Source organism: uncultured Ellagibacter sp. (genome assembly GCF_934636505.1).
Classification (GTDB): Bacteria; Actinomycetota; Coriobacteriia; order Coriobacteriales; family Eggerthellaceae; genus Ellagibacter.
Window position 1 is genome coordinate 1 of the sequence record NZ_CAKUAL010000009.1, and the last position, 48,253, is coordinate 48,253.

Here is a 48,253-nt window from a genome sequence, read left to right on the forward strand (position 1 = left end):
CTTGATGAGACGATCGAGGAGTTCCCCGTCGCTCTCCAGGCCTCTGTCGAAGCCATTTGCGACCAGGGATTTGAACTTGCTGAGGAAATGGGCGACCGCATCAAAAAGGATTTCCTGAAACGCAGGGAGCTGATGGCTTAACGTCGGGCACTCTCTTCGCTGTCAGGGACCCTGTTCGGTCGTGCGTCTCGCTCAATCGGTCGACTGCTCGCAAGATGCAGGAACCTCCCCAGCGATTTCCCTGCCAGGGTCTTCCCATAGCACCTAGTAAAACCTACCAATTCGTATTGGGGCGGTGTACCATTTGCCGTATACGCCACGGGCGATGGGCCCACGGCTGGAAATCCAAGAAGGGGGATTCAACATGTCCAAATACGCTGGAACCCAAACTGAGAAAAACCTGCAGGCTGCGTTCGCCGGCGAGTCGCAGGCGACCAATAAATACACGTACTTCGCGTCGGTCGCGAAGAAGGAAGGTTACGAGCAGATCGCCGAAATCTTCCGCAAGACTTCGGCGAACGAGCAATATCACGCCAAGATGTGGTTCCGCGAGCTTGAAGGCATTGGCAACACGGCGGAAAACCTTGCCGCTGCGGCCGACGGCGAGAACTACGAGTGGACCGACATGTACGACGAGTTCGCCAAGACGGCTGAAGAAGAGGGCTTCCCCGAGCTCGCCGAAAAGTTCCGTCAGGTTGGTGCCATCGAGAAGCACCACGAAGAGCGTTACCGCGCACTGCTGCACAACGTTGAAACCGCTGCTGTGTTCGAGAAGAGCGAGGTCAAGGTGTGGGAATGCCGTAATTGCGGCCACATCGTCGTAGGCACGAAGGCTCCAGATGTGTGCCCCGTCTGCAACCATCCGCAGGCATACTTCGAAATTTCGGCTGAAAACTTCTAAGCCGAAATCGATCTCGAAAGCCAATATCAAGCATCGTAAGAAAGCCGCCCTCGGGCGGCTTTCTTGATGGGATTTCCAGCCACTTGGAACCTATTCGCATAGCTGGAAATGATAGACCTCACTACCGTTCTATTTGAGGAATAGTTCGCTGAATATTTACGAGGTCCCTGCTGTTTTTGAAAACTATCGTCAATCTTTTGCAGGCAGCAGTAAAGGGGGCAAGGACTGGGTGATTGGTCTCACTCCCGAGCGGGACAGGGGGTCGGGTGCTTGCCTCGCTCCCAGCAAGCCCATGCAACACACGTCGCTAATCAGTCGGGAGCGGCGTCGTCGTCGAGCGCTTCCCGAGGCGAACCTGCGCGATGCAAACTCCGGCGAGGATGATCGCCACGCCAAGCCATTCAACAGCGGAAATCGACTCCCCGAGCAAAAGCATGGCAAGAAGAAGCCCCGCTGGCAGCTCGGCCGACGTCATGATGGTCGACATGCCGGGCGTCAGGTGCGGCGTCCCCAAGCCGAAAAGCAGAACCGGCAGCGTCATGCCGAACAGCCCGCACACGAACGCATACGGGGCGAAGCCGTCGAGCAGCGCGCCGGAGATGATGAAGTCGGGGCACACCACATGCGACGCGATGACCACGCCCGCGCACACGATCATCCCGCGCTGCTCGTTTGAGCAGGGGGCCTGCACTCTTCCGGAAAACGTCACGAAGCACGCGCAGCTAATGGCCGCGCAGAAGCCGCACACAAGCCCCAGCGGATCGTAGCCCGCGATTCCCGTTTTATAGACACCGCTCGCGAACACGGTCCCGACAACGACGACCGCAGCCGCGATGACCTGGGAGAGCGCAGGCGGCTTGCGCGTCAAGATGATCTGGAGCACCGTGCCGATCCAGGTGAACTGGAACAAAAGCGTGAGCGCCACCGAAACAGGCAGAACGCTCATCGCATAGCAATAGAGTATCGAGGTGCAGCAGGTGATGGATCCCAGCCCCATGAGCGAAAGTGCCGAGCGGGTACCGACGCGCTGCCAGCGTTTTCCGCGCGCCATCGACACCGCGAAGGCTATTGCAAATAGGATGAGGCCGAACCATCCTTGACCTGCAACGACTTGGTTTGAAGTGAAACCCGCAGCGTAAGAAAGCTTGTAGGAAGTCGCCATGAAGCCATAACTCGCGCCGCCGAGAAACACCTCGAGCGTCGCGATCGCGCGCACTTTGGTCGCTTCGCTTGGGGTCACCTTGCGTGGGGCAATCTCGCTTGGGGCAGTCGCGTTCGCCACCGACATCGCGGCGGGCATGTCGTTCGTTTTCACCATGAGCTCCTTTTGCACATCGGCGCCCGAGGAGCGAGAAGAAAAACCACGCAACCGAGCGTTCGGTTACGTGGCGAAAAGTGACGCGCCGCGAGGCCAGGGGAGAAGACGGCGATTTCGTCGCCGCCCCTTCAAGGAAGAAGCCCTCTCGCCGCGCACGCCCAAAAAGTCCACGTGAGGTTTTAGCGAAAGAGATGATACCAGGTTGCAAACGCAAAAGCGAGAAGAGGCCTCGCGGGCGGAGGCGGGGAGACGAGCAGCGAGCGGAAACCAAGCAGCAGGGACCGAAAGTGGGGCAGGGTCCTCGCAGGCGGAAAACGAGGACGGAAAACAATCAGACGCCTCGCGGGCGGCGGACACAAGGCGGCTCGAAGCGGAAACCGCGCACGGCTTTCGGGAATCTCCCGGACAGCAGGCAGACGAAGCAACCCCGCCGCGACGCTGCCTGAGAGATAGCCGTCGCCCGACATGTACGCGCGCAGTGGCCAACTTAGGTGTACCATTGCCCCAGCAAGTTCGATGCAGGGGTGCCCATCGTGCGACAAACGCGCGGTTGGCTGAGAGGGCGCAAGCCTAACCCTTTGAACCTGTCAGTTAGTGCTGGCGTAGGGAGCATCTCAGGTTCTATCTGGGGCGCCCGCTTATGCTGGCGTCCCATTTTTATGCCACGCTCCGCAGATGGAGCGGGTCCTTGAAAGGAATGCGCATGATTGAGATGAACCAGTTGCAAAGCGGAATCGTAGAAGCGGCGAGCAAGGTGCGCGCCAACAATCCCATGGCGGGGTCGATCACCAACAGCGTGACCATCGACTTCGTGGCGAACGCGCAGCTCGCCGTTGGCGGCTCCGCTGCCATGGTGTACCTGCCCGACGAGGGCGAATGCCTCGTCGCCGCGGGCGGTGCAGTCTACATCAACATGGGGACGCTGCTTCCCGTATACGAGGAGACGCTTCCCCGCACTGCCGCAGCAGCGCACGCAGCGGGCAAGCCCTGGGTGCTCGACCCGGTCGGCATCGGCATCGGCAGCCTGCGCACCGAACTTCTGCGCGGATTCAAGCCCTACAAGCCCGCGATTGTGCGCGGCAATGCCTCCGAGATCATTGCGCTTGCGGGCCTTTGGGATTTGGAAGGCGACGCGAGCGAGCTTTCCCGCGCCCGCGGCGTCGACACTACCGACACGGTGGCGGCCGCTCGCGACGCAGCCGTGGCCCTTGCGCGCTACACGGGCGGCGCGGTGGCCGTCTCGGGCGAGTCAGACCTGGTCACCGATGGGTCGACCGTGGCATATTCCACGGGAGGAAGCGCTCTTATGGGCAAGGTGACGGGCTTCGGATGCTCCCTCGGCGGCGTAGCCGCGGTCTATGCCACGCAAGCCGATCCCTTCACCGCGGCGCTTGCCGCCGTCGCACACTACAACGTTGCAGGAACGCGCGCGGCAGCTGCGGCGGATGCGCCCGCGAGCTTCAAGGTCGCCTTCATCGACGAGCTCTACCGCGCGACGCCCGACGACATCGCGAACAATCCGCTGCGCGTCGAGGAGGCCTAGGATGAACACGCTCATCGCCGTGGCAATCGCACCCTTCGGCGTAGGAGACGAGTTGTCCTCCGAGGTCGCGGAGGTCGTGAAGGTCATCCGCGAGTCGGGCCTTCCGAACAGGACCTATTCCATGTTCACCGAGATTGAGGGCGAATGGGACGAGGTCATGCGCGTCGTGCGCGACGCGACGTTCGTGCTTGCCGAGAAGGGCATTCGAACCGAGGTCATCCTGAAGGCAGACGTGCGCCCCGGCTTCTCCCACATGATGGACGAGAAGGTGGCGCGCGTGAACGCCCTTTTGGATAGCGAGGGACCGAAGGAAGCAAACGACGCGGACGGCGAAGGTGTCAAGCGGAACGCGAACAACAGCGACAACCCGGACGACAAGCTTACCGCCGACGAAAGCAAGGAGGCACGCGCATGAGCATGAGGGATACGCTCGATATTTCATCCTACCTGGTTATTGGCCCGGAGAACACGTGCGGGCGTCCCGTAGGCGATGTCATCTCAGCCGCGCTTGCAGCCGGGTTCACCTGCGTGCAGGTGCGCTCGAAGGTGTGCTCGGCGCGCGAGCTCATGGCCTGCGCCGACGAGGCGGCCCGCGCCATCGAGCGCGCGGGTGTGAGCGAGAAGGTCGCGCTGCTCATCGACGACAGGCTTGACGTGGCCTTCGCCGCGCGGGAGGCGGGCGTGAAGGTCGATGGCGTGCACGTCGGGCAGTCCGACGTTCCTGTCGAGGCGTGCCGCAAGCTCCTCGGCCCCGATGCGGTCGTGGGACTTTCCGCACGCGCGGACGAGATGCTTGAGTACGTGAAGACCGCGGACATGAGCCTTGTGGACTACCTGGGCGTCGGGCCCCTTCACGAAACGCCCACCAAGCGCGACTGCGGACTCGCAGCCGACGGCACCATCATCACGAAAAGCATCGATGACCTGCGCGAACTCGCCGTCGCAAGCCCCGTTCCCATCGTAGTCGGCGGGGGAGTGAAGGTAGCCGACATCCCCCTTGTGGCGCAAACGGGCACGGACGGGTTCTTCGTCGTGTCCGCCGTCTGCGGCGCAAGCGATCCAGAGGCGGCGGCACGCGAGCTGGTGTGCGCGTGGCGGGAAGCGAAGGCGAGCTGAGTCAGCCGCAAAGCACCCGCAAGGGTATAATGGGCGAAGCCGATGTTGTGTCGGCTTCTAATCAGCAGCAACGCGCAACGCAGCGCACGAAAGGGGCACGCGATGACTTACATGGTTCGCATCAAGGAATTCCATGGCACGGATGCGGTGTACACCTACACGTTCGACAACCTCAACGATGCCCTCGCACGCGTATCCCGCTTCCTCACGCCGGGCAACCTGTTCGATGAGCGCATCGAGGTCGACCCGACCGGCTTCAAGGAGACCATCCGCATCGAGACCATCCAGGTGTGGCTGGGCGAGGCCAACGAGGAAGGCACCGAAATCGCGAAGGATTTGGGCTACTGGAAATTCAAGTCCAAACTCGGGGAATAGCCTCTGGCAGCCCTCGGGACCACACCGACTCTCCCGAGGGCTGCCAAAATAGCTCGCCGCATGAACCGCAATAAGAAGCGGCAGGCTTCTCTTTTTGCTGCGCCTCCCTCAAGAAAAGCAAAATGCCCGCCTGTCTCCAAGCGAGCATTTCACGACCCCATCGTTTAGTACTCGGAGCTTAACAGGAAATCCGCTATGTGCATCGTCTTGATGCCTTCGTAGTTCCCTCCCGTAAACTCATCCGTCGTGAGAACATACTTGGGATAGTTGTCGTGAATCTCCAGCAAGCGATCGCATTCCCGTTTTTCAGTTTTCGGAGAACGAAGCTCCTGCGTCACCTGCACATAGATCTTTTCATTTTGCCGAACTGCCACAAAGTCGATTTCTCCGCTACCGAATTTGCCGACATGGACGGTATATCCTCTGCGACAAAGCTCCAGGTACACGACATTCTCAAGGCTGGATGCCACGCTGTCGGCGTTGTAGCCGAGAACGCTGTATCGCAGGGCAGTATCCGCAAGATAGAACTTTTCCTGCGTTTTCAGGATTTCCTTGCCCTGCAAGTCAAAGCGGGAGCAGCGGTGAAGCAGGTACGCGTTTTCCAGTTTCTCCAAGTAGTTATAAACCGTTTCGTTATCGAGCGAACGGTGTTCCGCCTTCAGATAATCCGAAATGGATTTCGCCGAAAAAGTATTGCCGATATTGTTAAAGGTGTATTTGACCACACGCTCAAGCTGGTCAATTTTTCTCACCTGATTGCGTTTCACGATATCCGAGAAAACCGTGGAATTGTAAATGTCCCGCACGATGGTGTAGACCTCATCCTGAGAATATGCCTGCAAGTGTGTTGCCGGGAAACCGCCCAAACGCACATAGTTCGCAAGCTCGGCTTTCGGCTCTCCGACTTCGGCATATTGGCGTTTAAACATCAGGTACTCGCCAAAAGACAAGGTGAATATGCGAAAAGACACATACCGTCCCGTCAGATAGGTCGAAATCTCGGAAGACATCATGCGGGAATTCGATCCTGTCACATACAGGTCCACATCGAAGTCCGATGCCAGCGAATTGACGACTCTTTCCCAGCCCTTGATTTCCTGCACTTCGTCGAGAAACAGGTATGTCTTTTCCCCTGGCAAAAGGCGCTCTTTCAGCTCTGCATACATCTGCTTCGCCGTCATACCCTCATATTCCATCGAGTCATAGCGGCAACTGACGATGCGCTCCTCTGGGATATTCCGCTGCGTTTTCAGCTGTTCCATAATCATTTTCAGAATTGTCGACTTTCCGCAGCGGCGTACTCCTGTAAGGATTTTTACAAATGGCGAGTCAACATAAGACATAATCTTATCTACATATAAAGGTCTGTAAATCATCCCGACCACCTCCATTTGCAGCTAATATACCGCAAATTTCTTTGACAATCATTAGTTTTGCGGTTTCAAACCGCAAAACTTTACGAAAATATTTATTGTTGCGGATTGGTCGTCAAGAAACGAGGGTTAATCACCTTCACTCAGTTTTACAGCCATCAGCTTGTCGGATTCCGCGTTCTTGAAGCTTATTGGCGAACAAAGCAAGCCGCTGCATATTCCGTACTGGCCCATGACCTTCAGTACGCTCAATCAAATCGGTCAACCTCCGCAAACACAAATTGAGTTGCATGCGATAATGGAAAGCCAGACGGGAAAAGCAGGCACGGAGGTAATCGTGGGAAGCAAGAAGCGATCGGCGCGGGCACGCGAAGTGGCTGATTTCAAATCGCAGCTCGAAAATGGCCTTGGGGGATTGGACGACCTGTTCGCAAACGAGGAGCGGCGCGAACAAAAGCGAGAAGCCGATCATGATGCAGCAATGCGCTGGAAGTCTTGCGAGAAGAAAAACCGCTACGCGACCAGGGACGAAGCCGAAGAAGCGCGCAAATGGTGCGAGGATCGCGGGACGCGCGGCCTTGAAATCTATCGCTGCGAATACTGTGGCGGGTGGCACTTGACGTCGCACCCCTTCGAATAGCGAGGAGGAGGCCCCTTAGCGCTCCGATAGGACGAGGCCTGTCACGGTAAGCGCCACGCCAAGCACGATTTGCCAGGTGAGAGGCTCGGCGAGCACAATGACGGACGCGACCACCGTCACCACGGGCGTGAGGTAAAGGTAAGCGCTCACGTTCACAACGCCGACGATCGACGCCGCCTTGTTCCACATGACATAGCAGGTGGCAGACGCGATCAGCCCCAAAAACAGCAGATTGCCCAGCATGACAGGGTCGAGAAGCCCCGCAAGACCCGCGCCCTCGGCTCCCTGGCCAAAGCCCATCACCGGCAAAAACGGCAGCATGAACACGAGGCCCCACGCAAACGTGCGCTTCGTCGTGGCCACCGTCGAGAGGCCCAGCTTCGCGATACGCTTGCCGATGGTCGAATAGACTGCCCAGGCCAGCGCCGCGAACACAGCGAGCAGGCAACCCGCAAGCCCCGCGTCACCTGCGGCAGCGCCCGTGAAGCTGATGAGCGCGATGCCCGATATCGCCATCACGAAGCCCGCGAAGAACTTCACGCCGACGCGCTCCTCGCGCGTGACGAACGTGGCAATGAGCGCGATGAACAGAGGCGCGATGGCGACGATCACGCCGACGTTCGAGGCGCTCGTCATAGTGAGCGCGATGTTCTCCATAAGGAAGTACAACGTCACGCCCGTTGCACCCGCTAGCGCGAACAGCGCCTCAACGCGCGCGCCCATGAAGGGGGTCACGCGGTGGTGGATGACGCACAGCGCGAGAAAGCCCAGCGAGAAGCGCAAAAAGAGAATCTCTATCGGGGTGACGACGGTGAGCGGCACCTTTGTCGACACGAACGTAATGCCCCAGACGAACACGGTGAGGAAGGCAAGGATATGGCCTTTGGCGCGGCCTCGCGCGTTTAGGGAGAGTATCGCTTCTTGCATAGCTTTCGAAAGGGTCCTTACCACTCGTGAATCGTTCGTCTGCGGCATTATAGCAAGTCAGGCGCAGCGCAAACACGATGCAGCGACAGTCGGCGGAGCGAAATCGGGAAACCCTCGAAGGAGGCACTTTCCCGAAGGTAACCCCTATTGTTTCCGGCAATTGAATTATCCCAAACCCGTCGCTTTATAAGCGGAAATGAAATATGATGAAAGGTGTGACCGTTATTCATATCGGTTTTCAGGATATCGCGGGAAGGGGCATTGATGCCAACTGGATTCGAACTGATCAAACAGCAAGTCGAGACGAAGAAGCTCGGGGAAGAGCTCCCTATCGTAGGATGGTTCCATTTCCCCTTGGCAGACCCTGTCGCCGACGATTTCTATGCTGAGACCGTCAACACGGCAACCGCTGGACATTGGGATCTCATCAAGATTATGACCTGCGGAAACTATATGCCCGTCGCATATGGCGCCGACTATGAGTTCTCCACGAACCCGCAGAAGTGGGACGGCGTCTTCCATTCTCATCCTATCACCTCGGCCGAGGACGCCGGCAAGCTCGGAGTACTCGACGCGACGAACGACACGCTCGCCGCCGAGGTCGCCGTCGACGGACGCATCGTCGACACCTACAAGGGCGAAAAGCCGGTACTCGCGACGCTGTTCGACCCGCTGTCATGGGTACAGGAGCTGTCCACGCCGATGAACCCCGACTGGACTCTCGAGCTCATGCGCTCCGACCCGAAAGCGCTCACGCACGCGCTCGAGGCGCTGCAGGAGACCAACGACCACTTCCTCGATGCGCTTATCGACAAGGGCATCGACGGCATCTTCATGACCACGAAGTTCTCCCGCTCGACGCTGATCACCCCCGAGGAGCACCGCGAGTTTGTCGTGCCCTACCTTGAGCACATGGCGAAAAAGCTCAAGGGCCGCACCTGGTTCTCCATGCTGCATGTCCACGGCGATGAGGGCCTCTACATGGACGACCTCATCGACCTTGACTACCAGGCGTTCAACTGGGAATGCTGCGGCACCGCCCCGAACCTGACGAGCGTCGCCGACATGCGCAGGAAGACAGACAAGGTTCTCATCACCGGTTTCGACCAGAACCACGACTTCTACGGCACACCTGAGCAGGTCAAGCGCCGCCTGGCAACCCGTCTCGAGGACACGCTCGCGCAAAACGACGGCGGAGCGCTCATCTTCGGGCCTGGCTGCACGCTCCCGCTCGACGTCGACCGCTCGCTGTTCTCCCTCATCTACGAGGTGGTTCACGAGGCTGGACTGCGCTAACCTCGCATTCGCGCGCCAAGGACAAGCCCATACAAGCGAGCAGCAAGAAGGAAACAGCCGTCATGAACGAAAGAACCTACAAAGCGTACGTGCAGATTCTCGAAGACGAGCTCATCGTCGCGACAGGCTGCACGGAGCCTATCGCCATCGCCTTTGCGTCGGCGAAGGCGGCACAGGTGCTCGGCAGCGAGCCCGAGCGCATCTCCATCTCTGTCAGCGGAAACATCATCAAGAACGTCCATAGCGTCACCGTTCCGAACACAGGCGGACAGCACGGCGTGAAAACCGCGGTCGCGGCCGGCATCGCCGCGGGCGACGCCGACAAGGGGCTCGACGTGCTCTCCAGCCTCGATGACGACGGGCGCGCCTACATGACCCGCTACCTGGAAGAGCACGAGATCCGAGTCGAGTTCGCCGACACGAGCGAGCCGTTCTACATCGACGTGCGCATGTTCGGCGGCAATGGCGGGTCGGCGCGCGTCGTCATGGCGAAGAATCACACGAACGTGGTTCTCGTCGAACGCGACGGCGAGATTCTCCAGGACACGCGCACCGAAGACCCAAGCGATGGGGAAAACGCGCTGACCGAGCTCCTCAACGTTGCCGACATCATCGAATTCGCCGACACCGTCAACTTGGCCGACGTGGAAGAGATGCTCAGCCGCCAGGCGGAATACAACTACGCCATCTCGTGCGAGGGGCTCAAAAACGACTGGGGTGGGCGCGTCGGCAAGCTCTACGCATCCGACGCCTACCCCGATGACCTGCTCACGCAGGCAAAGGCCGCAGCAGCAGCCGGCAGCGACGCGCGCATGGGCGGATGCCCCATGCCGGTCGTTATCGTATCGGGCAGCGGCAACCAGGGCATCACGGCCTCGGTTCCCATCGTGGTCTACGCCCGCGCGCTCGACATCCCGCGCGAGAAGATGCTTCGCGCGCTTGCCGTGTCCGATCTGATCAGCATCTACCAGAAGTCGGGTATCGGATGCTTGTCCGCATTCTGCGGAGCCGTGAGCGCAGGCACCGGCGCTGCATGCGGCATCGCCTATCTTCTCGGCGGGCGCATGGAGGAAATCGAGCACACGATCGTCAACTCGCTCGGAACCGTGTCGGGCATGGTCTGTGACGGTGCGAAGCCTTCCTGTGCCGCTAAGATCGCAATGGCCATCGAGTCGGGCGTGTTCGGGTATCGCCTGTTCAAGAATGGAAACGAGTTCTACGCGGGCGACGGAATCGTCACCATGGGCGTCGACGAGACCATCCGCAACGTAAGCCGCATGGCCCGCGAGGGCATGAGGGAGACCGATCGCGAGATCTTGAGCATCATGATCGACTCCGAGTAGCCGATTAATAGTTCGGAGCCGCCGAGCTGCAGGTTTCAGAAAGCGATTCGCGACCTACAAGCCCAGACGGCCCCAGCTGCAACAAAAGCGGAACAGCAATGCAATGCGCCCTCAGAGGGAGCCCTGCCGAACGCGGGGAACAACCCTCCGAGGGCGCTTCTCTTTTACTCGGTGAGCGCCAGGAACTCGGCGACCTGGGCCTCGATCACCTCAAAGCTGCTCTCCCAGAACTCGCGTGTCGTCACGTCAACGCCGGCAACGGCTGTCGCCCCCTCGACCGTATCGGTCGTCGTGGCGCTCAAGAACGCCTTATAGCACTCGACAAACGACGGGCCCACTTCCTGGTAGCGCGCATACAGCCCGTGCGCAAGCAGCAGGCCGAACGTGTAGGGGAAGTTGTAGTAGCTGAGCGTCGTCATGTAGTAGTGCACCTTGTTCACCCACATGTAAGGGTGAAGTGCCTCGGCGTCGAGGGCGGTCCCGTACGCCTTCTTCTGGGCATCCTCCATCAAGCGGCAAAGATCCTCAGCGACGAGGTACTTCTCGGCGCGCTGTTCGAAGACGGACTTCTCGAAAAGGAAGCGCGAGAAGATATCGCATACCGTCTGAGCAACATCCGAGAGCCTCGCGTCCAAAAGCGCGATGCGCTCCTCGGTCGTCTTCGCCTCCTCGATAGCGGCGCTCATAAGCATAAGCTCGTCGAAGTTCGAGGCCGTCTCGGCGACAGGCATGGTATAGCACCTGTTCAGCGGTCGTTTCGTTTCAATCTGCTGCCCATGGAAGGCGTGCCCGAGCTCGTGTGCGATCGTGTCGACCGCGCGCAGCGTGCCGTCGAAGTTGGTGAGCACACGGCTCTGACGCTGGTTTGAGAGGTTGCGGCAGAAGGCGCCGCCGCTCTTTCCTGGGCGAGGGTCGAAGTCGATCCAACGCTCGTCGAAGGCTCGCTCGATAAGCTCGCCGAGTTCGGAAGAGAAGCTTCCCAGATGCTTGACCAGGTACGCGCGCGCCGATTCGATGGTAAACGAGGGCGCATCGGACGACTCGCTCACGACCGGGGCGAAGAAGTCCCACCACGGAAGGCCGTTTTCGTGCCCAAGGATCTCCGCTTTGCGCTTGAGGTAGGCTTGAAGCGTCGGCAAATGCTCCGACACGACCTCCCACAGCACATCGAGCGTCTCGCTTCTCATCCGCGACTGGAAGAGCGCCATATCGAGCGGGGAAGAGAACCCGCGCATCTCCGACTGCAGAATGACCTGCTCTTTGATGCCGTTAAGTGACGCGGCAACACCGACCGAGATGGCTTTCGAGCACTCGATTTCGGCATCGAAAGCCTTCTTGCGCGTCTCCGCGTCGGTCGAGCGGGCGAGGTTGCGCAGCTCGGTGAGCGTGAGCTCCTTCCCATCGAGCTGTGCGGTCGCGAAACCGACCAGACTCGACCTGAGGTCAATCCATGCGTCTCCCGCGCACCCCTGCATGCGGGCGAAAACGTCCTCCGCATCGGAGCTTCCCTGATGAGCACCTTCAAGCCTCATCTGCCCAATCACGAAGCGATAGTCAGCGAGAAGGGGAGACGCGGCGAAATCGTCCTCGGTGAGCTCAAGGCCCGCCGTGCAGCGACGGACGAAGAGGCTCGGGCGCGCCATCTTCCCGTAGCCCTTGCGCAGGACGGCCATCGCCGAGAGGGCCTGCTTGTCGCCCGCGTCGACGGCGCTACGCAGATAGGTGAACTCGTGAAGGTCCTTGCCGATCAGCCACAGCTCCTCTTCGCGCTTAAGGAATTCGCAGAGCACCTCGACGTTAAAGGTTCGCTCGCCGCGCTCGATCGGTTCAAGCGTCGCAATATACTCATCGATGAGCTGGGAAAACTTCTCGCAGTCTTTCACATACGCCTCGTCATCGAAGCCTTTGTAGAGCGCATCGAGGCTCCACTGACGCGAGGTATCCGCATTCGAGTTGCAATTCGTTGAAGTCATCGGCTCATCCTCTCCTCGATTAGCGTCTTGAAGAAGTCGACCCCGAAGGGCAGGGCAGCGCAATCGATGTTCTCATCGATTCCGTGGATGGTCGCGGTTTGCTCCGCCGAGAAGACCATCGGCGTGAAGCGGATGCAACACGGCGCGACCTCGGTGAAATGTTTGGTGTCGGTTCCGCCCGAGAGCAGGACCGCACGCGGCTCAGCTTCGGGATATACCGAAGAAATAGCACGTTTCACCTGGGCATATGCATGCCCGTTCGTATCCGAGACGGGACTGGGCGGCGTACTCTTGCCAAGCGTCACCTCGACATCGTGGCGCTTGGCAATGGTCTCGAGGGTCTCGCAGGCCGATTCCGCCGTCCGACCAGGGGCCAGGCGCACGTCGCACACCGCCCACGCCTCGCGCGGGACGACGTTGGGCACGCTCGATGCACCCGCCATGGTGAACGCGACGGTGGTGCCCGACGTATCGAGAAGGTCGGGGCGCGCATCGCCCTCGAACAGGTTCGCGGCATCGACTTCGGCCATGAACGCACCCAAGCGCACAAGCGGCGTGTTCTTGCCAACGTTCATGGCGTGGCCGCCCGGCCCGAAAGCACTGCACTTGAAGATAGCCTGGCCTTTCTCGGCCACGGCAACCTGCGCGATGAGCGAGCCGTCCTCGCCGCGGACGACGCAGGGGCCCTCGTCGACGAGCAGGTCGATGTCGACCTGCTGCTCTTTCAGGTAGCTTGGCACAAGGTCGTTGCCGCCGATTTCCTCGCAGTCGCTCGAGGCGATGTAAACATCGAAGGCAGGGGAAAAGCCCGCCTCGATAAGCTCCTCAAGAGCCTGCAGGATGCACAGGAGATTGCCCTTGATATCAAGTGCACCACGCCCCCAAACACGACCATCGGCAATTTCCCCGCCAAAGGGCTCATGGGTCCAAGGGCCCTCGGCATCGACGACGTCCTGGTGACTCATAAGGAGCAGGGCAGGCTGTTTTTCCTCGTCAGCGCTCGCAGAGCGCCAGCGAAAGAGCAGGCTTCCCCCATCGTCTCCGAACATCTTGAGCTCGCACCGTTCGAAAACGGCGGGGAACAGCTCTTCAAGGAGAGCATGAAAAACCTCGAAGGACTGCGCGTTGCCCGGCTCCTGAACCGTCCTCACGCGAATCATGCGCGCAAGCTTCTCGGCATAAGCGCGCTCTCGCGCCGACCGCTCGTCACATTCCATCATTCGATTGCCTCCTTCAGCAATACCGCTTCAACGAAAAGAGTTTCCGCTACCGAAGAGGGTTGGCGCTATGCCGCAGGCTTCACGAACTTCTGGACGAGGGCGACCAACATGTTGGAAATCTTCTGGAGCGCCTGCACGGAGCAATGCTCGAAGGGCCCGTGGGCATACTCGCACCCTGCGCACAGGTTGGGGCAGGGAAGGCCCATGTAGGAGAGGCGTGCTCCATCAGTGCCGCCGCGAACGGCGATGATGAGCGGCTCGATGCCCGTGTCTTCCATAGCCTCGCGCGCAAGATCGACAAGCTCCATATGGGGCAGGATCTGCTCTTTCATGTTGTAATACTGATCAGTGATGGAAAGCTCGACGCATTCGCAGCCGTAGCGGGCGTTCATGAGCGCCGCCGCCTGCTCCATGATGCGCTTGCGCTCCTCGAAGCGCTCGCGATCGTGGTCGCGAATGATGTAGTCGAGCGTGGCCGTCGCCACATCGCCCTCGATCGAGCCTAGATGGAAGAACCCTTCGCGGCCCTCGGTGGTCGCGGGAATCTCGGTCGCGGGAAGGAGCGCGGTAAACTCGCAGGCCAGAAGCGCGGCGTTGCGCATGCGGTTCTTCGCGGAACCGGGGTGGACCACCTTGCCCGTGATTTTCACGACAGCGCTCGCGGCGTTGAAGTTCTCGTACTCGAGCTCGCCGAGCTCGCCGCCGTCGACCGTGTAGGCAAGTTCGGCACCGAACTTTTCCACGTCGAAGAGATCGGCACCGCGACCCACCTCCTCATCAGGGGTGAAGCCGATGGAGAGCGGTCCGTGGGGAGTGTCGGGGTTCTCGTGCAGATATTCCACGAGCGACATGATCTCCGCCACGCCCGCCTTGTTGTCGGCACCGAGCAGCGTGGTGCCGTCGGTCACGATAAGGTCGTCGCCGATATGCTTCGCAAGCGTGGGGAAGTGCTCCTCGTCGAGCACCATACCGAGCTCCTCGTTGATGACGATGGGGCCGCCCTGGTAGTTCTCGACGATGCGGGGGTTCACGCCCTCGCCGCTCGTCTCGGTGGCGGTGTCCATATGGGAGATGAAACCGATTGCCGGAGCGGTGGTGCCTTCGGGAAGATTGGCGGGGATGTGCCCCATCACATAGCAGTGCTCATCGACGCTCGCGTCTTCCACGCCGAGGGCCTTTAACTCCTCGACCAGCAGATTCGCAAGATCCCATTGGCATGCGGTGCTCGGGATGGCCTCTTGACCAGCGCAGGACTGGGTATTGATCCTCACATAGCGCAGAAAACGCTCTTCAACCGGTTCCATACGTCTCCTCTCATTCAAAGGCAGCCCTCACCTTGCAAAAGGAAGGGCTGCCGGACATGTCGATCGATTACTCGTACAAGAAGCAGGCCACCTTGTGCCCAGGTCGCGCCTCGACCAGAGCCGGATGCTCCTTCCTGCAACGCTCCGTGCAATGCGGGCACCTCGACGCGAGCGGGCAGCCCTTCATGTCCCCGATGGGGCTTGGAATATCGCCCGTGAGCGCGATAGCATGCTTCTCCTCGAACGGGCTCGTGGGAGGAATCGCGGAGAGAAGCGCCTGCGTGTAGGGGTGAAGCGGCTCCTCGTAGATGCCCTCCGCGTCGCAGAGCTCGACCACCTGGCCGAGGTACATGATGGCGATGCGGTCGGAGATGTGCTTGATGACGCTCAGGTCATGCGAGATGAAGACGTACGTCAGACCGAGCTCGCGCTGAAGCCTTCCGAAAAGGTTGAGCACCTGAGCCTGGATGGACACGTCGAGCGCGGAAACCGGCTCGTCGCATACGAGCAGCTTCGGCCCAAGCGAAAGCGCACGGGCAATGTTGATGCGCTGGCGCTGACCGCCCGAGAACTCGTGCGGGTAGCGGTGCATGTGCTGAGTGTCGAGGCCGACGAGCTCCATCAGCTTGCGGACGCGTGCCTCGCGCTTCTTCGGATCGGTCTCCGTCTTGTGGATGATCATCGGCTCTTCGATGATCTTCGCGCAGGTCTTGCGCGGATTGAGCGAAGAGTAGGGATCCTGGAAGATCATCTGCACGCTGCGGCGCTGGCGACGGGCGCGATCTTTCTTGAAGTCGAGCGGCTCGCCTTCGAACGTGACAGTTCCGCTTGTCGGCTCATGAAGGCGAACGAGGCAGCGTCCGAGTGTCGACTTGCCGCAACCTGACTCGCCGATGATGCCGAGGGTCTCGCCCTTGTACACCTCGAGGTTCACGCGCGAGAGCGCATGCAGGTACTGGGACTTCTCACCAATCTTGTCGGAGCGAATCTCGAAGTCCTTCGACAGGTCGCTGATCTTCAGAATGACATTCGGATCGGCAGGTGCTGCCGCATCGCCCGTTTTCGGGACAGGCTTGGTTGCAGCCGTCTCCTCATTGGCGTTGATGCTCATTACTTGCCTCCTTTCACGCGCTCGAGATGCGCATCGAGCGTCTGCCTATGGCAGGCGACGAGGTGCCCCGGCTCGACTTCGATGAGCTCGGGAACTTCCTTGCGGCAAATGTCCTGCGCATAGGGGCAGCGGTTGGCGAAGTTGCACGCCTTGCCCGTAAGGCGCAGGTCAGGCGGCGTTCCGGGAATCGTGGAAAGGTCAGCTTTGCGCTCGGAAGAAAGCGAGGGCATGGAATCGAGCAGGCCCCACGTATACGGGTGCATGGGTTTGGCGTAAAGAGACTTCACGTCGGCCGCCTCGACCACCTTGCCCGCGTACATAACCATGGCTCGGTCGCACACGTCCCACACCACGCCTAAGTTGTGCGTGATGATCATAAGCCCGATGTTGTTCGTGCGCTGCAGTTCTTTAAGCAGGTGGAGCACCTGCGCCTGGACGGTAACATCGAGGGCGGTCGTGGGCTCGTCGGCCAAGATCACCTTCGCGTTGCAGCACAGCGCCATAGCGATGATGACGCGCTGGCACATGCCGCCCGAAAGCTCGAACGGGTAGGAATTGAAGCGCGCCTCGGGGTTCGGGATGTTCACCGAACGCAGCGCGGCGATCGCGACCTCGCGCGCCTCCGCCTTGCTCATGTTGCGATGGATGCGCAGGTTCTCGGTCATCTGCTGCCCGACTTTGAACACCGGGTCGAGCGAGGTCATGGGATCCTGGAAGATCATGCCGATATCGCGTCCGCGGTAGTCGCGTAGCTCCTTCTTCCCGAAGGAGAGCACGTCGCGGCCCTCAAACTCGATCGAGCCTTCCTCGATACGCGCGTTGGCCTCGAACAGTCGGATGAGGCTTTTCGCCATCATCGACTTGCCCGAACCGCTCTCGCCGACCACGCCGAGCGTTTCCCCTCGTGAAAGGGTAAACGAGACGCCATCGACTGCGCGGGCTATACCGCTCGCAAGATGGAAATAGGTCTTGAGGTTTTTCACATCGAGAAGCACTTCGGACTCGGGATTGGCGGCGGAGCCGGCGCTTTTTTCCTGTCCGTTAACTTCGTTTGCCATAAATCTCACCTACTTCTTCATCTTCGGATCGAGCACGTCGCGAATACCGTCGCCGAGCAGGTTGAACCCGATAACGGCCACGAAGATGAACAAGCCCGAAATGGTAGCGATATGCGGGGCGATCGCAAGGCAGGTCTGGCCTCCTCGCAGAATGTTTCCCCAGGACGGCGTCGGGATGAGGATGCCCAGGCCCAAAAAGCTCAGGCCCGCCTCGGCGATAATCGAGCCACCGACGCAGAGCGTGGCATAGACGACGACCTCGGACACCGTGCTCGGGAGAATGTGGAGCACCATAAGGCGGAGGCTCGATGCGCCGAGCACGCGCTCGACGTTGCAGAACTCCTCGTTCTTCGCAACGATGACCTTGCTTCGAACCACGCGCGCGAATCGCGGCACGTTGCCGATGCCGATCGCGAGGATGACGTTGAACACACCCGATCCCAAGATGGTGACCAGGAGCAGGGACAGGAGGATGAACGGGAAGGCGAACAGGCCGTCCATGACACGCATGATGATCGAGTCGACGATGCCGCCCATGAAGCCGGCGACGAGGCCCAAGATGATGCCGATGACGCCGCCGAGCACCGTCGAGCCGATGGCGACGACGATACTCATGCGCGCACCGTAGACGATGCGGCTGAACAGGTCGCGGCCCAGATCGTCGGTGCCGAAGATATGGCCGTTCACGCCGGGCTCGAGATAGGTCTCGGTGATCGACGTGGCGTTCGGATCGAACGGCGCGATGAACGGGGCGAAGATGCCGATTACGAGCATCACGATAACGATGAAGAGTCCGATGACCGCAGACTTGTTCCTGATGAACTTGCGCCATGCGCTGTTAGCCTTGCGCTCCTTCTGGATCATCGCCTCTTTGGCGGCCTCGGTGATGGCTCCGTCAACGACCTCCATCTCGGCCCCGGAAGTCGCTGCAGCTGCCGATTTCTCTTTAAACATTGTTGGCCCCCTTCTTCGCCTCAGCAGCAACCTTGGGGTTGATGACCATGTACAGCAAGTCGGTGATGAGGTTGATGACGACGAACGCGATGGCGACGACGAGCACCGTCGCCTGGATAAGCGAGTAGTCGCGGTTGTCGATCGCCGACGTGATCATGGTGCCCATGCCAGGCCAAGCGAAGACGTTCTCGGTAAGGACAGCGCCCGCGAAGCAGCCGGCGAACTGAATGGCAATGACGGTGATGATGGGGGGAAGCGCGTTTTTGAGCGCATGCTTCCACGTGATGGACGCCTCGCTCACGCCGCGGGCGCGCATGGCGCGCACGGAGTCGCTTCCAAGCGTCTCGATCATCGACGAACGGGTGATGCGCGTGAACGTACCCATCGGGATGATGGCCAGACAGAAGCAGGGGAGCACCAAGTGGCTGATGAAGCCTATGAGGCCGTCTTTCTCTATCGACCCCATGCCATAGCTCGGCAGCCAGCCGAGCGTGACCGAGAAGAGGAGCACGAGCATGATGCCGACCCAGAACACCGGCGCGGAAACGCCGAACAGGGACAGCACGGTAAGGACGTAGTCGACGATGCTGTTCTGCTTCCTTGCGGAGACAACGCCGAAGACGACGCCGAAGACCACCGCGATGATGAGCGCGATGACCGAGATGAGCAGAGTGTTCGGGAGACGTTGCGCGATCATGTCGATAGCGGGCTGATTAAAATAGTACGAAGTCCCGAAATCACCTTGACATATGCTCACAAGGTAGTTCCAAAATTGAACGATGATTGGATCGTCCAATCCAAGTGACGCACGCATCTCTTCGACTTTGCTTACGTCATATTGGTCGCCAACCATAGCGGCAACAGGGTCGCCAGGAATAAGGCGCGTCGCGATAAACGTGAAGGCAACGACAACGAAGAGCGTTGGAATCAGTTGAAGCAGACGCCGCAGGATGATTTTCGCCATGAGCGGTCACCATCTCCCTTCAAAAAGGTGCGACCCGGCAAACCGGGCCGCACCCAAAATCTCACCTAGCAGGCCGATATCCTACTTCTCTTTCCAGATGTTGATGCCAGAGCCCTCAAGTCCGCAGACGCGCATGACGGCCTTGTTCTCCTGAACGTAGCCGTGCACTTCCTTGCGCAGGCCCCAAGAGAGCTTGGTCGTCGCGTAGAAGGCGGCGATGGGGGTCTTGAGCGCGATTTCGTTGAGCTCCTCGTAGAGGTCCTTACGTTCCTGCTGGTCGGTGAGCGTCAGCGCCTCGTTGATGATCGCGTCGGTCGCGGGGTCGCTGTAGCAGAAGGCGTTGTAGTTAGTGTGGATCTTGTCGGAGTTCAGGAAGTAGCCGACGAACGTCGCCGGGTCGGCCGAGCCACCCTGGCCGTTGATCCACATCTGCACCTTGTTGTTGAGGTAGCGGTCGGTGACCTCGGTAGAGGAGACACTCTGGATCTCGACGTTCACGCCGATCTGCTTGAGCTGCTCCTGGACGAGGGTCGCGGCCTGGACATAAGCGTTCTGGGTGCCAATGGTGAGGACGATGTCGAAGCCGTTGGGATAGCCGGCCTCGGCGAGCAGGGACTTCGCCTTCTCGACGTCATATGCGGGAACGAGCGATTCCTGCTCCTCGCTGTAGCCCCAGGAGACCTTCGGCACGGGCAGGACCGACAGCTCGCCGTCGCCGTTGGCGTAGACGCCGTCGACGAGGGTCTTGCGGTCGATTGCGGTCGAGAGGGCCTCGCGCACCTTGTCGTTGGACAGGATGGGGTCGGAGAGGTTGAAGCCGATGTAGGCAAGGCGCGGCTCGGTGTTCTGGGAGAGCACGAGCTTGTCGCTTGCGGAAACCTGCTTGATGAGCTGGCCCGTGACGTTGAGGGAGATGTCGATTTCGCCCGTGGTCAGCGCGTTCACAGCCTGAGCGTCCTCGGTGATGATGTGGTACTCGATGCCGTCGAGGTTCGGCTCGACGCCCCAGTACTTGTCGAACTTCGAGAGCTTCGTCGTCTGGTCGGGGGTGTGCTCGTCGACCTTGAACGGGCCGGTCGAGACGGGATGCATGCCGAATTCCTCGCCCCAGCCTTCGACTTCCTCTTTCGGAACCATGAGAACGGAAGAGGAGGTGAGCTCATGCAGGAAGGTCGCGTTGGCGTCCTTCAGGTGGCACACAACCGTCTTGTCATCGGTGGCCTCGGCGTAATCGAGGAAGAACAGGTAGTTGCACCAGTAGTCCTTCGCGCGGTTCACCGAGTAAGCGACGTCCTCGGAGGTGAGAAGGCGGCCGTCCTGGAACTTGCCAGGCTGGAAGTACACATCGTCGCGAATGGTGAACGTGTACGTTTTGCCGTCTTCGGAGATTTCCCACTTGGTGGCGATACAAGGCAGATATTCACTCTGATCGATGTTCTCCTGCACGAGCGTGTCGCCGTAGTTCTGGCAGATCTGATCGGCGGTGGTGGAGTCGACGTAAAGCGGGTCGAGCGACTTCGCCGAAACCGTACGGTTGAGCGCGACTTTGAGGACGCCGCCCTTCACGACTTCCCCGGAGCCGCTTTGGCTCGCTCCAGACGAAGCCTGAGAGCCACCGCCGTTGCCCGAGCATCCGGCCAACCCGAACAAAGCCGTGGTTGCAGCAGCGGTTGCAGTGACGCCGACGAACTGTCGCCTGCTCAGAGTGCTCTTTTCCTTCTCCATGACCTTCGTTCCTTTCCTTCCCAACATGCCTTTCCCATTTTTGACATGCCCCAAGGCGCCCTTACGCCAAGGTAGTCGTGCGCGCCTGTTGGCTTGCGCGCTTCACCCTTCCAGGCTCGGCAGCGCTCGCGTTCCCTTTCGCGCATGACGGTCACTTTACGCATCGAAGTATTTCGACACTGTTTCAACCGATACAGATTTTATCCGACTCCGCCATATCCACAAAAACTGATAGGTTTTCGGCTAAATCTTTTCGATTTCGTAACCGTTCGACTACTTTATCATGATATAACCATACAAGTTCTAGAAACCTAGGAGAAAGGAAGCTGTACGCATGGCAACTATTTTTGCCGCCACGTCGCTCGACCTGACGGAAGAGCAGAGGGATTCGCTTGCGGATGCCCTCATCAACGATCTGGGCACGATTTACAAGCACGCGCTTTCGTTCAACCTGGTTCAGATTCCCCAAGACAGCTGCCGAGGAGATTCGATCAACCAGACGACGTTCTTCGTATGCGTGCCGCCTTACGCGACCCTCGAGAAGAAACGCGAGACCATCGAGCTTCTGCACAACACGATGGTCCGCGAGACCGGATACCAAGGCGAGCTGAAGAACATCGTCCTTTTCCAGTACCACGATGACGACGGGGTTGGAAAAGACGGCGAGCTGTTCGCCGACATCAAGGCTCGCAAGGCTCAAGGCTAGCTCGAGAAGCCGGGCAGCCGGGTTTTCGCGCCGTCCATACGCGCGGCGCGGTTTTGAATCGACAACCACATCGCAAAGATGATCCTGAAAGGGGATTTTTCATGTCTACCATTTTCGTCGCAACCTCCATCAACCTCGAAGGCGAAGAGAAGAAGCAGTTCCTCGACACCATCGAGGGTGCCGTCGCCGAGGTGTTCAAGTGCTATTCCATCTACTACACGCCGGTCCCTAAGGAGAACTGCTCCGAGTGCGCGAAGGACCAGATCACCTTCTTCGTGTTCGTGCCGCCCTACATGGAGATCGAGCGCCGTCGCAAGCTCATCAAGGTGCTCGACGAAGCCGCCAACAAGGCCGTCGGCTACCGCGGCGAGCTGAAGAACATCGTCATCTTCAAGTACCATGACGACGAGGCTTGCGGCGTTGATGGCGTGCTGCGCGCCGACGCGAAAGCAGCTGCAGAGAAATAGTTGTATCGACCCTTCGTTTGTAGGCAGGTCTCTATGAAGTACATGAACATCGGACACTCCGACGTCAAGACTTCCATCATCACGCTGGGAGCTTGGTCGATCGGCGGCGGAAGCTGGTGGAAGAACACCGAGGACGAGCTGTCCATCAAGACCATCCACCGCGCGCTCGAGCTGGGCATCAATACGATCGACACCGCGCCCATCTACGGTCTTGGCCACAGCGAGGAAATCGTCGGCAAGGCCATCAGCGGCAACCGTGACGAGTTCGTCATCTCCACGAAGGCGACCTTCGACTGGGACACCGGCGTGGGCCGTTATTGGAACGACGTCGACGGCCACAAGGTATATGTCGATCACAGCTACGAGGGCATCAAGAAGGACTGCGAGAACAGCCTGAAGCGCCTGGGCACCGACCATATCGACATCTACTACGCGCACAACCCCGCGAAGGACACGAGCGTGTACCCGGTCGAGGACACCGTTCGCGCGCTCATGGACCTGAAGAAGGAGGGCAAGGTTCTCGCGCTTGGCCTCTCCAACGCCCAGCCGGACGTCATCCAGGATTGGCTCGACCATGGCTGCGAGCTGGACATCATCCAGCGCAAGTACAGCATGCTCACCCGTAACGTCGAAGAGGGCGTGCTGCCGCTTTGCCGCGAGAAGGGCATGTCCTACCACGCATATTCGCCGCTCGAGCGCGGTATTCTCGCGGGCACCGTTCCCGCTGACCGCGTCGTGCCGAAGGGCGACGCCCGCGACGGCGAGCTGTGGTGGAAGCCCGACCGCCTTCCGAGCGCCGTCAAGTTCGTTGACGGCCTCGCCGACATCTGCGAGGAATACCAGTGCACGCGCGTGCAGCTCGCTGTCGCGTTCCTGCGTGCGCAGGGCGACTTCGTGAACGTCATCTGCGGCGCTCACAAGCCCGAGCAGATCGAGGCAGACGCGCCGGCGGCCGATGTCGAGCTTTCGAGCGAGACGGTGGCCGACATCCGCAAGCGCCTCGCCGCGCTTGACGCCGAGTTCGAATAGGGCTCGGCTGCGTTTCGCGAAACGCATTGCTTTTTCAAGGGCCCCTTCAAGTCGCTCGGTCGCCGAAACCGGCCTTGGCTTGAGGGGGTTCCTTTTATGGCGGCCCTGGTCGTGGATCGTATCGCTCGCTGCTGGAAGTCGGCGGGCGATACGATAGGAGAGTGCCAGGGGGAGAGGGACGGCGCAGCTTCGACATTTCCACGCGCCGCCGAACAATAATTAAGACGGGAGTTATCACATGGCAACTGAAAACGAGACGGCGGCAGGCAACGACGCGATCTTCTCGCTCGAGCAGATGCGAGGTGCCTACGAGCATCGCGCGCTGTGGCTTCACTACCTGGCCGAGAAGGCCGTCGAGGACGGGGAGAACGGCCCGCTCCACCAGGCGATCCGCAAGTGCGGCCTCTACCATGCCGACGTGAGGTTCGCGCCCTTCACCTCGATGGACGCCTTCGACGAGGTGTTCCAGTCCGAGCCTGCAAAGAGCGTCTTCGAGATGGAGACCATCGAGAAGGACGACGACACGTTGTCGATCGACTTCCATTACTGCCCGCTCGTTGAGGCGTGGAAGAAGCTCGGCCTTCCGCAGGACGAGATTTCCGCACTGTGCGACATCGCGATGGACGGCGACCGCGGCATCATCGAGGGGCTCGGCTGCCTGAAGTTCGACCTCCCGAAGACCATCGCCAACGGCGACGACGTCTGCCAGATCCGCATCACCAGGAAGTAACGTTCGCTTGGTGTGACGGGCGCTCGGACGATGGCCCTGACGCCAAGAAGGCGCAACGATCACGAACGGCGATACTGCGCACGTTTTATTTGCTCGATCGAATGAGATGATAAATAGAAAACGATGCCGTGCTCGACGGCAACACCGTTCGACAACGAGGGCATCTTTCACGAGAAGATGCCCTCGGTTTATACCAGGATCAGGCTCCCCTTCTGCATTTTACAATTCGTGATAATCGAGATTATGTAAACTATTGTCAATCGAGACAATAGTCCCTTTGATCATACCGTCAAGGCGCTTTTCACTCGGGAAATCGAACTGCAATTGTTGCGGGGAACATTGGCCGCCATTTTCCAGCAAAGCGGACTCGCGCCAACATCGGGCGTCCGATTGGGCAACAGCCACGAACGCCCGAGCGCACCAGCCTTGACGCGTCTGCGCACCCGGCAGAGTGATTACACGTCAGCGACCTTGTAATTGCTGGGGATGACTTTGACCGTCGAGGGCGGCTCCATTATCGACGTATAGCAATCGAGCGCGATTGTCTCGCCATCGAGCCAGTGGCTTGCGTACAAGCTTGTCGTCTCAACCTTGATGCCGTTCGAGTCGAACAGTTCCACATCAAAATTGATATAGTCGAAGTCGTAACCAGTATTGTTCGTAGCTGTCGTCTTGCCGATGAAGGTCGAGTACTGCTCAGTGAACTCGAGATTTATCGAACTTGCCAACGACTCGATCGCTTCCTTCTGGTCGTTGTCCCGTTTCACCTTCTTCCCGTGGCTGACAAGCTTATCGAGACTGTCCTGATGATCGGCCGACACCGTAAGGCCATAGTCGTCCACAAACGTCTTGAGCAACGCGGTTCGCTTGTCGTAGGCCTTCTGCCAATCCTGCTTGTACTTGCTGTTATCAGTTGCGTACAATTCGGCGGCCGCGCGCTGATCCTTCAGCGCGTTGATGTAGGCGATGGCGCTCTCCTGCAACTTGCTATCAGAGAATTGCGCGCTTTGGTATTGCTCCACTTGCTCCAGCTCAGCGTCGACGAGCTTTTCGTAGTATTCAGCGGACTTTTCGGCCTTAGAGGACTGCCCCACCAACGTATCGCGCGCCTCGTAACCTTTCGCAAGCGATTGGATAAACGCCTCGTCGGCATATTCGGATTGGCTTTGATCGCTCTTTTCTGCGCATCCCGCAAGCAACACCATGCTGGCAGCAATAACGCAGGCAAGAATAATCGCCGACCACTTCCTGAGCATGTTCATCACAGACACCACCTTTGGGTTAATTGGCCGAGACGGGATCGCTTCGATCTTCATCAAGCGCATCCGGGTAAGTGGCACTCCCCAGCTCCGCGCCGCTTTGGTCGACGATGCTCACAACGCAGCTGACCGGCTGACCCGCAAGCGTGTTGCTGCGTCTGGTCAGTTTTCTCCTGGAGAAAACTGACCATCAAAGACTAGGCCCGCTCCGAAAAGCGGGCCAGTCTAGGGGCGAGTTTTTAGCTCAAGAAGTTGTTTTACGAGAGGCTCTCCAGCTTCGAGGTTGCCATCTGCGAGCACATTTGCGATTTGGCGAAATGCGTCAGGGCTTCGCCCCACAGCTGCATCTGCTCGACGGGGCTCTGTCCGTTGCCGTCGGCGGCATAGGCGAACGCGGCACGGTCCATGCCGTACTCGAGCTCGATAGCTGCTGTGTCGATCAGTTCGCGGATCGATTCAGCTGCCTCGTAGGTAAGCGCCTTGGCCTTGTCGTTCTGCATCTTCACGAATTGGTTGCGGGCCTCCCAGAAGTACTGCTGAGCGGTCTGGTCAGCGTCGTTGGAAACTGCCAGCGGGTTTTCGCCCAGCGTGAACTTCACGTACTCGCCTGTTGCCTTGCCGGGCAGGCCGACACCGTTGGGCGTGCCGACTTCGAAGTACGCGGTCATATCGGCGGGCAGGAACACGGCTTGAGCCAAGCTGCTGGTGTTGTCGTTAACGCCCTCTGCGCCAGGCTCGTTCTGGTGCCATTCCTTGGCTTCCGGATCGTACCAGTCATCGGAGTAGTATGCCTTCTTGGCGGTTTCGAACGTCACGCCGCCGTTTTCGGCTGCTTCCTTCACGTACTCCAGCATGGTCGCGTAACGATACAGCGATCCGCCCACGGCACCGCCTGCATTGTGCTCGGCGAGTTTCGGGTTCACCAGATGGTTGGTCTGCACCATGTAGTTGCCCTCTTCGCCCGAATCGCCCGGCACGCGCGTCTCGGCCACATCGGAGTGGCTCTCGTAGCCCTTGATGCCGTCTTTGGCGCTTGCCATCAGGAATGCGCCGGTTACGCCAGCACGTGGGCTGTTGTTCAGGAACTCGATAGCTTCATCGGGGGTCGAGCAGTTCTGGACCATGTTGTGGAAGAACACCTCGTTGATGACGCCCCAAATCGGCGGGCCCCACTGTGCGGTGAACACCCATGCGTAACCCGCGCTGTTAAGGCCGGCGTTCTCGGAGACCGAACCTGCCATCGGGTTCGAGAAGAAGTAGTTGCCTTCCTCCGGGTACGCGAGCAGGATGATGCTGTTCGCCTTTTCGGGGGTGATCATCTTCGTGACGCCGACGATGGGGTTGCCGTCAGGCGTTGCATCGCCTGTGGCCACAAAGCCGGTGCACGAATGAATCTCGGAATCGGTGTTCTCGGCGTCGGTTTCGGGAAGCGTAATGCCCGTTTCCTCGGGATAGGGCTGGTCAACCGGTGGGCGACACCACATTTCAGCCGAGTACACGGTAATGGTAAGCAAGTCATAGTAGTCGACGGTATAGCCGTTTTCAGCCAGGCCCTTCTGCATGCCCTCGATCCATTGGCGCAAACCCGGATCGTACTTGTCGGCATAGTAGCTCCAGACCTGCATGTCGGTCTTGGCAAGCTCGGCGCCGTACTGTGCCTCGACCTTGCTCTTCAGCAACACCGAATTGCGGTAGATGAGGTCGGGCACCTGGCAGGCGTACTGATAGCCCATTTCCTCGTTGGTTCCCGATACGACGACCACGGTCGGGCTGGCCTCGGTCGCCTGGGCGTCGGGTACTGGATTGTTGGCCGCAGCCTCTGCTGCACCTGAACTGGCAGATGCCGAGGACTGGGATTGCTGGCCGCTAGAGCACGCCGCCAGCGTGAGCGCAAGAATTGGCACGATTAGTAAAGTCAAAAAACGCAAGCTCTTCTTCATCTTCCTCCCCTTACATTCCTTGGATTGACGAGATGGGATTTACGTTTGTGCTTACCTGTGCATCACCCCTATCATTGTCGGAGTTGTTGGCGTTCATGAACGGCCCTGCCCCTATCAGGGCTGCTCAATGGCCAATTTAGTTTACTAAAGGGGCTTAAACCCTGTAAATTGGCCGCGAGAAGGCTCTTTGATGCATATTTATTCCCGAGTACTCCCTTTGTTCTAAAAATGCGGTAGAAAGTTCTATCGAGCGATGGGCGGGGGCCGGGCGGCCCATCGACCATCCAACTGAACTGCGCAAATGAAATTGCATTAGCTGAAGGTCGAGGAGGAGCGAATAGATCTGGATGAGCGTACGGTCGCCGAAAAGGAGCTATTTTTAAGGGAAAATGCCGTATACTAGGCAGCTGTCCGCATAATGTGAGGGGGGCACATGGGCGACAGGCTTTTCGAGGGCGATTGGAACTATGCCCTCAATACGATCTATCGCTTGAACGAACTGGAGGACCTCGGCGTTTTCCAACGTAAAACCCTCGAGCTCATCAGGCTATCGATACCCTTCTGCCAGGGAATCTTCTACACCTACAAACGGGATGATGCGGGCGTCTACTCCTTGCGCGGCGACCCGGTTGTCGTTGGCATGAAGGCTCTTTACCTTTACGAGTTCGACAAGAAGTATTCCCGCGACGTGTTTTTCACCAAGGTTTCGCTTTCGACGCACGACAAGGTCATCAGGGATACTGACATGATGCCAGACGAACTGCGCATGAACACGGAATGGTATAAGGAAATCTACGCAAAACAAGGCATCCATTACGCCCTTAGAAGCCATCTGACCTATGACGGGGTCATTTTGGGAAGCGTCGATTTTTTCAGGGCGAAAGAGGAGGTCAACTTCTCCGACAAGGAAATGGATCTTCTTGGCATCCTATCGCCGCATATAACGCTGAAACTCATGCAGCTGCTTAGGGCAGAGGGTGCCGGAAGCGGGCGAAGCGGGCTGGAGCACAGGCTCTCGTCGTCTTGCGGTCTTACCGCCCGGGAATGCGAGGTCGTGGGAATGCTGCTTACCTCAAAGCCCGACAAGGTCATAGCCGAGGAACTGTGCATATCGCCGTCGACTTTGAAGAAGCATATCCACAACGTCTACCGCAAGATTGGCGTGAAAAGCCGGCATCAGTTGTACTCGGCAGTCGATAAGATGATGGGCACTCTTGGGTAGCGCCGCGCCCTTGGCGACGCTAGTTCCAAATGGTCATATTTCTCCTGGAGAGGTATGACCATTCTGCGGCAGCTTTCCACCCCCGCGTGGGCGGGCGTGGAAAGCTGCCGACTTTGGGTGACCCGGGTTCGGCGGGGCAAGGTGGTTGGGGGTCGTGCGCGAATGTTGCACAAAAACCGAGGTATCCCACGGGGAATGCGAGGATCAGGGAGCGTCTCCAGGTTGCCTGAGTGCGCGACCTGGGGTTTCTTGTCGAGGAGAAGCGGTCGGCCCGCAGCGAGCTCCCAAGCCGAGGCTCCATCCGTGGGATATCTCGGTTTTCGTGCCAGAATCTCGTGTTCGCGGTGTGCTTTTTGCGAGAAGAAACAAGGCACCTATCGAATATCAGGAGGATACCGAAGCATCCTGATCTACTGGTCGAGCCGTCGAGCTGGCCTGCTCACTCAGCTTGGCTGCTCGACAGCGCGTACGCCTCAATCGTCAAAAGAGAACGAGGCTCAAATCCTCAACTAATCAACGAAGAGCGCGTTGAGCTTCCGCTCGATTCGGCGCTTGCGCGTGGCTTCCTCCCCTTCATCGAGGGCGAACCCGCACTCGCAGGGGCGCAGGCACGAACCCTCGTGCGCACCTGAAGGCAGGTCCGAAAGAGGGACTTCCATCTTCTCGCCCGAATCGCGCACGAGGACAGCGATGCCCTCCTCAATGCGGTCGATAACGTAAATCGCGTCGTCCATGCCCCCCCTTCCCTACACCGCGCGGCGTATCGTCTCGCCATCGCAGCTGAGCGTCACCGCGCCGTCGAGATCCGTACGCAGCAGGTGGGCGACCCCCGAGAGCGCGGAGAGAACCTCTTCGGACGGGTGACCGTACGAGTTGCCCGCCCCTACCGAAATCACTGCCCAATCAGGAGAAAGGACCTCCGCGAGCTGTTGCGTCGTCGACGTTTTCGACCCGTGGTGGCCGACCTTCAGCACGTCGACGTGGTGGCCGCACGCCTTCCCGATAACGCTGGACGAGGCGTCGCCCGTGAAGAGAAAGGACCTTGCCCCCACGTCGAGTTCGAGAATGACCGACCAGTCGTTGAGGTCGGAATACGACGTCTCGAATGGCGAGAGAATCGTCGCCGAAAAGCCTTCGTCGGAGCAGATAATCTTCCCTTCCTCCGCCGCGTGGACGGGGATGCCCTTTTCGGCGATCACGTCGAGTAGCCCCTCGAAGGTAGCGGTGTTCGACGTCGCACGCGGCATCCAAATCTCGCCAATGTCGAAGCTTCTCAGCACGCGCGCCATCCCGCCGATGTGGTCTTCGTGGGGGTGCGTGGCAATGACGTAATCGATGCGCGAGTAGCCGAGCCCGGCGATGTAGCTTGCGACCTTCTCCCCGCTCTCGGTCGTGCCCGCGTCTATGAGCATCGTTCTGCCGTTCGGCAGCTCGACAAACTCGCTGTCGCCCTGCCCAACGTCGATGAAGTGGACGCGGGCTTCCCCATGGCTCGTGCCTTGGTTGCCGATGATCTTGTGCGCGATGGAGAGCATCTTGCATCCTTGGCAGCGAGTGGCGGTCCCCTGGGGGTCGATGATTGAGGCCCCGCCGAGAATGCCCTGGTCAACCGACCAGGCGACTGCGTCGCGCGCCCAATCGCTTACGGATGCCGCATCCGGCTTCGCCGCGAGCGCTGTGCCCGTGCTCGATGTGTCGATATGGGAAATGGCGTTCGCGAACCGCGCGACCATCACGGCGAGCTGCTCTCGCGTGACGGGATCGTTCGGGCCGAAACAGTTCGTTCCCTCGTAACCTTTGACGACCTCACTGGAACGCGCCCAGCGGACGGCGTCCTTGTACCACGAGTCCTCCGAGTAGTCGGCGTCGTCGAAATCGACGGCCTCGCATGCGGGCTCGCCGGCCATCCGCCAGAGAACGGTCACGGCCATCGCGCGGGTGATCGAATCGTCGGGACCGAACCTGTTCGAGCCGTCGCTGTACCCCTTCATGAGACCGTGGTCGAGCGCGTAGTCGAACACGCCGCTTTCGACATACCAGGAGTCGGCGGGGACGTCGACGAACCCGCGGTACTGGGGCTGCGGGTCGGGCGTCGGCGTAGGCGTGGGGTCGGGACTGGGATTAGGGGTAGGGTCGGGCGTGGGCGACTCATGAACGCACTTGGAACAGGGCTGCTTACCGGAGTCGACGGCCTGCTGCAAGGTCATCGCGATGGGATTCTTCATCCCCGAACAGGTGGAGCTGTAATGGTACTTGCTGCCCGACCGCGAGCACCAGACGGTCCTGCTCATGTCGGCCTGAAGCTCAATGCCGCCCTGCTGGAGGTTTTCTTGCGAGACGCCCTCAGCTGCGAAGGTGGTCTGCGCGTTGGGCGCTGCTTGCGAAGCCGGCGCCGCGAAAGCAGCCTGCACACCCGGAGCCGCTTGCGCGGAGAAACCGAGCGCCATCCCGAGGAGAACGGCGATTATCGCGACTACGAAACGCGGACAGCGCCTCTTTCCGACAGATTCCCCAGAGCTCATGTCATCCCTTTCCCTTGCAGCCTTACCCTAATTTTACTATTGAAATAAACACAGGGGCTTCGTACGCCACGAGTTAGGAAACATCCAGTCGCAAACGCGCCCCCTCGCTATCCTCTTGACCTTTCGGCAACCTCCTTGCAGAACCGCTCGGCCTGGTAGGGGTCCATTTGCATGCCGAGAGCCTTTGCTTTGCCCTTTGCTGCAGCCCTCATCTTGTCGTAGTAGTTGCCGAAAGCGCGCAGATCAACCTCGAAGAGCCCATTAACATTGACCATCAGCTTCTTGAAGCCATACCAGAAGGCATCGACATGCACCTGAAAGTCATCATCCAGCATCCCCCAGTATTTCTGCTCATTGAACGAGCGCATCCGCTCTATTGACTTCTCGAGAGTATCGCCGCCTTCGTCCTCTTCGACGGCGACAGGAATATCGTTATATTTTTGGCGTCCGGGGATTGCGCCATCGTAATTGGCGTAGATCTCATCCCCCCACCACCAATCGGATCGATATCCGCTGCATGCTCCGTAGGCGTTCTCGCTTGCAAAAGCCGCAAACAAACCGTTGTCTTGAACAACCTGCTTGAAGGTTTTGAAGGATCTACCAACTTCTACGGAGAGCTCTCTAACCTGATCGACGTCCTTTGCAAGCTTAACGATAACTCCGCCGCCAAAAGGCTCTTGCTGGCCAATGAGGTACTCGGCGCCCGCAACAGCCTCCGCATTACGCCTAAAGATAGAATCGGCGGCCTCCATCGCGGCCTTGGTAGCCACCTCGATTTGCTTGTCGACAACCGCCTCGCGGGCCTTCTTGGCTTCTATCTCATCGGCCAACTGCGCCTCAACGTCAGGCAGCTCCCCCAGAATCGATGCAAACGCCTCTTCAATTGCGCAAGAAACATCAGATTGACTCGGTTGGGGATCAGGTTCAGCAGGATCCTCAGAAGCGCCATCGTCAACAGTTGGCACTGGATCGGCTTCTGAGACGCGAATTCCGTTGAGCTTTCCAACCCTTTCGGCCAAGGCCGCTCCAGCTTCCGCCATAGCTGCTTCAACATCGACCCCACCAGCGCCGTCGAGTATCTCACTCGCAAGATCAATAGTGGATTGAAGCCTCTTGAGAACAGCTTGCCGATCTTGAACCCCCACGAGGGCGCTGTAGCGTTTCAGGTAATCGATAGTGCGAGGCATTCGGGGATCATTCTTCAAAGGCTCGATTGCGTCTCTGCGTGCCTTGTCGCAATACCGAGCCACAGAGTTTTCAACCTGGGAAGCGATAATCTTCTGCTCGCGATCGCAGACGTCAAGAACCGTATGAAGCGCCTTCGACCGCTTCTCCGCTATGCGCCTGGACTCGGCGGCATCTGCCTTGGCTTTCTTTGCGGCTTCGACCCTGGCCTCCTTTGCCTCCTCGTTGGCGGCAAGGCTATCGGCCAGCGCCTTTCCCATCCCTGCTGCGAGAGCCGCAATTTCCTCAGCATCCATGTCAATTCCTTCCGTTAACCTGCGATAATCACGCAAGAGCAAAATGCTCGTCCGTTCGAACTAGAGGTCCAATGCCTTCTTTGCCGCTGCAACAACGTCGCCGTCGGGATAGAAATCGGGACTAACGCTGCCGATAAGCTCATTGGGCACTCCCTGCAGATCCTTGATGCAGCTAAGAGGGAGCAGCACCTTCTTGGCACCAGCGTTCTTGGCTACGCGCAGAATGTCCTCCAAATCACGAACTTCATCCATAGTTCCCGACATCCTTAAGATGCCCGGAATGACCGTGCTGGGAGTCACGGGGCGGTTGCATGCAGCAGAGCAAAGCCCGACAAACTCCGCAAGGCTCACCTCAGAGGAGAGGCCCTTCTTCTGAAGATCGTTGAAGAACAAGAGATAGTCGCGCTCGTGCGCATGCATGCCCGAAGCAACGCGCGCAGCGTTGTTCTCAAAGTATTTGAACGCTGCCTCAATGCTATCCTTTACTGGCCTGTTGTTGCCAATGCCCTCCGTTGTTAGTTTGAAGTCTCCCGCAACGGCTTTGTTCTCCAGTCGATAGACGGCCATCTCGCCATCGGCGGCATGGCCGATTCCAAAGACATGCCCGGGCATGAGCTCTCCCTCGGGGACCAGCGTATCCTTAGACTGCTCCGGAACGTAGACGATATGGTTCTCCATGGGATTGTCGGCGTCCATATACCCCAGGTTAACGTCGATGAATTCGACGCCCGCCATAATCTTGAGCTGCTCCTTAACGCGACGCCTTCCCTCGATTGCGTAGTCAAGGATCCACTGGGCTTCTTCCTTGCTCATACGCTCATCCGGGAACAGCAGCTTCGCCATGCCACTGAAAGTCTTGCGAACGCCGATCTCGTCTCGCTTGTTAAAGTCATTGTTCAGACGGAAGTGTTCATCAATGAGATGAGTGTAATCGCGCTTGCGCATCTCGCGGCAGAACTCGGACAAGCAGTCAGTTATCAAGCCGTAATGATCGGTCAACAGATCGCTGCGCATCTTAGGAACCTCCCAACCGGGAAGGTACAGGTGAATGCGATCGAAGAACGCCGAGTCGTTGTTGAACTCGGGAGGGAACGGGTCGAACAGGTGCGTGGTCTTGAGCACATTTTGCACGCTGTCATTGATATTGCCCTCGTAGACGATGGAGGCGTCAGCATTGAGCTGGTCTTTCCCACGGGCGAAGGATCCAGACGCCATGTAATCCTTGAGAATCTGAATGGCATTCATATCCTTGAAGCGCATGCCGGCAACCTCGTCGAAAGTGATGCAATCCCAGTTGCCGACAAGGCCGGCGCGCTCCATGGAGCTAGTGCGATAGCCCGCATTCATACGACCGAAAAGATTGGCTGTGGTGGTCTGTCCGCCCGACAGCAGAATGGAGTAGGGACTGATTTCCTTGTAAACGTGGCTTTTACCAGTGCCGCGGGGACCAAGTTCGCAAAGATTGTAGTTGCGTTCAGCCAGGGGCACCATTCGCGCGATAAAGTGCAGCTTCTGCTTCTCAGTAAGAGCATCAGGCTCGTAACCGCAACTACGCAGAAGCAAGTTCATCCACTCCTGAGTAGTAAACTCCTGGCGCAGCTCTATCATGGCGTCCAAATCGAGGTTGGGCATCTGGATGGGCTTGAGGCTTACCACATGGAAGGGGCTGTCCTCCGGACCACGCTTTCCACCCTTCTTCTTGGGCTTAGGCTTAGGGCTCTCGTCGAAAATGTCTGCCAGCGCATCCTCGAAATCTTCCTCGTCAGGAAGCAGGTATTCGATACGCATAATGCACCAAATACCGCCTTGAAGGATCTTGGAGTAGTCCCTCACGTATTCGGCAGGCATGACGAAAGGTTCGATAGCCAGGTTGGTGAAGCTGGCGACGTAGATGTCTTTATACTCGTCCAGCTTGGCATGCACCTTGTCAATGATGGTGTACTGGCCAAGTTCCTTGATCTTCGACTTGATGGTCTCGGATTCGTCCGGGCGAACGTAGTTCTCAGTCAAAATCTTGCGAATGCGGGAAACGCCCTGCTCCACCATCTCGTCATCGTCGGTGGCGCAGTACATTCCCAGCAGATACTCCAAGACGAACGTTGGCACATTGGCACCGCGCTTCATCATAGCGGTCAAGTCTTTACGAACAATCTTGCCCGCAAAATGCTCGACAACCTTGTGATCGAGTTCGTCGGTCTCCAAAACTGGGATGGCCGTCGATTTCTTTCCGTCTTCCATAGTTGCATTTGCTCCAATCGGTCCTAGAAGTCGAAGTCTTCAGTATTAAACGAGATGTCGGCCTTGAAGGAAATTCGGGCTGCAAGGTCGGCTTCGGGCTTATCCTGCTCGTGAATTATAAGATCGTAGGCGTTGCCGCTGTCATCCCTTGTCGTTAGGCAGAATCGAAGCCTCTCGGGAACGACACGGCCATCGATTACCTCGACGATCTGCCGTTCGCAAAGCGCACGACCCTTCTCGTCGATGAAGTGGACCTCGAAGGCGTTATCTCGGCGACCGCTATCGGGATCGACCTCGAATCGAACGTTGAACATGTTATTCGTAATCGAGCGTCCTTTGCCCGCCACTCGAACGGCGGCCCTTCCCTGCGTAACCGGCTCAACATGATACGAGGCGACGAGCTCGGCTTGAGCCCGAACACGCTCCTCCGCTTCGCGCTTCGCTCGAGCGCGGGGCATCTCCCGGGATTCTCTCTGCTCGGGCAAGGTGAACGCCACCTTTTGGTCGCCATTGCCAGCCTCCATGCGAGAGGGATGGCATGTGAAGTAGATGATCTGCTTTTTTTGGGCGAGGAGCGCCAGCAGCATCATCGCGCGACCAATCTTCTCTTGATCGAGGTTGACAAAAGGGTCGTCCATGACGATGAATGGCTCCTCGTTTTCGAAAACAGTGTCGACGAGGGCCATGCGCAGGCAAATATCGAGCAAGTCCTGATACCCGGTAGAATAGCTTGCAACACTGTGCGGGGCGCCGCCGTCGCTCACGGCGACATCGAAGTCGCCGCCGACCGTCACGTCGAGGCCTTCACCTTCGAGCCAAGAGGCTGCATAGTCGTTGAATCGGTCCGTTAAGCCGCCAAGGTAACGGCCATCCAGATTCGCACGGGCTTTGGAAAGGAACTCTGCCGTTTTTTGAACGGTGAATAGTTTCGCCGTCGCCTCCTGCTTTTTCTGCGCAAGCAAACGCAACTCCTGGGCGCAGGCAAGGTATCCTTCGAGACTTTGGAGAATCGCATTGCGCTTTTCCTCGACTTGAGCGCGTTCTGCCACCTGGCCTTCACGTTCGCTCTGCACACTCGCGAGAATGAGCTTCGCCTGCTCCACTTGCGCGCTGGCAGCTCCACTCTTTGCGTCCGAGAGCTCCCGGCCGTGCTTTTCCTCCCATGCTGAAAGTTGTTTTTGCGCGACCGCAGCCTCGCTCGCAAGCTCTTCGCAGCGCTTCGTCTGCTTGGCAATCATGCTAATAGCTTCTCGAGCTGCCGTGGCGTCATCGATTCCGTACTGCAAAAGGAACTGCTTGATGCCAAGGTCGAGCTTACTCAAATTCGCGGTAGCGACATCAGCCTTTTCAGCAGCCTTTTTGGCATCCCAGTCGAGTCGCTCCACCAGAGTTGCGTCTGCGGACATGGCGTCGAGCACGTCAGCGGTCAAGGCTTCCCGACCGTTAAGCCCCATTTCCCTTGCCCAGCCATCAAGACTCGCCGAAAGCTCGTCTACGGCTTTTCGAGACTCCGCCGTCTCCGCAACAGCACAAGCGATATCTTCCTTATAAGAGCGATATGCCGCGACAGCCGAGCTCAAACGCTCAACTTCGACTGCCATATCATCGTCATGTTCAACCGAGAACGCACGGAGAAGAGGGGCTATCTTCTCCGTGAACGTCGCAGCAGCCCCCTCCGCTTCAAGAGCCTGGGCCTCGCGATTTTCCATTCCCGGGCACATCTCGCAGTCGAGGTGGCCCAAAATGGCTTCACGGTCTTCCTGAGTCATCTGATCAGCAGATTTGCCCAAAACTTCCACGATCGCTTTGTCCAAACGGTCATTTGCGGACCGAGCGTGAGCCATTGCAGCTTCGAGCTCGTTCGCTTTCTCGATTGCGGCATCGGCCACAGCAGATAAATCCTCCGAAAGAGCGATGCCAATGGCCTGCACCGCACGTGAAGCAGACGCCGCGGAGTCTTCAATGGAAGACTGGAGCTTTGACACCTCGCTTGACAAGTCTGCGATACGCTGAGATTTCTTAGAGCGCTCAACAAGCTTGCCCTTGAGCAAGGGGGCTTGAACGGCAACGGTTTCCAAATCAAGATCCTCGGAAGGCAACAGGGGCGACAGCAAACGTACCAGCGCGGTTTTCGCATCGCTGTCCGCTTTCGAGGCCGAGCAAACTCTTTCAGTCGCCTGGGAAACAACCGTCTCTTGCGCGTCGAGCTCAGAGGCCGCCTTGGTCGCGTCGGCCTCAGCCTCGCCACTTTTCCTTTCGGCATCCGAGACCTTGCGCTCAGCTGCTGAAAGCGCCTCGGCTGCCGCCTTCGCAGCTGATTCCGCATGAGCGATCGCCTCGGAATCGCCAGTGGGCTTTTTTGCGAGCAGAACGATACCCGCTATGACGAGGGCTGCCGCGATAGCATACGCGACATAGGAAATCGTCGCCGCAGGTCCTAGGGCAAACCCAGCAACGGCAGCGATAACGCCTACAACAATGCAGGCGATGGCAGGAACGGGGTTCTTGTGTTTTGCTTGCGAAGCCTCGGCCATCGCGACCTTCGCCGCCGAGCTATCGCTCAGGGCTTTCGCCTTCTCGACTTCGGCGCTTGCAACCGCGTTTTGCGCAGCCTGAACCGCCTCGAGCGACTTCTCCTTTGCAGCTTTGAGAACAGCCAGCTTCGAGTCCTCGGCAGCAGCGGCCTTCTTCGCATCCTGCAGTTCCGAGGCGGCGATCTTGCACGTCGCAACGCCCTCGTCAATCCTCTTCGGGTCCACATCGCTCGCTTGAGGCGAATCCGCCAATGAGCCAAGCTCCTCTTTGGCGCTTTCAATCTGGGACTTAAGACTGTCAATGCGAGCTTCTGCGGACTGCCTCTCTTTCGCTACGGCGCGAAGCGCTGCTGCAGTCGTTCTACAGTTTTCGATGACGTTTTCGGCGTCTTTGGGGACGAGCGAGTTGGCCTCATCCGCCTCCCCTTTGATCTTCAAAATGTTCGCGCGCCGCTCCGCCCATATGGCATTTGCCTTTTCGAATTCTTGACGAAGCGCCTTTGCGGCGTTCAAGCTCGATTCGATACGAGGCCAGCTAGATATTGCAGTATCAGTACGGCTTAAAAGGCTGGGGTCATTGTCCACCGCCTCATCGAGAGATGCATATTCCCCCTGCACCGACGAGCTCGACAAGCCGATGACTTCCAGCTGATGGACAAGCTCGGCAAGTTGCTTGCGGCGCTCGTCGATTTCCGCCTTCAAAGGGACCCTGCCAGCGTATTTCGAGGCAATCTCATTCTTGGCAGTGCCCGCTGCCTCGATGGCCGCACGAGCATCCCCGATTTCCTTGCGAGAGCGATCGGCGGCGTCTAACGTCCTGCGCGCCGCTTCAAGATCCGCCTCGGCAGGAACCTTGCCAACCCGACCAACGTACTCACGGTAAGAATCGGCTGCAGCCTTACACCTCTCCGTTAGCTGGTCGTGAGCAGCATTCAGAGCGGCAGCGTTTTTCTCGCCAGACTGCGCAGCATCAATTCTCTTCTGAAGCTCGGCCTCGCGGTCGGCTGCATCAGAGATACTTTTATCGAGCTGAGACATACGCTCCTGCAGCATGCCCATCTGGGAGATCTGTGAGTCATAGCCCTTCTGACGTTCGACAAGCTTCGATATGTTTGAAGAAACATCAGCGATATAGCCGCGATTCCCTGTCTTTTTATAGAATTTGCGGCGTGCATCCAACGCAGACTGGGCTTTGTCGAGTCCAGCAACATCATCGGCTTCGTTCACCAACGCGTTCAGCCTGTTGCGAAGACCCGCCGTCGATCCATCGAAGCCGAAGCCGTTCTGCCCCACGAACACGCTTTTCTGAAATGCATTGGAGTCAAGCCCGAATACCCAGTCGCCGACCTCCTCGCCGTTGAACTCGACTGGCTTTCCCGTCTCGATTTCGATGACCTTCAGGGTGTCGCCTGCACCGGTTGCGCCGAACTCGCGAAGAATGCGGTACTCGCGACCATCGAACTCGAAGTCGAGAGTGCCGCCGAACTTTCCCCCGCTCCAAGGCTTGTAACGCAAGCGCTCGTTCTCGCTCACATCGCGAACGCGCTTGCGCTCAAATCCGTACAGCATGGCTTTTATGTATGCGGACAGAGAGGTCTTGCCCCAACCATTTGGTTGCAAAATCACGTTCAAACCGTCGTCGAAGGATAGTTTGCAATCTTTAAAAGGCCCGAATCCCGCAATATGGCATTCGATCAGCTTCATTACTCAGCCAGCTCCTTCCCATTGAGGGCATTCCAGCCGCATCGCATGATTCGCGTTTTTTCGCTCGGGCTCAAAGAGTCGTCGGAATCGACCATACGAACAAATTCAGCAAGGAGACTCACATCCGTGTCGAGCTCGCCTTCTTCAAGGTTTATCGTGCACTCGTTAGCAACCTCAGCATAAAAAAAGCGGTCGCTCAGAACCTGCTCAAGCTTACTCGTGTTGAAATAGGAAGAGAGATTTATTGCCCCTCTAAGGACAAGCCTCAAGCAGGCATTTTCGCCAATGTCGTCAATTGCCGCCTGAACGGCCGTAAGCATCTCAGCAGAGCTCGACGCGGAAGACATGTCGATGACCTTCGTCACGAAGGGGTGAAGCGCACATGGGATCTCCTCGATGTTGATCGCAGAACCGTTTTCCACATCGACGAGCAACACGTCTGCGCGAGCCTGGTCGCCAAATCCCATCGGCTCCATCGCTGAAAGCGTTCTCCTGGAGGCACCATCTGCGGTGTCAATGATCGCTGCGACCTCTTCGGCTTCATGCACAATGCGAATAGCTTCAATCCCAGAATCGCCACCCTCGCGAACGACGGTAACATTGGTCGAAAGGCTGACGCGCGTGTCCAAATCGAGCGCCTCCCTTTCAAGGGGGAACCAGGTCACGGGCATCTCATAGGAGCCAAGCACTTCAATAGCTTTTTCGAACAAACTTTGGGGAACGAATCCTTCCGCAAAGAGGCCGCCAGCTATAACGCAGGCTGCGGCGCCTTTCGCGCGCGCAAACTCCAATGTTGAAGCCAGGGCATCAATCTTGTCTCGATGCCATTGCTGCAATATATCGGCAGGCATGTTCAGCACGCCGGCATCGCCTATAAGCAGATTCGCACAAACCAGCACCCTCATACGCAAAGCCTTCTTCCCTTGCCAAAACCCAAAGTCACCCGACGGGGAAAGCAACACCTATAGAGAGCTGCTCCCCCCGTCAATTTGCGCAGTTTTCTTGTTGCAGCACAACTGATTATACGGCTTCTTAGCATCATAAGCGTTTCTCGACTTGAGGCTGAACCTTATATTGGACACTCTTGAAACCATGTGCCCAATTGAGTCCCCCTTGTCGACCGCATCTTCGAACTTAATCCCACGGACAATTATCGATGTATTCCCATTTTGCTTCGTCGAGAACATATCTCATCGTAAGATCAAGAGGACTATCAGCCTTATCCTTTTTCGGATAGTTTTCGTTGTACAGTTTTTCGAATTCAGATTTGGGGATACCGCCCTCGTCATCCCATGTAAAGAAAGCCCCGTCATTTACGTTGTCGCCGCACAGGGTCATGCCGTCTTCGGTGTCGTAATTTCTCAGAACGTGATAAAATTCGTCCTCCCCATTGTAGCTATGAATATCCGATATTGCATACGACCCTTCAGGCAGATGTCTAGTAAAGTAGTCTTCTAAATCGTTTGCAATAAAAAAGAGACCTGTGCAGAAGCTGAATCCAATGAGATACCAATCGCCATGTTTCTTAAAAACGAAACTGCTCTCGTCGCTTGTGGAATAGCTTGTCGTATTCGGATTGAAGGCCTCCATCGTATACTTCCAGAACATATCGGAAGCCTTTGACACCAATTCATCGATGGTGTCAAAATCGTCAACATTGAAATCGAAGGTCTCTTCATCCATGCCACGTTTCCACACGTTTGGAGCACCTTGAATCATATTAGTAATCATTAGCTTGAGAAGCCCCTTCATCTGGGACTCATCACACGCAATCGCAGTAAAATTATCGTTATAGCCACTCATAATGCATCCTTTCATAAAATGAACTCTACCTGTAAGCCTATCGTTGCGTTCGCTCAACTAATCAAGGATATTCTCCAGTCTTTCGAGAAGCGCCTCTCCCTCTTCCTCTCCCCCGTCTTCAATACTTCCGGAAAACCAAGCGCACAGCTCGGAACTATCTGCTAGCTCGTAAATATCTGTTAGCTCGTAAATGAGATCGGCCCTGCTCTCGTAGTCGAAGTACTCTGCGATTTCGTCCAGCAGACCGGGGTCCTTCGCATCAATAGCATCGAAATCGATTCCCCTGTTTTTGCCGCGATCGCACCTTGACGCAATGGCAAGGCGCTTCCTGAAGCTTTCGCTGACTTCTTCGTCGTCAAGATCCCAAAGCATAGCTTTCACGTCCTCGACGTCTTCGGCTGAGTCTCGCAGCTCCTCCGCATCCTCATAACCGAGCTCCTCAGCTATTTCGTCAAGCAGTCCGGGGTCGGCCTTTTCGATTTGCTCGAATTCTCCAGCATTTGCCTCCTCCCAGAAGAAGTCGCTCGGCTCAACCGAGTCAAACAACGCCCGAAGGGCAATTTCATTCAAGTCGCCTGGCACAGAGCTTTTAACTTTGTCTGACCATTCTGTGTACTCACCATAATCTACAATTCCTTCTGTGGGCGACCCGAAATCTTCACCCCATTGGATATGTGCGAATTCATCGCCCGTAGCACACACGTACTCCCCACCGTTAATAGATGCGCAGCCGTACTTCTTGGAATCCATAGATTCGCAAAAGCTTTCAACTTGATAACTAGGATGCCATTTAAGCCCGAGTCTCAATTCGATACAAGGCTTGCCGTATTGCATCGATCCAGAAAGCGTTCCGCTTTCAGCGCCAGAATCGGGATTACTATCGAGAAGGCACAACAAGTTGTGATTAGCCACTCCGCTGTTCATTGCCATTATGAGCTTATCCCAGCTCGCATCCGCGTCAACTCCTTTGAGAAGTTCGACCTGCGTTGCCTCCTCGAAGTTTTTGGACATAGTGTTGAGTAGTTCTTTTGCAGCCGTTTCGTTTTCAGAAACGATAAATAGGCGCTGATCGCAAATGTTTGCCATGATGACTTCCTTTCCTTTGACTTTTCTCTTCCCTAGTATCCCGTCTTCACATATGAGAAGGCTATCTCGTGATCATTGCCACTCCCTTGCTATCAGGCTCGTCTACTCAATTTCAAAATCGCGAAGGTCGATGCCGAGGGATTCTGCTTTTTGGCAAAGCTCGTATGCGCCCATGCTCTCGATATCGGAGAGGTCGAGAATCGCGGCGGGGAAACCGTTGAACATGGCGGTACCGAAGTAGTCAGTCATGTAGTCGCGAAGCTTGTCAACATCGATGGTGGCCATGCGCGCCCTCTTTCCCGAATCTGCGCCCTGCTGACGGCTCATTAGGCTTCGCCTTGCCAGCGAGACGCATTTTCCCTGCCAGGATAGAACTACTGCGAGAATAACACAGCATTTGATGTAGTGCCCTTACTATATGCCGCGTTTCCCGATAGAGAGAAGTGTAGCCGAGAAGAATGCCGCGGCTGTCCGCTGCAATGGACAGGCTAAGAAAAAGCCGTTGTCGCTTTGCCTCAGTAAGCCTCGCCCAGCAACGATTTCCAATCAAGACTATTCCATTTGCCTTCGGAGGCGGTGTCGCTGCAGACATGGAACAATTTTGCAGCGATCATCTCCAACTCTGCCGCAGGCTTCATCTCCGACCGCGTTGGTCGCAAGCGCAACCTCTTAGGAGCGTGGGTTCTCTGCGCTGCCGTGATCGTCATCTGTTCCATCTTCGCCGCGCCCAACCAATTCCTGTTCTGCATTGGCCTTATGCTGCTCTTCGGCTTCTCCCTAAACTATGCCATCACCTCGGTAAATCTCTTGATGCCGGAGCAGTATCCGACCGCAATACGCAACACGGGCGTTGCATGGTGCCATGCGTTCGCTCGTTTTGGAGGCTCTGCGTCCTCAATCGTGCTCGGTGGCATCGCGGGTATGGCGGCATTCCAAACCGTCGGAGGAACCACCAACTGGTCGCTGGTCGTGCTTGTGCTTATCGTCCCGTTCGTCCTGGGCTTTATTTGCGCGCTTCTCTTCGTTCGCGACACCAACGGCAAATCGATGGACCAACTCGCAAACGAGGCGACGGGGGACGAGCTGAGCGGGACAGCCCCATTCGCGATCATGCTCGCAATCGTTGTAATCCTCTTCTCATTGTGCATCGTTTGCCCACTGGCAATCAACGGATGGTCCAAACCCCCCATTGCCTTGCCGCTTATGGCCACCGGCATGCTCCTCCCCTTCGCCTTCTTCTTCATCTTTGGCGGAAAACAGCTGGCAAAGGGTGCCGGAAGGAAGTAACAAGACTCCTGGAACCGAAAGACTTGCAAAGCCGAAGCGCGGTCTCTCTTTGGGCTGCGCTTCGGCGTTGTGCGTTTTTAGCAGCGGCGGAACCTGCGGCCTTAGCAGATTCGCCTTCGCGCTCATAGCCCGCCCCTTTCCTGCTCCAAGCCCTCACTACGCTTTAATCGACCAGACGGCTTCCGCCACGCGTCGTCCACCTGCGTGGTACGCTTTGCAGAGAGTCTTACGAGCCATCGAAGGAGCCTGGATGGAACTGGAAACCCCGAACGATACCTTCCCGAAAACGGACGACGTCGAGCTTGCGCGAGCGACCTTGCTCTCCACCGAGGGGGCAACGTGCGTGGCCGTCCGCAACGGCGAGACCATGATCACCCGCGAGCGCGGCGTGAAGCCCCTCCTTCAATGGATTTCCGAGGGCCGAAGCTTCGAGGGCTGGTCTGTCGCCGACAAAGTCGTGGGCAAAGCGCCGGCTCTTCTGTACGTGCAGCTCAAGCCGGCAGTGGTTTTTGCGACCGCTCTGAGCGAGGACGCGCGGGACATCCTGCTGGCACGCGGGATAGCCTGCGGCTGCGATGACCTGGTTCCCTTTATAGTGAACCGTGCGGGTGACGGGCAGTGCCCGATGGACGCCTGCGTCGCTGGCATCTCCGACCCACGCGAGGCCGAACGAGCGATTCGCGAATGCGTCCGCCGAATGGCGGCCTCGCACAAGTAGCAGCGTCGCTGTGGCTTCTGCGGAAAGCGCAGCCGTTGCGCGTACTCGCCAAGACCATCGATTACGCGTCGACAAGCACGTCGCCCCCTGTCGCAGGGCAACGCGCGATCGCGGCGAAGTCGAGGACGGGCCGCAACATCTGAACAAGAGCCCTTTGATGTTCATTTGCGAGAGCCTCACAATGGACGATGTCGAAGCGGGCGCGGGCAATCCAGTTTGCGGCGCCCGCCTTGTACGATGGCGGGAATCCCTTCGACGGTGCCCTACGCCGCGAAAGACGACTCGGAACTGCCAGTATTTCCGATATTTGTAGATTTGGCCCGACAACCCCATTCTCCCAGACTGGAGAATATGATTGAGCCGATAACTTCCTTATGAGGAGGAACGGATATGTTCAAAGTTTCAAAGCGCACGCTGCTTCTTATCGCCGGCCTGGTTTGGCTTGCTGCCGGCGGAAACATCGCTTGGCTGGGCATCCAGGCGTTCGCTCAAATCAACATGAGCTACGTCTGGGCGATTATCATTGGCGCCATTGTGGTATTCACGCTATTCCACATGAAGATCTTCTCGAAGATGGTGGGCAAGCATTCGGACCGAATCGCCGCCTACGAAGACGACAAAATCGGCTTTTGGCACTTCTTCAACGCATCTGGCTACATCATGATGGCCATCATGATGTCGGGCGGAATTTCGCTTCGCGCGTTTGGCCTGGTCCCGATGTGGTTCATCGCCTTCTTCTACACTGGTTTGGGCATCGCGCTCGCGCTTTCGGGCGTAAGCTTCCTCGTGCGCTTCGCACGTCGCAGCGGCACCCCCGCAACGTGCCCTTTCAGCTTTCTTACCCTCTTGCGCGAGAAGGAATAGGGCATACGCTTGCGGAGCGCAAGGCAATCCGACCGCGCCATAACCGTCACCTCACCCCGAGTCACCAATAAGGCCCGCTCGCCGTTGAGCGGGCCTTTTGCTTGTCTGGGGCACCCGAACGAACAAGAATACAGCGATACGAGGGGCTTAAGAAATCTCAGAAAGACGATATTCTATGCAACCACCTTGTATAATGGTGCGGCTAAAGAACGCCCCGCCGCTCACCTGGCAACGATAATAGCGTAAAGGCGCAGCGCAATTAAAGCGAGGTGCCGAAGCCGCAACCCCCGTTCAAACGCTGCGCGACGTCATGCACGCCTTCTTCGAGCTCATCGGCCACGGCTTCACCACCTTCGACTGCGGCGACATCTACACCGGCGTCGAAGAGTTTTTGGGGACGCTCGTCGCGCGCCTGAAGCGCGGCGAGGGGCCCATATCGGCCGACGACATTCAAATTCACACGAAATACGTGTCTGACCTCGACATTCTCGCCGATGTGACCTTCAAGCACACCGAGTCGATCATCGATCGAAGCCTGCGCAGGCTCAACCGCGACACGCTCGACCTCGTGCAGTTCCATTGGTGGGACTACAACGTGCCGGGGTACGTCGAGGTGGCGCTCGACCTTCTGAAGCTGAAGGAGAAGGGGAAGATCCGCAATATCGGAGTGACCAACTTCGATACGCCGCACCTGAAGGAGATCGTCGACGCGGGCGTGCCGATCGTTTCCTGCCAAAGCCAGTACTCCCTGTTCGACCGCCGCCCCGAACTCGCACTCTCGAGCTACTGCGAAAGCGCCGACATCAAACACGTTTGCTACGGGACGCTGGCGGGCGGCCTTCTTGCGAAGCGATGGGAGGGCGTCGGCACGATCAAGCCCGAGACGCGCTCGCAGGTGAAATACCTGCAGGTGCTCGAAGATTCCGTCGGGTACGAAGGGTATCAACAACTGCTTGAGCTGCTCGAAGAGATCGCTTCCCATTACGGCGTCGGTGTTTCGCGTGTCGCGACCAAGTACATCCTGAACCGCCCGAGCGTTGCCTGCGCCATCGTCGGCGTGCGCAACAGCCGCCACATCTCCGACAACTGCAAGATCTTCGGGTTCGAACTTTCTCCCGAGGACGATGCGGCCATCACGGCGTTCCTCGACGGATACCCGCGCCTTTAGGGCGACTGCTATACGCTCGAGCGCGAAAGCTCGCGATACAAGAGCATCATCCGCATGAATGTGAACGAGGAGGAGCAGGGAGGAAACGACGCCCTGGCAGGCGCGTAGAAGCGACTGCCCTCCATACCGCAAGCAAGCGGGCCGCCTGGAGAGATTTCTCCCCGAGCGGCCCGTCGTTTGCGCGCCAATACCCAGATGCGCATAAATCTCGGGGGGTCCTGCCAGAAATCGGGTGGTTTTCATCAACTTGGGAAGAGGGCGCGGAAAGAAAGAGGCTCTGTCCGAAAGCCGTGACGCCGCTGACCTTGCCTTATGATTACAGGTCGTTCGCGGCCTCCAAACGCAAGCGGCGGGAAGCGCCCTCTGAGGACCCTCCGTTGATGAAAACCTCCCGATTTCTGGCAGGTCTTCCCCTTGAAAATGCACCTCTTCCCATCTTCTTTCCCAATTGAAGGATGCGAGGTCGAAGACGCAGGCATTCCCCCGTTGATGAGGCACAGGCTATACAAGTCGCACGACCATACGTGTTGCACCTTCGATGAGGCCGGAATCGGGTGACTCGCCCCACTTCGCGGCGGAAAAGAATCGGAAAGGAGCCAGGCTCGCGCCGAAACTTCACATCCTCGTGGCGCCGCGCATTTTGGAAGGCATTTCCCTATAATGGCTACTGACAAATGGGGAGCACAAGGGGGGCATATGGAAATTGGCGGACGGGGTTCTTTCCCGAGGAACACGCTCGGGGCTGCTACCATCAACATCGTTCTCGACCATCTCAGCGATTTCGAGATCGTCTCGGCGCCCGAGAACCCAGGTCGCACCGTGTCCTGGTGCAGCGCCCCTCTTCCACCCGATAAGCAGGCTCCTTACGACGATCGCGTAACCCTCTACATCATCGAAGCCGTCGATGCCGAGAACCTTTTCGCGCAGCACCCCCATGCTATCGGCATAATAGCCCTTCAACAAGACGAGCCTTTCTCGCCCGATGCGCCGCCCTTCCCCGCAGGCCTTTTGCGCCAACTCGTCATCGTCCGCAGCAAAGCACCGATCGGCAAGACGAAGCTTTTGGGGACCGTCATGTCGACGGTCTATTCCTGCCTCTTCTCGATACGTGAATGGACAGCCAACCTTGCGGGAATCGTGTCGAGAAAGGGCACTATCCAGGAGCTCATCGACGAGAGCGAGCAGCTGTTCGACAACTTCATCGATGCGAACGACTCGACGTACAGCCTCATCGCGCGCACCAGAAACATCGAGCCCGCCGACCCGCTTTCGACCGAGCTCGTGCGCCTGGGCTGCCACAATCTCGACGCCATCAAGGCCGCAGAGTCGATCGGCGCCTTCGGAGAATGGCGCGACCAGGCGGAGGTCAACGTGTTCGGGCCGGATGAGACCGTTCCGTTCAAGTACGTCACGTGCGTTTTGAAGGACGGGAACTCCTACGCCGGCCACATCGTCATGGTCTGCAACAACCATGACGTGACGCCCGGCATGGTGGATATGTTCAGGATACTATCGAACGCCTGCCAACAGATCGTAAGCAGCGCGTTCTTCAACGAGTCCCCCACCGCGCTTTTCTTAAGGAAGCTCATCGACGACGCACGGTTGACGCAAGCCTACTTCGACGAGCAATCATCCTTGCTTGGCCTGGATACCACGGGTTGGTTCGGGCTGGGAATGATCGACTACCGTGGGGGCGAATACTCCGAGCAACCATCGTGGGTCGCGTCCATGCTGCAGAAGACCTACCCTGACTACCAGGTCTTTTCCTACGAGGATTCGCTTCTTGTACTGAGCTTTTGCAAGGAGAGGCACGTCGAGCGGCGCAAAGAGGACTTCGAGAAGCTCGTCGCGTTCTGCCGCGAGATGAAATGCATGGCTTACGCGTCAGACACGTTCGAGCACCTGCGCAACCTTCGTTTCGCGTTCACGCAAACCTGCATCGCGCGGTCGTATAAATCCTGCATCGATATCGAGATGCGCCCACTTGACAACATTGACAGCCGACGGGTGTTCTACTTCGGCGACGCGCTCGCGTACTGCTGCCTCGACGGACGCGAAATCGACCCCGACCTGTGGTCGTTTTGCATGGACCACACTATCCTGGACGACCTCGTCGCCGCCGAGCCCGGCCACAGCGTAAGCGACGTGAAGCTTCTGTACTGCTACCTGTTCAACGAGCGCAAGACAACGCCGACGGCGCAGCAGCTCCATATGCACCGCAACAACGTGCTCTACCGCATCGGGAGCATCGAGAAGCGCTTCGGAATCGACCTGGGACAGTTCGGCACGCGCGAGCGCCTGATCAGCTGCTATCGGTACAAGATTCTCACCTCGAACAAGTTCCGCCAGCTGCT

At 58.1% G+C, this 48,253-nt stretch carries 39 protein-coding genes, 1 pseudogene and 1 riboswitch; of the genes and pseudogenes, 18 read left to right on the plus strand and 22 right to left on the minus strand.

Annotated features, from left to right (window positions below):
- Positions 1 to 364 precede the first annotated feature (364 nt).
- Complete coding sequence (gene rbr, locus Q0G18_RS02020; protein ID WP_297149055.1) at positions 365 to 901, plus strand: rubrerythrin; 537 nt, start codon at positions 365 to 367, stop codon at positions 899 to 901.
- A gap of 307 nt (positions 902 to 1,208) precedes the next feature.
- On the opposite strand, the gene Q0G18_RS02025 is transcribed toward rbr, so the two are convergent.
- On the minus strand, positions 1,209 to 2,219 hold the full coding sequence (locus Q0G18_RS02025; protein WP_297149057.1) for a DMT family transporter: 1,011 nt from the start codon (positions 2,217 to 2,219) through the stop codon (positions 1,209 to 1,211).
- 510 nt (positions 2,220 to 2,729) lie between these two features.
- A riboswitch (TPP riboswitch) is annotated at positions 2,730 to 2,845 on the plus strand.
- A gap of 77 nt (positions 2,846 to 2,922) precedes the next feature.
- Here Q0G18_RS02025 and thiM point away from each other — a divergent pair.
- The 4 genes from thiM to Q0G18_RS02045 all read left to right on the plus strand — a co-directional run bounded on the left by thiM (position 2,923) and on the right by Q0G18_RS02045 (position 5,253).
- Positions 2,923 to 3,762, plus strand: coding sequence for a hydroxyethylthiazole kinase (gene thiM, locus Q0G18_RS02030; RefSeq protein WP_297149059.1), 840 nt, complete (start codon positions 2,923 to 2,925; stop codon positions 3,760 to 3,762).
- Position 3,763: 1 nt separating this feature from the next.
- Positions 3,764 to 4,177, plus strand: coding sequence for a thiamine-binding protein (locus Q0G18_RS02035; RefSeq protein WP_297149061.1), 414 nt, complete (start codon positions 3,764 to 3,766; stop codon positions 4,175 to 4,177).
- On the plus strand, positions 4,174 to 4,878 hold the full coding sequence (locus Q0G18_RS02040; protein ID WP_297149063.1) for a thiamine phosphate synthase: 705 nt from the start codon (positions 4,174 to 4,176) through the stop codon (positions 4,876 to 4,878). The genes Q0G18_RS02035 and Q0G18_RS02040 overlap by 4 nt, the downstream gene beginning before the upstream one ends.
- Positions 4,879 to 4,980: 102 nt before the next feature.
- Positions 4,981 to 5,253: a hypothetical protein gene (locus tag Q0G18_RS02045; RefSeq protein WP_297149064.1), complete on the plus strand. Its 273-nt coding sequence runs from the start codon at positions 4,981 to 4,983 to the stop codon at positions 5,251 to 5,253.
- Between the two features lie 164 nt (positions 5,254 to 5,417).
- Here the strand turns inward: Q0G18_RS02045 and Q0G18_RS02050 are convergent, their stop codons facing one another.
- On the minus strand, positions 5,418 to 6,629 hold the full coding sequence (locus Q0G18_RS02050) for an ATP-binding protein (RefSeq protein ID WP_297149065.1): 1,212 nt from the start codon (positions 6,627 to 6,629) through the stop codon (positions 5,418 to 5,420).
- Between the two features lie 178 nt (positions 6,630 to 6,807).
- Here Q0G18_RS02050 and Q0G18_RS02055 point away from each other — a divergent pair, with 178 nt between their 5' ends.
- On the plus strand, positions 6,808 to 7,266 hold the full coding sequence (locus Q0G18_RS02055; RefSeq protein WP_297149067.1) for a hypothetical protein: 459 nt from the start codon (positions 6,808 to 6,810) through the stop codon (positions 7,264 to 7,266).
- 15 nt (positions 7,267 to 7,281) lie between these two features.
- Here Q0G18_RS02055 and Q0G18_RS02060 read toward each other — a convergent pair whose 3' ends face one another.
- Positions 7,282 to 8,193 (minus strand): DMT family transporter, encoded by a 912-nt coding sequence (locus Q0G18_RS02060; RefSeq protein WP_297149069.1) that lies wholly within the window; start codon positions 8,191 to 8,193, stop codon positions 7,282 to 7,284.
- A 264-nt stretch (positions 8,194 to 8,457) separates the two neighbouring features.
- On the opposite strand from Q0G18_RS02060, the gene Q0G18_RS02065 reads away from it, so the two are divergent.
- Both Q0G18_RS02065 and Q0G18_RS02070 read left to right on the plus strand, forming a co-directional pair.
- Positions 8,458 to 9,489, plus strand: coding sequence for a uroporphyrinogen decarboxylase family protein (locus Q0G18_RS02065; RefSeq protein WP_276998700.1), 1,032 nt, complete (start codon positions 8,458 to 8,460; stop codon positions 9,487 to 9,489).
- A 62-nt stretch (positions 9,490 to 9,551) separates the two neighbouring features.
- Positions 9,552 to 10,832 (plus strand): L-serine ammonia-lyase, iron-sulfur-dependent, subunit alpha, encoded by a 1,281-nt coding sequence (locus tag Q0G18_RS02070; RefSeq protein WP_297149073.1) that lies wholly within the window; start codon positions 9,552 to 9,554, stop codon positions 10,830 to 10,832.
- A 164-nt stretch (positions 10,833 to 10,996) separates the two neighbouring features.
- Here the strand turns inward: Q0G18_RS02070 and Q0G18_RS02075 are convergent, their stop codons facing one another.
- The 8 genes from Q0G18_RS02075 to Q0G18_RS02110 all read right to left on the minus strand — a co-directional run bounded on the left by Q0G18_RS02075 (position 10,997) and on the right by Q0G18_RS02110 (position 21,141).
- Positions 10,997 to 12,805, minus strand: a complete 1,809-nt coding sequence (locus Q0G18_RS02075) for a M3 family oligoendopeptidase (RefSeq protein ID WP_297149075.1) — start codon at positions 12,803 to 12,805, stop codon at positions 10,997 to 10,999.
- Complete coding sequence (locus tag Q0G18_RS02080) at positions 12,802 to 14,025, minus strand: M20/M25/M40 family metallo-hydrolase (protein WP_297149077.1); 1,224 nt, start codon at positions 14,023 to 14,025, stop codon at positions 12,802 to 12,804. The genes Q0G18_RS02075 and Q0G18_RS02080 overlap by 4 nt, the downstream gene beginning before the upstream one ends.
- Positions 14,026 to 14,090: 65 nt before the next feature.
- A complete protein-coding gene (pepT, locus tag Q0G18_RS02085) occupies positions 14,091 to 15,329 on the minus strand; it encodes a peptidase T (protein ID WP_297149080.1) in 1,239 nt (412 codons plus the stop codon).
- A gap of 67 nt (positions 15,330 to 15,396) precedes the next feature.
- Entirely contained in the window at positions 15,397 to 16,440 is a 1,044-nt protein-coding gene (locus Q0G18_RS02090) for an oligopeptide/dipeptide ABC transporter ATP-binding protein (protein ID WP_297149082.1), read from the minus strand.
- The gene (locus tag Q0G18_RS02095) at positions 16,440 to 17,498 is read right to left on the minus strand and encodes an ABC transporter ATP-binding protein (RefSeq protein ID WP_297149084.1); all 1,059 of its coding nucleotides are present in this window, start codon (positions 17,496 to 17,498) and stop codon (positions 16,440 to 16,442) included. The genes Q0G18_RS02090 and Q0G18_RS02095 overlap by 1 nt, the downstream gene beginning before the upstream one ends.
- 9 nt (positions 17,499 to 17,507) lie before the next feature.
- Positions 17,508 to 18,452 (minus strand): ABC transporter permease, encoded by a 945-nt coding sequence (locus Q0G18_RS02100; protein WP_297149085.1) that lies wholly within the window; start codon positions 18,450 to 18,452, stop codon positions 17,508 to 17,510.
- Positions 18,445 to 19,416: an ABC transporter permease gene (locus tag Q0G18_RS02105; protein ID WP_297149086.1), complete on the minus strand. Its 972-nt coding sequence runs from the start codon at positions 19,414 to 19,416 to the stop codon at positions 18,445 to 18,447. Before Q0G18_RS02105 ends, Q0G18_RS02100 begins: the two co-directional genes overlap by 8 nt.
- 81 nt (positions 19,417 to 19,497) lie before the next feature.
- Positions 19,498 to 21,141: an ABC transporter substrate-binding protein gene (locus tag Q0G18_RS02110; protein WP_297149087.1), complete on the minus strand. Its 1,644-nt coding sequence runs from the start codon at positions 21,139 to 21,141 to the stop codon at positions 19,498 to 19,500.
- 334 nt (positions 21,142 to 21,475) lie between these two features.
- Here Q0G18_RS02110 and Q0G18_RS02115 point away from each other — a divergent pair, with 334 nt between their 5' ends.
- The 4 genes from Q0G18_RS02115 (at position 21,476) to Q0G18_RS02130 (ending at position 24,073) form a co-directional block, all read left to right on the plus strand.
- Positions 21,476 to 21,847: a hypothetical protein gene (locus Q0G18_RS02115; protein WP_297149089.1), complete on the plus strand. Its 372-nt coding sequence runs from the start codon at positions 21,476 to 21,478 to the stop codon at positions 21,845 to 21,847.
- A gap of 101 nt (positions 21,848 to 21,948) precedes the next feature.
- Positions 21,949 to 22,314, plus strand: coding sequence for a hypothetical protein (locus Q0G18_RS02120; RefSeq protein ID WP_276996985.1), 366 nt, complete (start codon positions 21,949 to 21,951; stop codon positions 22,312 to 22,314).
- A gap of 33 nt (positions 22,315 to 22,347) precedes the next feature.
- Positions 22,348 to 23,343 carry an aldo/keto reductase gene (locus Q0G18_RS02125; protein WP_297149092.1) on the plus strand — a complete coding sequence of 332 codons (996 nt, stop codon included), beginning with the start codon at positions 22,348 to 22,350 and terminating at the stop codon, positions 23,341 to 23,343.
- 238 nt (positions 23,344 to 23,581) lie between these two features.
- Positions 23,582 to 24,073 carry an L-2-amino-thiazoline-4-carboxylic acid hydrolase gene (locus Q0G18_RS02130; RefSeq protein ID WP_277015314.1) on the plus strand — a complete coding sequence of 164 codons (492 nt, stop codon included), beginning with the start codon at positions 23,582 to 23,584 and terminating at the stop codon, positions 24,071 to 24,073.
- 455 nt (positions 24,074 to 24,528) lie between these two features.
- Here Q0G18_RS02130 and Q0G18_RS02135 read toward each other — a convergent pair whose 3' ends face one another.
- Both Q0G18_RS02135 and Q0G18_RS02140 read right to left on the minus strand, forming a co-directional pair.
- Positions 24,529 to 25,335, minus strand: a complete 807-nt coding sequence (locus tag Q0G18_RS02135; protein WP_297149122.1) for an FxLYD domain-containing protein — start codon at positions 25,333 to 25,335, stop codon at positions 24,529 to 24,531.
- A 254-nt stretch (positions 25,336 to 25,589) separates the two neighbouring features.
- Entirely contained in the window at positions 25,590 to 27,272 is a 1,683-nt protein-coding gene (locus Q0G18_RS02140; RefSeq protein ID WP_297149094.1) for a C45 family autoproteolytic acyltransferase/hydolase, read from the minus strand.
- A gap of 433 nt (positions 27,273 to 27,705) precedes the next feature.
- On the opposite strand from Q0G18_RS02140, the gene Q0G18_RS02145 reads away from it, so the two are divergent.
- Positions 27,706 to 28,494, plus strand: a complete 789-nt coding sequence (locus tag Q0G18_RS02145; RefSeq protein WP_297149096.1) for a LuxR C-terminal-related transcriptional regulator — start codon at positions 27,706 to 27,708, stop codon at positions 28,492 to 28,494.
- Between the two features lie 509 nt (positions 28,495 to 29,003).
- Here Q0G18_RS02145 and Q0G18_RS02150 read toward each other — a convergent pair.
- The 9 genes from Q0G18_RS02150 to Q0G18_RS02190 form a co-directional block, all read right to left on the minus strand.
- Positions 29,004 to 29,228, minus strand: coding sequence for a DUF3006 domain-containing protein (locus Q0G18_RS02150; protein ID WP_297149098.1), 225 nt, complete (start codon positions 29,226 to 29,228; stop codon positions 29,004 to 29,006).
- A 12-nt stretch (positions 29,229 to 29,240) separates the two neighbouring features.
- Entirely contained in the window at positions 29,241 to 31,016 is a 1,776-nt protein-coding gene (locus Q0G18_RS02155) for an S-layer homology domain-containing protein (protein WP_297149100.1), read from the minus strand.
- A gap of 107 nt (positions 31,017 to 31,123) precedes the next feature.
- Positions 31,124 to 32,497 (minus strand): hypothetical protein, encoded by a 1,374-nt coding sequence (locus Q0G18_RS02160; protein WP_297149102.1) that lies wholly within the window; start codon positions 32,495 to 32,497, stop codon positions 31,124 to 31,126.
- A gap of 60 nt (positions 32,498 to 32,557) precedes the next feature.
- On the minus strand, positions 32,558 to 34,735 hold the full coding sequence (gene brxL / locus Q0G18_RS02165) for a protease Lon-related BREX system protein BrxL (protein ID WP_297149104.1): 2,178 nt from the start codon (positions 34,733 to 34,735) through the stop codon (positions 32,558 to 32,560).
- 23 nt (positions 34,736 to 34,758) lie between these two features.
- Entirely contained in the window at positions 34,759 to 38,973 is a 4,215-nt protein-coding gene (locus Q0G18_RS02170) for an AAA family ATPase (protein WP_297149106.1), read from the minus strand.
- Positions 38,973 to 39,878: a hypothetical protein gene (locus Q0G18_RS02175; protein WP_297149107.1), complete on the minus strand. Its 906-nt coding sequence runs from the start codon at positions 39,876 to 39,878 to the stop codon at positions 38,973 to 38,975. Before Q0G18_RS02175 ends, Q0G18_RS02170 begins: the two co-directional genes overlap by 1 nt.
- Before the next feature lie 229 nt (positions 39,879 to 40,107).
- Complete coding sequence (locus Q0G18_RS02180; protein WP_297149108.1) at positions 40,108 to 40,776, minus strand: hypothetical protein; 669 nt, start codon at positions 40,774 to 40,776, stop codon at positions 40,108 to 40,110.
- A gap of 57 nt (positions 40,777 to 40,833) precedes the next feature.
- Complete coding sequence (locus Q0G18_RS02185) at positions 40,834 to 41,862, minus strand: hypothetical protein (RefSeq protein WP_297149109.1); 1,029 nt, start codon at positions 41,860 to 41,862, stop codon at positions 40,834 to 40,836.
- A gap of 102 nt (positions 41,863 to 41,964) precedes the next feature.
- Positions 41,965 to 42,189, minus strand: coding sequence for a hypothetical protein (locus Q0G18_RS02190; RefSeq protein WP_297149112.1), 225 nt, complete (start codon positions 42,187 to 42,189; stop codon positions 41,965 to 41,967).
- 249 nt (positions 42,190 to 42,438) lie between these two features.
- Here Q0G18_RS02190 and Q0G18_RS02195 point away from each other — a divergent pair, with 249 nt between their 5' ends.
- The 5 genes and pseudogenes from Q0G18_RS02195 to Q0G18_RS02215 form a co-directional block, all read left to right on the plus strand.
- Positions 42,439 to 43,149, plus strand: a complete 711-nt coding sequence (locus tag Q0G18_RS02195; protein ID WP_297149114.1) for an MFS transporter — start codon at positions 42,439 to 42,441, stop codon at positions 43,147 to 43,149.
- Positions 43,150 to 43,399: 250 nt separating this feature from the next.
- Entirely contained in the window at positions 43,400 to 43,867 is a 468-nt protein-coding gene (locus Q0G18_RS02200) for a DUF1893 domain-containing protein (RefSeq protein ID WP_297149116.1), read from the plus strand.
- Between the two features lie 390 nt (positions 43,868 to 44,257).
- Entirely contained in the window at positions 44,258 to 44,731 is a 474-nt protein-coding gene (locus Q0G18_RS02205) for a hypothetical protein (RefSeq protein WP_297149118.1), read from the plus strand.
- A 259-nt stretch (positions 44,732 to 44,990) separates the two neighbouring features.
- Positions 44,991 to 45,899: pseudogene (locus Q0G18_RS02210) on the plus strand (aldo/keto reductase); the annotation flags it as partial.
- A gap of 696 nt (positions 45,900 to 46,595) precedes the next feature.
- The coding region (locus tag Q0G18_RS02215) for a CdaR family transcriptional regulator (protein WP_297149120.1) at positions 46,596 to 48,253 on the plus strand (1,658 nt) is incomplete at its 3' end.

What these genes read in the sequence shown, in the direction of transcription:
- Q0G18_RS02035 (WP_297149061.1), top strand. Translation starts at nt 3,764, where the DNA reads ATGAACACGCTCATCGCCGTGGCAATCGCACCCTTCGGCGTAGGAGAC.
- Q0G18_RS02160 (WP_297149102.1), bottom strand. Translation starts at nt 32,497, where the DNA reads ATGGATGCTGAGGAAATTGCGGCTCTCGCAGCAGGGATGGGAAAGGCG.
- Q0G18_RS02100 (WP_297149085.1), bottom strand. Translation starts at nt 18,452, where the DNA reads ATGTTTAAAGAGAAATCGGCAGCTGCAGCGACTTCCGGGGCCGAGATG.
- Q0G18_RS02105 (WP_297149086.1), bottom strand. Translation starts at nt 19,416, where the DNA reads ATGGCGAAAATCATCCTGCGGCGTCTGCTTCAACTGATTCCAACGCTC.
- Q0G18_RS02190 (WP_297149112.1), bottom strand. Translation starts at nt 42,189, where the DNA reads ATGAGCCGTCAGCAGGGCGCAGATTCGGGAAAGAGGGCGCGCATGGCC.
- Q0G18_RS02090 (WP_297149082.1), bottom strand. Translation starts at nt 16,440, where the DNA reads ATGAGCATCAACGCCAATGAGGAGACGGCTGCAACCAAGCCTGTCCCG.
- Q0G18_RS02075 (WP_297149075.1), bottom strand. Translation starts at nt 12,805, where the DNA reads ATGACTTCAACGAATTGCAACTCGAATGCGGATACCTCGCGTCAGTGG.
- Q0G18_RS02145 (WP_297149096.1), top strand. Translation starts at nt 27,706, where the DNA reads ATGGGCGACAGGCTTTTCGAGGGCGATTGGAACTATGCCCTCAATACG.
- Q0G18_RS02115 (WP_297149089.1), top strand. Translation starts at nt 21,476, where the DNA reads ATGGCAACTATTTTTGCCGCCACGTCGCTCGACCTGACGGAAGAGCAG.
- Q0G18_RS02140 (WP_297149094.1), bottom strand. Translation starts at nt 27,272, where the DNA reads ATGAAGAAGAGCTTGCGTTTTTTGACTTTACTAATCGTGCCAATTCTT.
- Q0G18_RS02025 (WP_297149057.1), bottom strand. Translation starts at nt 2,219, where the DNA reads ATGGTGAAAACGAACGACATGCCCGCCGCGATGTCGGTGGCGAACGCG.
- Q0G18_RS02050 (WP_297149065.1), bottom strand. Translation starts at nt 6,629, where the DNA reads ATGATTTACAGACCTTTATATGTAGATAAGATTATGTCTTATGTTGAC.
- Q0G18_RS02095 (WP_297149084.1), bottom strand. Translation starts at nt 17,498, where the DNA reads ATGGCAAACGAAGTTAACGGACAGGAAAAAAGCGCCGGCTCCGCCGCC.
- Q0G18_RS02185 (WP_297149109.1), bottom strand. Translation starts at nt 41,862, where the DNA reads ATGGCAAACATTTGCGATCAGCGCCTATTTATCGTTTCTGAAAACGAA.
- Q0G18_RS02125 (WP_297149092.1), top strand. Translation starts at nt 22,348, where the DNA reads ATGAAGTACATGAACATCGGACACTCCGACGTCAAGACTTCCATCATC.
- rbr (WP_297149055.1), top strand. Translation starts at nt 365, where the DNA reads ATGTCCAAATACGCTGGAACCCAAACTGAGAAAAACCTGCAGGCTGCG.
- Q0G18_RS02205 (WP_297149118.1), top strand. Translation starts at nt 44,258, where the DNA reads ATGTTCAAAGTTTCAAAGCGCACGCTGCTTCTTATCGCCGGCCTGGTT.
- thiM (WP_297149059.1), top strand. Translation starts at nt 2,923, where the DNA reads ATGATTGAGATGAACCAGTTGCAAAGCGGAATCGTAGAAGCGGCGAGC.
- Q0G18_RS02080 (WP_297149077.1), bottom strand. Translation starts at nt 14,025, where the DNA reads ATGATGGAATGTGACGAGCGGTCGGCGCGAGAGCGCGCTTATGCCGAG.
- brxL (WP_297149104.1), bottom strand. Translation starts at nt 34,735, where the DNA reads ATGGAAGACGGAAAGAAATCGACGGCCATCCCAGTTTTGGAGACCGAC.
- Q0G18_RS02070 (WP_297149073.1), top strand. Translation starts at nt 9,552, where the DNA reads ATGAACGAAAGAACCTACAAAGCGTACGTGCAGATTCTCGAAGACGAG.
- Q0G18_RS02150 (WP_297149098.1), bottom strand. Translation starts at nt 29,228, where the DNA reads ATGGACGACGCGATTTACGTTATCGACCGCATTGAGGAGGGCATCGCT.
- Q0G18_RS02135 (WP_297149122.1), bottom strand. Translation starts at nt 25,335, where the DNA reads ATGAACATGCTCAGGAAGTGGTCGGCGATTATTCTTGCCTGCGTTATT.
- Q0G18_RS02180 (WP_297149108.1), bottom strand. Translation starts at nt 40,776, where the DNA reads ATGAGTGGCTATAACGATAATTTTACTGCGATTGCGTGTGATGAGTCC.
- Q0G18_RS02060 (WP_297149069.1), bottom strand. Translation starts at nt 8,193, where the DNA reads ATGCAAGAAGCGATACTCTCCCTAAACGCGCGAGGCCGCGCCAAAGGC.
- Q0G18_RS02045 (WP_297149064.1), top strand. Translation starts at nt 4,981, where the DNA reads ATGACTTACATGGTTCGCATCAAGGAATTCCATGGCACGGATGCGGTG.
- Q0G18_RS02155 (WP_297149100.1), bottom strand. Translation starts at nt 31,016, where the DNA reads ATGAGCTCTGGGGAATCTGTCGGAAAGAGGCGCTGTCCGCGTTTCGTA.
- Q0G18_RS02065 (WP_276998700.1), top strand. Translation starts at nt 8,458, where the DNA reads ATGCCAACTGGATTCGAACTGATCAAACAGCAAGTCGAGACGAAGAAG.
- Q0G18_RS02040 (WP_297149063.1), top strand. Translation starts at nt 4,174, where the DNA reads ATGAGCATGAGGGATACGCTCGATATTTCATCCTACCTGGTTATTGGC.
- Q0G18_RS02200 (WP_297149116.1), top strand. Translation starts at nt 43,400, where the DNA reads ATGGAACTGGAAACCCCGAACGATACCTTCCCGAAAACGGACGACGTC.
- Q0G18_RS02110 (WP_297149087.1), bottom strand. Translation starts at nt 21,141, where the DNA reads ATGGAGAAGGAAAAGAGCACTCTGAGCAGGCGACAGTTCGTCGGCGTC.
- pepT (WP_297149080.1), bottom strand. Translation starts at nt 15,329, where the DNA reads ATGGAACCGGTTGAAGAGCGTTTTCTGCGCTATGTGAGGATCAATACC.
- Q0G18_RS02120 (WP_276996985.1), top strand. Translation starts at nt 21,949, where the DNA reads ATGTCTACCATTTTCGTCGCAACCTCCATCAACCTCGAAGGCGAAGAG.
- Q0G18_RS02170 (WP_297149106.1), bottom strand. Translation starts at nt 38,973, where the DNA reads ATGAAGCTGATCGAATGCCATATTGCGGGATTCGGGCCTTTTAAAGAT.
- Q0G18_RS02175 (WP_297149107.1), bottom strand. Translation starts at nt 39,878, where the DNA reads ATGAGGGTGCTGGTTTGTGCGAATCTGCTTATAGGCGATGCCGGCGTG.
- Q0G18_RS02130 (WP_277015314.1), top strand. Translation starts at nt 23,582, where the DNA reads ATGGCAACTGAAAACGAGACGGCGGCAGGCAACGACGCGATCTTCTCG.